Below are 57,671 nucleotides of genomic sequence, written 5' to 3' on the forward strand. Positions count from 1 at the left end.
GTGTTTTGATACCTACCAATACGATATCTTGGATACTATGGTTTCTCTCGATAATCTCATAAGTAATTCGAGTCAATGCTCGCTTCATCGTTACCTGATCTACTACTTCTTTTGCTTGCATTTTCATTCCCCCTACTTTTTTGCATAAAAAAACTCCTGCCCTAAGAGGACAGGAGGAATGTTTAGACTGAGCGTATACTGATACACTGATAGCTATACTATGTCAATGAGCAATTTACTTTATGGCGCACCATACGTATCCTTGCTCCCACCCTTCTTAGCCTCACGGGACTAAACTTAAAGGAATTCTATTAAGTTTTATGCTTTCGTTGTTAATTACTATACCGTTATCTAAATTAAAATGCAATGTTTTTTCTTAATTTTTCTAAAGTTTTTTCAAAAACTTCTGGAAGAGGTGCTTCAAAGATCATCTTTTCGTTTGTAGTCGGGTGCGTAAAACCTAACATTTGCGCATGGAGAAACTGACCATTGCCTTTCAAAGTTTTCTTCGGTCCGTATACTGGATCTCCAGCTAACGGATAACCGATATACTTCATATGCACGCGGATCTGATGTGTTCTTCCAGTTTCCAGTTTTAATTCAACTAGAGTAAATCCTTCAAAACGTTCCAATACAGTAAAATGCGTGACAGCTGGCTTTCCATCTTCTCTTATCGCCTGCATTTTTCGGTTTTCTTTCGAACGGCCGATTGGCGCATTGATCGTGCCTTTTTCGTGAGGAATCTCTCCATGGACTAAAGCAACATATTTACGTAAAGAAGTCTTATCTTTTAATTGCTTAGCTAATGATTCGTGTGCCTGGTCATTTTTGGCAACCATCAGCAAACCTGAAGTATCTTTGTCGATTCGGTGGACGATACCCGGTCGGATAACTCCGTTGATCGTAGAAAGATCCTTGACATGATACATCAGCGCATTGACCATTGTACCATGCGTATGACCTGCTGAAGGATGAACGACCATTCCTTGGGGTTTATTGATTACCGCGACATCTTCATCTTCGTAAACAATGGTCAACGGGATGTTCTCTGGGACAACATCTAATGTTTCTGGTTCAGGGATCAAGACAGTGATCTCGTCTCCTTGTTTTACTTTGTAATTTGCTTTGACTGGTTCTCCATTGACAGAAACCGCACGTTCTTTCAGCCACAATTGAATTTGCGAACGGCTGTAATTACTGAATAGATTAGTCAATACTTTATCGATCCTACCAGATTCATGATAAATCGTTGTTTTAAGTTCTGTCATTTTTTTCTTTGATCCTTTTCATCTAAAATAATATAAATTAATATACAGATCACTCCGCATACAAGTGTCACATCTGCTACATTGAAAATTGGAAAGTTCATAAAGTCTGTTTGAAACATATCTACTACATAGCCAAGTCGGAGACGATCAATAAAGTTACCTATCGCACCAGCTAGAATCAGGCTCAATCCAATCATGAACCAGCGATTACCTTTTTCACGATTTTTAATCATCAATGTGAGAATCACAACGACTGCAATGAGTGTCACTATAGTAAAGAACCACATCTTCCCTTCTAGCATACTCCATGCGGCTCCAGTGTTTCGAATATGATTCAGTGACAATATACCTGGTATAAGACTTTTCGTCTCTCCAAGCGCTAAATTATCAGTGATCCACCATTTGACCAGCTGATCCACTCCCACTAGCAGAGCGCTGAATATCCAATAAATAATTAACAAAAAATCAATCCTTTTCTATTTGTTTATAAATATCGCGAGGTCGTATGATCCCAAGCAGATTACCATCGGGATTACCATCTTTAGTGATAAGTACGGCTTCCAAAGTTCCTTGCTCACGAAACATCGCTTCAACCTCGTAAATATGTGTTTTAGCTGGAACAAAATGATAATTTGTGTACTTCCCATTTTGGATAATCAAATCCAATGCTCGTTTATTTGTTAAATCAACAGGACCTTTTTGGCTTTCTTTTGCTAGCCAAAATCCGATATTCCGTAAAGTAATCAATGCTACAAATTTTCCTTTATTATATAACGGAAACTGTGAATACCTTTTTTCTGCTACTATCTTTAACAGTTCAAGTAGCGGAAGATCTTGCTCAAAACCGGTTACACGTTTTGCAAATCGAGGTAGTACGGTTTCTGGGCGTATCAGTTCTTGTTCGATCAGCTGGATTCGCTTGACTGTCCAATCATTTGGTTCTGCAATGACAAAATCGACGGCGATTCGGTCATGGACGATTGCATTCCTTAACTGAGCAAGCTGTAAAAGATCATCTTCATATTTTCTGATCATCAATTGTTTTCTTTGAGCTAGGCGTCTGACAAGTTCGGTAAATCCCATGTTTCGTGCATTTCCCATCTCGTCTCTCATCCATTTTTCGATTCGATTGAAACTGATTAAAAAAAGATCAGAGTTTGCCATAATTTTCCTCCTTGATCAAATATGCCCGGTTTTTTATATAGAAAAAGAACGCAAACATCACGACAACTGCAAAAAAACTGAAAAATAGATTTTGTAGGAAAACGGCCCCCAACCCAGTTGCCAGAAATAAGAACGGGTAGATTTGAAGAATCAAACTATTCATTGTGATCACATAAACAGGCTTTGCTTCTTTCACTGTATAAACGGGGCTTTTTAGCCAATAAAAGGTGACCTGCATCGTAAAGGGAACTTCCAGATCAAGCGTTATCTTTTGTTCATGATTGAGAAAACTGCGTTTTTCATTATTGATTCTTAATTGAATCGAGCTGCCCATACCGTAAAAACCGGTTTTTCTTATAAATGTCGTTTTCATCGTACCCTCCTATTATGCTTTAGTATAGCTCAAAATACAATAAAGAAAAAGAATGATCCTAGTGCAAACACAATTAATCTCTTGACACCTTCAAAAAAAGAAGCTGTAGTCAAAATACAGCTCCTCTTATGTTTAATGAAAGTCATTTAGTATACGGTAGATTATAATCAAGCTTAAAACAAACCAAATACTTCTCCGTCGTTTGTCACGTCCATATTTAATGCAGCAGGTTTTTTAGGCAAACCAGGCATCGTCATAACATCCCCAGTTAAGGCTACTAAAAATCCTGCCCCTACTTTTGGGATGATTTCTCGGATGGTGATGGTGAAATCTTCAGGTGCGCCTAGCAATGAAGGATCATCAGAGAATGAATATTGGGTTTTCGCCATACAAATCGGCAAATTATCCCATCCATTTTTCGTAAATTCTTCTATTTGTTTTTGCGCCTTTTTACTAAAAACAACACCATTTCCTCCGTAGATTTTCTTGACGATTGTTTCAGTCTTTTCTTGTATCGTTTCTTCTAGGAGATACAATGGCTTGTAATCAGCTTCTTTTCTATCAATCAATCGTACCACAGCTTCTGCTAAATCAACGCCACCTTCTGCTCCATTTGCCCATACACTTGCTCTTTTAGCAAGGATTCCCTGATCTTCGCACAAGTGCTCCAGCAGTGTAAGTTCACTATCTGTATCTGTTACGAATTCATTGATTGCAACGATCACAGGGAGTTGGTATTGTTCCATGTTACGTATATGACGTTTTAAATTTGCAAAACCTATTTTCAAAGCGTCAAGATTCTCATTTTTAAGTTCATCTTTTTTCATTCCGCCATGCATTTTCAATGCGCGGATTGTTGCGACGATCACCACTGCATCCGGCGCTTTTTTCAAGTTAGGTACTTTGATATCTAAAAATTTCTCTCCGCCAAGATCTGCACCAAATCCTGCCTCTGTGACAACGTAATCTGCTAATCTCAATGCTGTCTTGGTAGCTAAAATACTATTGCAGCCATGGGCGATATTGGCAAACGGTCCCCCGTGGACAAAAGCTGGTGTTCCGTAAATTGTTTGTACAAGATTCGGTTTGATGGCATCTTTCAGCAGTAATGCCAGAGCGCCTTCTGCTTTCAAGTCTCCAGCAGTCACAGGCTGACGGTCAAATGTATAGCCGACAACGATTCTTGCAAGACGAGCCTTTAAATCTTCGAGGTCTGCCGCAAGACACAAGATAGCCATGATTTCGCTAGCAACTGTGATATCAAACCCATCTTCTCTTGGGACACCTTGGATTGGCCCACCCAAGCCAACGATTACTTTACGCAGTTCACGATCATTGAGATCAACTACCCGTTTCCAAATCACTCGGCGAGCATCGATGTTCAATTCATTTCCTTGATGAATATGATTATCTAAAAGAGCAGATAATGCATTATTAGCTGTTGTGATAGCATGCATGTCACCAGTAAAATGCAAGTTGATATCTTCCATAGGCAATACCTGTGCATATCCTCCGCCTGCAGCACCACCTTTGATTCCCATCACAGGACCAAGTGAGGGTTCTCGCAATGCAATAACAGATTTTTTATTGATTTTATTGAGCGCGTCTCCTAACCCTACAGTGATTGTTGACTTTCCTTCGCCAGCTGGTGTTGGATTGATGGAAGTAACTAAGATCAAATGCCCTTCAGCGTTATCCTTTGATCGATTGATTCCAGAAAAATTGATTTTCGCCTTATATTTCCCATACAGTTCCAAATCGTCTTCCTTAAGATCTAATTTACTAGCTACTTCAATAATCGGTTCTAGATCTGTTTCTTGTGAAATTTGCAGATCACTCTTCATTTGATTACCCCTTTTCACGAACTTTATTAAAAAAAATACCTTCTTTGTTAAGATATGCCAATTATACCTTGTTTTATTCAGAAAAAAAACATTAAATTACGGGTTTTTAATTTATTTGACGTACTTATAAATACTCTTTATAATGAAGGCTATGATCAGACTTTAGAAAGGTCGTGAGTGCTTTGACCACAGGAATTGTAAAATGGTTTGACAACAAAAAAGGATACGGCTTTATCAGTTATGATGACACAGAAGAAATTTTTGTACATTTTACTGCGATTGAAGAAGAGGGATTCAAAACTTTGGAAGAAAATCAAGTGGTCGAATTTGAGATCATCGAGGGGAATCGAGGAACACAAGCTGCCCATGTCAAGAAAGGCAGTGTTCACACTTCCGAATCCAGTATACATTGATTTAGATAATCAAATAGAGTGAGACGCTTAACGGGTTGATCCGTACGTCTCACTCTTTTCTTTTCCTACAAAGATTCATTTCTTCAGGGCCTATTTTTTAAAATTAACTTTTTCTATTTTTCGTATATGGGGTATTATTTCTTTGCTGTTGAGAAGATGGTCCTACTTTAGGCCCACTTTTTTCAAGATGATCAAAAAGAACCACTTGATCTTTTTTTCGCATCATAAAAACAGATGGGGCTTTCTCATTTTGCAATGTCATTTGTACTCCTGTATTAGTCGGTGTCAAAGATCGAATCTGTCCGACAGTTATTTCCCGGTCTTTCCAAAAAGCAGCATAGCGTATGATGACCGAGTTGGATTTTAAAATAAAAGAACGCCGCCATCCTAGAAATAGAAAAACAAGAAAAACACCTAAAACAATATTGCTTTTCCAATACGGACCTGTGTTTTCTAAAGAAAGAATCAGACTAAAAAACAGAATGATCAAGGTCAATGACCAATAGATGATCGTATGTGCCAATTCAGGCTGCCATCGAATATTTTTTTTCATTCTCTAACCTCTCACCGATTCAGTAATGATATAATCTTACCATAACATTAATTTGAACAAAAAGGAGAATCTCTTTTTATGTTAAAAGTATACATTGATGCCTCTACAAAAGGCAACCCTGGACCTAGCGGAGGAGGGATCTTGATTGTCTATCAAGGTAAACAAGAACAGCTATCTATTCCCCTTTCTGTAGGGACAAACCATCAAGCAGAGTTCGAAGTCTTTTTAAAAACTTTAGAATTTCTAAAGAATAAGGGTTTACAGAATGAAACGATTTTCTGTTTTTCAGACAGCAAAACACTGGTTTCTACAGTCGATAAAAACACAACGAAAAACGAGCTTTTCCTTCCCTATCTCCAAAAAATCAAAGAACTTCTGCCCGACTTTTCCTTGTTAATCCTACAATGGTTGCCCGAAAACAAAAACAAAGGGGCAGATAACCTCGCACGACAAGCCCTACAAAAACAATTAAAAGAAAAATAGACTCTTCGAAGAAAAAACTTTAAAGAGTCTTTTTAGTATCTTGTCTTTAATACAAAAGATAATTGTGATCAAAAGTGATTTCCAAATGATAATCTCCGATTTTTTCTTCTATTTGAATACGTAAAATTCTTTCGAGTTCTGTATCATCAAATTGGAATTTTTCAGGAACAACTACGTCAAACTGCAATGTTTTCCCTTGATGGATGACTCTAAAATCATGTATATCGAGCCCTCTACCTGTTTCAAAAAGAATTTGCTTTAATTGATGCAAGATATTATAGTATTTTTCGTTATCAACAGGCATTGGGTCCAAGTGACAGACAAGTTCTACGTCTAAAGACTTTTTGAAGTCTTTTTCTATCAGGTCAATAATCTTATGTGCTTCATTCAAATTCATTGATTCATCTACTTCGATGTGGACTGATGCAAAGCGTTTATTGGGTCCATAGTTATGCACCAGCAAATCATGATAGCCAAGTATATCGTCGCAGGCATTCAAGTGTTCTTCCATTTCTTCAATCTCTGCTGACGTTGGGCGACTACCTAATAGCTCATATACAAAATTCCGAAGCATAGTTAAACCACTATAAAGGATATATAATGCTAAAGCAAAACCGATATATCCATCGATACGCCATCCAGTTACCCATTCGATTGCTGCTGAAAGCAATACAGCCAGTGTAGTAAAGACATCATTATAACTATCTGTTGCTGTAGCTCTCAATGTTTCAGAATCAATGGATCGTGCAATAACCTGGTACATTTTTCCTTGTGCAAATTTCAAAAAGATGGAAATGATCAGGACAAAAAAGACGATGGGTGCTAAAGAGACATTTTCTGGATGGATGATTTTTTCAACGGATGACTCTAAAAATTGAAATCCTACATAAGTAATGATGATCGAAACAAATAACCCACTGATATATTCGAAACGTTCATGTCCATAAGGATGTTCCTGATCCGCTGGCTTTGCAGCAATTTTAAATCCAATCAAAGTCAATATAGATGAAGCAGTGTCTGATAGACTATTCACTGCATCAGCCATAATGGAGACACTCCCTGAAAAAAGCCCGATCATTAGCTTAGAGACAAACAAGATTAGATTCGTAACCAATCCTAATATGCCAGCTAGTACTCCTTTTTTTGTCCGCTGTTGCGGTATTTGTTTCTTTTTTTCTTCTTGTTTCTTAACCAAGTTTTTTATCCCTTCTAGTTTGCTTGTTGCTCAGGTAAAAAGATGGAGAGGACAATTCTTTTCCTCTCCTCTCTTCCTTTTTCCATCTATCATGCGTCCTACTATTCATTCAAAGATGGCCGTTATTCTGGTTTTAATGGCGTTGCTGCAAATAACGCTTTTGCTAGTAATGGTGTTATGATTCCCGCTCCTATTGCTTCAGGTATCCCATTGATTGCTGCAACTCCTGCTAAGGTTTTAAATAAAAGAGCAGAATCTACACCATAGGCATCTGCCGTTGCACCTGTATAAAATAATCCCATGAATCCTAACACTAAGACTGTATTGACCAATGAACCTAATACCCCTGCAAAGACCGAGCTGATCGTTATTGATTTATTTTTTTGATAAATCCAGTGGAAAACCAAACCAGCTACTAAGCCAACAAGCACTCTGGGAACTACCGAAATAATCGGGTTCGTGAATACCAATGTATCAAATGGCGTTGTCGGCATGGCGTAGGCACGGACAATTGTAGCAATTCCCCAAAACAGGCCAATTACCATCCCATCTTTTGGACCCAATACTACTGCGGCAATAATTACTGTAATATGAATAATCGTTAAACTAATGAACCCTAATGGAATAAAGCCAAGCCAAGGTACCATAGCTTGTACGATGATGATTGCTAATAAGATAGCACGTAAGACTAGTCGAAAGGTTTTATTTCTGCTATTCATTTTTTTCACCCCTTTTATTTATACTAATCGTAAAAATTTCTGTCACTTTCGTCAACTAAAGACCATCCGAAATCGACCATTTGATTAGATGCGCTCTTCTATTCCATCGAAAAAAGTATGAGGGCAAGACTATTTGTCTTCGCCCCCATGATCGTGTTTCGTTCAATGATTGAACAGTTGTTTTTTTCTATCAAACATAAACGGTCTATTGTTGCGCAAGCCATTCTTTCGCAGCTTTAAGTGCATCTGGAATACCAGCAGGATTTTTCCCACCAGCTTGTGCCATATCTGGACGTCCACCACCGCCACCGCCTACTTTCGGTGCGATTGCTTTAATCAAGTCGCCAGCTTTTAGTCCAGCTTCATTTGATTCTTTCGTCATTGCCGCTAGCAGACTGACTTTTCCTTCTTGTTCGTTTGCTAAAACAAGAATGTCTGAAATATTTTTTTGTTTCCATTGGTCAGCTAATTGACGCAGCTGATTCATGTCTTTCACTTTTACTTGTGCTGCAATGATTGTTTTTCCATTGATCCTTTCTGGATTCTTGAATACATCACCGGCTTGTTGATTCGCTAACTTGCTAGCTAATTGTTCATTTTCCTTTTGTAGCTCTCTTACTTGCTGTTGCAATTGTTCCGCTTTTGAAACAACTTCCTTCAATTGAGGTGATTTAACAATTGTTGCTACTTGTTTTAGTTGTTTTTCTTCTTCTTCAAGTAGTTCATACGCTTCTTTGCTTGTTACAGCCTCGATTCGTCGCACGCCTGCACCAATTCCTGATTCAGAAACGATTTTGAAGATTCCGATGTTTTCTGTGTTTGCTACATGTGTGCCTCCGCACAGTTCGATTGACCAACCGCCAATATTGACTACGCGAACGTCATGTCCGTATTTTTCACCAAACAAAGCCATTGCACCCATATTTTTGGCTGTATCGATATCTGTTTCAATTGTTTCAACTGGGATAGCTTCCCAGATTTTTTCGTTGACGATTCTTTCCATTTCAGCTAATTCATCTGAAGTGATTTGACCAAAATGGGTAAAGTCGAATCGTAAATGTCCAGGAGCGACTAAAGAACCAGCTTGATTTGCATGCTCGCCAAGTACTTCTTTCAATGCTTTGTGCAGTAAATGGGTTGCTGTATGGTTTTTGATGATACGGTTGCGCATCGATTGATCGATCAATAGATGATAAGTTTGTCCTTCGCTCATTGGTGCTTTTACTTCTACTGTGTGCATAAATTGACCATTAGGCGCTTTTTGAACATCTGTAACAACTGCAACGATTTCTCCTGCTTCATCCATGATCCAACCTTGGTCTGCTACTTGGCCACCCATTTCTGCATAAAAAGGTGTTTGGTCAAAGATCATTTGAGCTTCACCTTCTGCGATTTCATTCAGAAGAGATTCGCCTTTTACGATGACCAATAATTGACTATCTGATTCTTGCTCCGTGTATCCGATGAATTTACTTTCTACTTTGATATCTGTCAATAAAGCAGATTGTACACCCATTGATTTTTCTGTACTACGGGCAGAGCGAGCACGTTCACGTTGTGCGTCCATTTCTTTTTCAAAACCAGCATGATCAACTTTCAGTCCTTCATCTTCTGCCACTTCTTCCGTTAATTCTACTGGGAAGCCATATGTGTCGTATAATTTGAAGATGTCTTTTCCTGATAGAGTCGTACCGTTTTCGTTTTTCACTTCTTGGATCACTTGATTCAAGATTTCCAATCCTTCATTGATTGTTTCATTGAAACGTTCTTCTTCTGTACGGATAACTTTTTCAATAAATTCTTTTTGTTGAAGTACTTCAGGATAATAACTTACCATGATTTCCCCAACGACAGGGACTAAACGATATAAGAATGCTTGTTCAATACCTAATTTTTTCCCATGCATGACCGCGCGACGAAGCAAACGGCGTAAGACATACCCTCTTCCTTCATTCGATGGTAATGCACCATCGCCAATAGCAAATGAAAGGGCCCGAATATGATCTGCGATTACTTTGTAAGAGATATCTGTTACTGGGTTTTCACCATATTTTACTTGTTTGCTTAGCTTTTCTACGGCGTGGATAATAGGCATAAACAAATCTGTCTCAAAGTTCGTGGGCGCATCTTGAACGATTGAGACCATACGTTCCAATCCCATGCCCGTATCAATGTTTTTATGAGGAAGTGGTTCAAATGTATTATCAGGTTTATGGTTGAATTCTGAAAATACCAAGTTCCAGATTTCTAAATAACGTTCATTTTCTCCTCCTGGATAGTTTTCAGGATCATCTTCTGCTAAATCGTTATAAGCTTCTCCTCGGTCATAGAAAATTTCTGTATCTGGTCCACATGGGCCTGCACCGATATCCCAGAAGTTGTCTTCTACATCAATAATGTGATCTAACGGTAGACCGACTTCTTCATGCCAGATGCGTTTTGCTTCTGTATCTTTTGGATAAACTGTTACATAAAGTTTTTCTGGATCGAATGCCATCCATTTTGGATCAGTCAAAAATTCCCATGCCCAGTGGATGGCTTCATTTTTGAAATAGTCACCAATAGAAAAATTGCCCAGCATCTCAAACATCGTATGGTGACGTGCTGTTTTACCGACATTTTCGATATCATTTGTTCGAATAGACTTTTGGGCATTTGTGATTCTTGGATTTTCTGGTACAACTGAACCATCAAAATATTTTTTCAATGTTGCAACACCAGAGTTGATCCATAATAAGGTTGGATCGTTCACGGGGATCAAAGACGCACTAGGTTCAATTGTATGTCCTTTAGATTGGAAGAAATCAAGAAACATTTGTCGAACTTGTGCACTACTTAATTGTTTCATATCATTACCTGCTTTCTATAAATTAAATACAAAAAAACACCATTACAGCCAAGGACGAAAACTCGCGGTACCACCTTGATTGCAATGATGTGTAATCATTACCTCTTAAACTCGATAACGCTGAGCTGCGTCGGTATTTCTACCAAAATAGAAAAAGGGAGCAATTTGATTAGTGACTATTCTTTTTTCAGCCAAGAAAGAATTTTCTGTGAGTCTTAAAAAAACAAATCATGTCCTTTTCGTACTTTAATAAGTATACGCATTCTGTCAATCACTGTCAATATCTCAATTACCTATTTTTATTTCCTTTTGGTCATATTCCATATTTTTTGGTACGATAAGGATAAAGAAATCAATACATCTCTGTTATTCATGATAAGGAGGAATATGATGAAAAAAATAGTTGGCGCAGATGAATGGATCCGCGCAGCTAGCTGCTTTTTGAGATATCAAGTTTTTGTATTAGAACAAGGAATTCCTGCAGAACTAGAATTCGACGGAAAAGATATCCCGCAACAAAACTATTATCTATTTCTTGATAAAAAAAGACCAGTAGCCACATTGCGTTATGAAAAGAAAACACCTACTTGCTTCAAGCCAGAACGCTTTTGCGTAGCAAAAGAATACCGAGGAAAAGGGTTAGGCGGTCAGTTGCTTGAAGCTGCAGAAAAACGGGCGATGTCAGAAGGTTGTCAGACTAGTTATGTAGTAGCTGAAATGACGGCTGTAGATTTTTATGAAAAACAAGGGTATCATACTTGCACGAAACCTTTTATTGAAGATGAAGTACTTTGTATCGGAATGGAAAAAAGTCTCGCTTAAAAACAAGAGACTGTGACAAAAGGCGTGTCACAATCTCTTGTTTTTTATTTATGCGAATTTTTCTTATTTTTACGAGCAATACGACTTTGCTGTCTGCGTTCGATTTTGCGTTCTTTTTTATTTTTTTCTGCAATTGCCCAATCGATTTTTTTCTTATAACCAGGCTTGATCTTTTTCTTTTTCTTCTTCACAAGTCCAATCAGAGTTGGGTCTAATACATCCTTTGATTTTTCTCGTTTGGTACGTCTATTACGATCATATGTTTTAACGATTTCACCATTTTTGATTTCTTTCGGTTCAAATGAGACGCCTAATTTCTCGATCGCATCAATGGCTTGTTCATCGTTTGGTGAATACAACGTAATGGCCGTTCCTTTTAAACCATTACGTCCAGTACGTCCGACACGATGGATAAAGAAGTCCAGATCTTCCGGGATTTCTGCATTGATAACATGAGAAACACCTTCGATATCGATTCCTCTAGCAGCTAAATCAGTCGCTACAACATATTGATACTCCAGATTCTGTACTTGTCGCATCACTCGTTTTCTCTCTCTTGGTGTGATGTCCCCGTGAATCTTTGCTACTTTCAATCCTTGGTTTTTCAAATAATCAGCAATTTCATCCACATGCTGTTTTGTATTGGCAAATACGATTGCTAAATAAGGATGACCAATCGTCAGCAGTTGATAAATCATTTGATTCTCATCTTTACCTTTTGTTGAGATCAGCCAATTTTCGATATCTTCAGAAATAACTGCTTTCGGCTTGATTTCTTCAATGATTGGATTCTCCATATATTTTCGCAAGAATGGACGCAGTTTTTCTGGAATAGTGGCAGAAAAGACTAAGAACTGCAATTTTTCTGGTAACCGACTTGCAATTTGGTCTACTTCATTTAAAAAACCCATATCCAATGTCATATCCGCTTCATCAACAACAAATGCAAATGCTGTGTGAATCTTCAACGCTTGTTCATTCATCATGTCTAATATTCTACCTGGCGTGCCTACTACGACCTGTGGCTGCTGATGGTGCAGACGGTTTAACTGACGCTGTTTGTCTGTCCCCCCGACAAAATTCGAAACACGGATCTCCGGTGTAGAAAATTTAGCGATTTGTGTAGCTGCTTCATAAATTTGTGCAGCCAGTTCTCTACTTGGAGCTGTAATAACAACTTGTACTTCCTCTTTATCTGCATTGATTTTTTCAAACAACGGCAACAAAAACGTATGTGTTTTTCCTGTACCAGTTTGAGATTGCCCAATGATATTTTTTCCTTTTGCAATTAAAGGAATCAAACGTTCCTGGACCTCTGTGGGCTGTTTGAAGCCCTTTGCGGCTAACGCTTCATTGATAAATGGTTTGAAGCGAAATATATCAAAATTATTCATTCGTGCACCTCTTCTCTTTAAATTATCACGACTTTGGCATTATAACATAGACAAAGTATTTTTGCTCAGCTAATTTCGAGAATCATCATCCTTTGTTTGAGCAATCGTGCTAACGGTATATGTGTGACTAGCTTTTTCATAAAACAGAATCCGTTTTTTTCTCAAAAATGATAGCAAGATATTTAAAATAAAAATACCTTGCAGTAGCAAGACACCGAGAGAAATGAATACTGCACTCATCTGCAACACCGTATTCGTTGTCGAATTCATGATTTGCTGAAGCAACTGCCCCAACCAGCTTAAACCATAAAAAAGAAAATATAGATACCCATAGCGGATGATCAATGCTTTCAAAGAAATTCGCTCGCGGTCTTGCTCCACCAAGCGGATGCGTACAACTTTTTTCCCAAGTGTCCATCCATTGGTTATAAACGGTACAATCATAAAGTATAGCCCTACTTCCAATAAAAGCCACCAGATATGAGAAGTAACTGTCCCTGAATCGAACGCAAGTTTAAAGAAAATCGCTGCGATAAAATTGACAATAGATAAAAATGTCCAGTCGATCAAATAAGCGACCAAACGTCGTGTCAACGAGACAGTTTTTCCTTTTTCATAAGAAAGTTCATCCATCCGTCTTCTCGTAGGAAGCATAAATGTAAATAACGGCGTAACAACAAAACCAATGATTCCACCCAATGTATTTGTCACTAAATCATTCACATCAAATAAGCGGTATGGTCTTGGGTAGATAAAATAAAGGCCACTTAGCTGCGTCAGCTCAAAAAATAGTGATAGACAGAAACTAGCAATCATCGTTTTCATAAAAGAAAGCCGGAAATAATATCTTAAATAAATGCCAAATGGTATGAGTAATAAAACATTAAAAGCTGGTTCCAAAAACACACTCTGCTTCATCGCCGGCAGACAGGTACTAGGTTCAGATAATACCAATACCGTGTTGTCTCTGAAATGTTGCCATGAAGCAAATAAATGCAGCTCCATCTTTGGTCCTGTCATTTGGGCAACCGTCTCCTTTGCCGGAAGTGGTAAGATTACCAGAAAGTATGCACACAATAAATAGAAAACAAAGGAATACAAAATAACTGCCCTTGTTACTAGAAATGTTCCATACTTTCGATATTCATAAATAAAAAAAACAGATGAAATCGCTAAGGCTAAAAATGGAAAAACAACCAGCGCAAAACGAATCGGTTCGATATAACTTGCCATGTGACTCCTCCTTGATTCTTTGTATCTCCCTTATCTTAGCAGTCCTTTGCTGTTTCAAGCAAGTAACGAGGCTATTATTTCTCATTTCTTTCAAAGTAAAGTAAGATAAACTCAAAGGGGGTGTCGAGATGCTGAATATGTACTTTGTTTTTGGCGTACCTATTTTTTTACTGTTCCTTTATGCAACAATTGCTTATGTAAGAAAAAGAACTACGATTCATTATTTAGGATTTATTCTCCTGATTATTTCAGGTTTCATGCTTGTCTTCAACCTTCAGACTTGGCAGCAAGCGCTTTTTGAAATGGATAAAATGACTCCACATGCTTTGTCTAAAATGATTGGCTACCCTGTCTATCTGATTTGGCTTCCCATTTTCATTTCTGGTTGCTTGGTTTTATTAAATATTTATCGCGGTGTACGCCGAATATTTCTCTTACGCAAAGCAAAATAACAGGCAGAAATCGGTTGAACCCGGTTTCTGCCTGTTTTCTCAATTCAAATGCATACCGATCCCTGGTCCTAGCGGTAGCTGGAATACATAATAGAGAATAAATAAAATGATCCATGTGATAGTTAGACTTACAGCATGTGGTAGCATTATGGAAATAATCGTTCCGACACCGGTTTTCTTTTGATATTTCGTGGCAAATGTAACGATCAAAGCAAAATACGGCATCAGTGGCGTGATAATATTGACAGGAGAATCAGCTACTCGATAAGCAGCCAAAACAGCTTCTGGAGCTACTCCCAACTGATAGAGTAATGGAACAAATATTGGGGTTAAAATAGCAAATTTTGGTATCGCTCCCACTAAAATAAAATCAAGAATAAGTGCTAGTGCTAAGAAACTAAGTAACAAGGCTAAGCTGCTCAAATTCATATCTTCAATAATCGTGGCTGAATTGACTGCCCAAACAGTACCTAAATTAGTAAAATTGAAATATGAAATGAATTGGCTAATGATTAACAATAAGAAAATCATCCCGCCTAAGTTGCTGAATACTTTAATAATCGGATTTACTACATCCAAACTGGATTTGACTTTTCCAACTGCCTTTCCAAAACATATCCCTGGAATCAAAAATGAAATCAAGATCAAAGCGATTAAACTATCCATAAAAGGTGTAGAACCAATCAATTCATCAGTTTCAGGATGGCGAAGTGGGGCACCACTTGGTATCGTAATCAACAGGATAAATGCCAGCACCACTGTAAATCCCCAAAAAGCCCAATGTAAGCCTTTCGATTCATCGGTAATCTCATCGTTAGCAATCATTCCTTTTTCTTGGAAAGTTCCTAAGCGAGGTTCAATGAGTTTTTCGTTAATGATAGTGGAAACAATCACTACTAAGATGGTTGATGCAATCGAAAAATAAAAATTTGCCATTAAATCAACAGAATAGGATGGATTAATGATATGTACTGCATCATTTAATATTTCGGTAAGCATTCCATCCACTGGCGTAATAACTAAGTTGACACCAAATCCTCCTGAAACACCTGCAAAGGCCGCAGATAAACCTGCTAAAGGATGTCGCCCGACTTTATAAAATACTGCTGCACCTAATGGAATCAATACTAGATACCCAGCATCAGAGGCAATACTCGACATTACGCCAAGAAGTACTAGTACCGCTGTCAGACTAGATTTTGGTACTACCTTTACCAGCTTTCGAATCATCGCACCGATTAAGCCAACCTCTTCTGCAAATCCTACGCCTGCCATCGCCACTAAAGTGACTCCAAGAGCCTGAAAGCTCATCAGATTTGAGACGATCGAAGTCAACATAAAACGGATCCCTTCACCACTCAACAAACTTTTTACATGTGTAGTAGTAAGCTCTAGTGCTCCTGTTTCAGCATTAATAGCATCAAACGTAACGTGTTGACCCATTAGATAAAAAATATGAGACAGTACTCCTACAATAACGATCAAAATTAAGAATATAATAGCTGGATGGGGCACCTTGTTCCCTAGTTTTTCTACTGTATCTAACACTTTATCTAATCTAGAATGTTTTTCTTTTGGCGTCTATTCTCCTCCTTTTTCAAACCAGATGAAAGAAAAACAAGCTTTTTCTATCATCTGGTTCATTTTTATTTTTAGAAGCTTCTTTACTTCAAGAAAATTGCCGTCTTATTCTCTGCAATCTTTCAAACTTTCATGAATATTCTTTTTTACTGAAGGATACAAACGTTACGAGTGTGAAAATAGTTACGACTGATTGGTAACGTTTTTTCTATGAATACGTTTATTTAACCAAACGGTAGATTGCTTCAGCGTAAATAGCTGTTGCTTTCAAGATATCTTCTACGTACATATATTCATTTGGCTGATGCATTACATTTTCTCTACCAGGAAATAAACTACCGTACGCACATCCTTTTTCCAAGATTCGTCCATACGTACCTCCACCAATTGTTTGTTCATAACCTTTTTCCCCAGTATGTTTTTCGTAAACAGACAATAATGTTTGGATGAATGGATCATCTCCTGAAACATAATGCGGAGTCTTGATATCTCCAATTATCGAAATTGATACTGATTCATTTTGAAGGACAGTCAGCAAGGATTCTTGAATTTTTTCTTTTGTAATCCCTTTTGGATGACGAATATTAAGAATGATCTTTTTCTCTCCTTCTTGCTGATAAATGAATACATTAGCACTTGAAGTCACTTTTCCCATCACGTCATCTTCATAATCGACCATTAACCGATGCCCATTATAGTCTTCATGCAGATAATTGGCAATGACAGAAAGATAAGCAGATCCTGAGCTGTCTAATGGATATTGATGCAAAAAGTCGGCGAGATAAGTTCCCGCATTGATACCAAATTTTGGTTCTTGGGCATGTGCAGCTTTTCCATACAGAACGAAGGATGCTTCTCCTTCCTTATATTCAAAAGTCCCTTTCAATTTTTTGTCATCTAGATATTTTGTATATCCAGCTTCTAAAGAAGATAACTTTTCCAAATCAGGAATTTCCAAGACGGCTATTGCCTCGCTTGGTACCATATTTGCACGCAAACCAGAAGAGAATCTTTTCAGTTGCATTTTGTCTGCCTTTTCTTCCTTCAAAGAAAAACTCAGCTCGAAAGATAAAATCCCTTTTTCACCATTAATGATTGGGAAATTGGCATCTGGCGAAAATCCAAATGCTGGCATTTCTTCTTTTTCCATATAATGATGGATACCTATCCACTCACTCTCTTCATCTGTTCCGAAAATGAATCGAATTTTTTTCGATGTTGATAATTGCAGTTCTTTGATAATTTTCATCCCATAATAGGCAGCAATACAAGGACCTTTGTCATCACTTGAACCTCTTGCGAACAATTTCCCTTCTTTGACGATTGGTTCGAACGGATCAGTTGCCCACCCTTCTCCTGGCGGTACGACATCTACATGTCCTAAGATACCAAGTGCTTCTGCTGTTTCTTCCCCATATTCTATATGTCCGGCTAGATTATCAATGTTTTTAACTCTGAAGCCATCTCTTTCCCCAAATGACAGTACTTTTTTCAATGCTAAAGCAGGACCAGCACCTAGTGGATATTCATCTGTCTGATGTTCGATATCCCTTACACTATTGATGCGTAGCAATTCACTTAAATCCTCTAGCAACATCTCTTTTCTCTTTTGTGCTTCTTGCAACCAGTTTATTTCCATAAGATCCTCCTTGGTAGAAATGACTTAATTTCTTAACGGGTATTTATGGTCAAAAGTTTGTTTCCAATGAATTTCAAATCATTTTTTGCTATCTACGTTTCAAATAAAGGTAAAACGGGACACCAGCAAGTGTCAATGCAATCCCCATCGAAGCTAAAAAAGTTTGAGTGATAAGTGTGCTTGATACAATAAAGGTTCCTCCAATGATTGCTACTAATGGGATAAACGGATACATTGGAACTTTATATGGTCGAATCAGATCAGGTTCTTTTTTACGAAGAAGGATGACACCAACAAAGACCATCGTATAAAAAATCCAAATGACAAAGATCAGCATATCTGTTAGTGTATCAAAACCACCGACCATCATCATGCCAATAGCGATGACTAGCTCTAAGATACCCGCGGCTACAGGAACTTTAGTTTTATCATGAAGTTTAGCAAAAAGCTTGCTAAAAGGCAGGTTGTTTTCTTTTGCCATAACGTAAGGAAGACGCATTCCAGTAAGAGTATAGCCATTGATAGTTCCATAAACAGAAATCAAGATACCAACTGTGACTAGTCTTCCACCAAAGCCGCCAAAAATCATTTTTGCAACATCACTTGCCGCATTGCTGTTTCCTACGACTCCGTCGATAGACGCAGTTTTTAAGAAAACCGCATTTACTAATAAATAAACGATCATGATTCCGATGATTCCTAAAGAAATGGCTTTTGGCAAATCTTTCGCCGGCTTTTTCAATTCTCCCGAAATATTTCCTACGTGTATCCAACCGTCGTATGCGAACATCGTTGCTAGTAAGCCAGCTCCCAAAGCAGAGAAAAATGAAAGGTTTTCTCCTGCTTGGATCGGAAACAGTTGGAAGTCTACTCCTTCTTGTCTGAATAAACCAAAAATAACGATCACAAACAAAGGAATGAGTTTGCAGACAAGCGTAATCGACTGAAAAGCTCCTCCAGCTTTAGAACCTAAAAAATTGATCAGCATGATCGATACAGCAGCTGTAACAGCTACAGGAACAATCATCGACTGGGAAAGATCAAATAAATTGACGAACTGTGTACCGAAAATGATCGACAAGGCTGCTACATTTGCTGGAAAATAAATCACGACTTGAGCCCAGCCAAGTAAAAATGCTGCTGTATTTCCATAAATCCGTTCGATATATTTGATCATCCCGCCTGTTTCAGGAATAGCCGCTGCCAATTCAGCTCCTGTCAGTCCTGCACAAACAGAAATCACACCACCTAGAAACCAGGAAAACATATGCAAACTGACGGTACCTGTTACTTCTGCTACGCTTGCGGCTTTGAAAAACACCCCTGCACCGATCACTGTGCCCATAACAGTCGATAAAGCAGTGAAAAAACCCATCGTACGCTTCAATTCATTTTCCGTTTTTACTTCCTTTATTGGCGTGGCTTGATATTCTTCCATTACTTACCTCCTTACATACCATAGCCAAAAAGTATAGAAACCTTTTTGGCTATAGTTCTTGTTTTATACCGTCTCTGCTAATTTTTCTCTCAGTTTTTCCAACATATCCTTTGTCATTGCATCTAAATCGTATTTTGGTGAAAAGTCCCATTCCTCTTGCGCACAAGAAACATCTAGTGAGTTTGGCCAAGATTCTGCTATCGATTGACGCACAGGATCGACATCGTAATCCATTTCAAAATCTGGTATGATTTTTTGAATAGATGCTTTGATTTCTTCAGGCTCAAAAGACATTGCCGATATATTAAAGGCGTTTCGGTGAACTAATCGATTAGGGTCTGCGTTCCTGAGCTTTATAATGGCATCGATCGCATCTGGCATATACATCATATCCATTGATGTACCTTGATCAATAAAACTAGTGTACTTTCCTTCTTTGATTGCTGAATAATAAATATCGACTGCGTAGTCTGTCGTACCGCCTCCTGGCAAGGTCGCATAAGAAATCAATCCAGGGAAACGGACACCACGAGTATCTACGCCATATTTCACATAATAATAATCACATAGTAGTTCTCCAGCTACCTTCGTTACCCCGTACATGGTTGTAGGGCGCTGAAGAGTGTCTTGTGGGGTATGATCTTTTGGAGTATTTGGACCAAACGCGCCGATTGAACTTGGCGTAAAAAATTTCAGCTGGAATTCTCTAGCGACTTCCAATGCATTGACCAGCCCAGTCATGTTCAAATCCCATGCTAACTGTGGTTTTGCTTCTGCAACAGCTGACAAAAGAGCAGCCAAATGGATCAATGTGTCCACTTGATATTGTTCTGCTATGCTGCGCATTTTTTCGTAATCCATTACATCTAGGATCTCAAAGATATCGTTTTTCCCAATGACTTCAGGCATGCGTATATCTGTCGCAATGACATTTTCACTGCCTAGTTCTTGACGTAGCCGCGTGATCAACTCTGAACCAATTTGTCCTAAACATCCTGTCACCAATACTTTTTTCATGATGATCCTCCCTGATCTTTTTTTACTACTATCTTCAGATGATTAACAATATATGCGTGAACATGTTCTCTAATTTTAAATATGCGAAAAAAATAAATTAGTTAAATAATTTCCATTTCTTTTCCTATTTTTTGATAAATCGCTACTGCTTCATCAAGCATTTCCTTTGTATGTTCCGCAGTCGGCATATTTCTGATTCTACCTGTCCCCAGAGGAACAGTTGGATAAACGATTGGTTTAGCATAAATCCCATGTTCGATCAGTTTCTTAGAGAAAGTCTGAGTCACTTTTTCATCTCCTAAAATAACTGGAGTGATAGGTGTTTCAGACACACCGATGTTATAGCCGACTTTTTTCAATTCTTCTTTAAAATAATTAGCATTTTCCCAAACTTTTTCGACAAGTTCCGGATGTTCTTGCATCAAAGAGATCGAAGCCAACGCAGATGCAGCTGCTCCAGGAGTTAGCGAGGTAGAAAATAGAAATGGCCGGCTTCTGGCTTTCAACCAGTCAATCAGTGTTTTTGAACCAGCTACATAACCCCCAACAACACCTACAGCTTTCGATAACGTACCCATTTGCATATCAATTTTGTCGCTTAATCCAAAATGTTTGACGGTTCCTGCACCTTTTCCAGTTACACCTGAGCCGTGCGCATCATCTACATAGGTGATGAGTCCATATTTTTCGGCGATTGGGATGATTTCCGGCAATCGTGCAATGTCTCCATCCATGGAGAAAACCCCATCTGTGATATACATGATTTTTTTATATTTCTTACTTTCTACGGCTTCCTTTGCTTTATTCTCAAGGTCTTCCATATCTTGATGTTTGACTCGGATGATTGTTGCTCCGGATAAACGACATCCATCAATGATAGATGCATGGTTTAATTCATCCGATAAGATAGCATCTTCTTTTGTCATTACTGCAGAGATAGCGCCCATATTACAGTTGAATCCAGATTGAAAGGCGATTGCAGCTTCTGTCCCTTTGAATTCTGCGATTTTTTCTTCTAATTGTTGATGGATCTTCAGCGAGCCATTGATTGTTCGGACTGCACCTGCTCCTACGCCATAAGTTTCAGTTGCTTCAATACATGCTTTCTTCAATTCTTTGTGATTGGCAAACCCGAGATAATTGTTGGATGCCAGATTGATCATCTTTTTTCCGTCTACGATGATACAAGCACCATTTTCGCTTTCTAGTATATCGATCGTGTTGTACAATCCCTTTTCTTTCAGTTGCTCCAATTCTCTCTCCAAATACGTCATTAACTCTTTGGAAGACATGGTCTCCACCTCCATATTCATCTGTCTTGCAGAACATCCCAAACATATATCTTGTCATTCATCTACGAAGCAAGTATGCCACACGATTGGTAACGCTTACATTAATTATGAGAGTTATTTAACCATATTTTTTATTTACTGCATCTTTTTACTTTCCAAGAACTTGGATAGTATGAAAAGTTAACTTTTAAATAATGGTGGTATATTGATTTACCTAGAAAGAAAACACAACAAAACCATTGTTGGAAGCTAGCTAGATAAAATCTAGTATATTCTGAATTTTTAAACTATTTATCGCATAGACCAATAAAAAATAAAAAAATAAGCAAAAAGCTTTCATCTTTATTTATCAGCAATTTTTAATCTTATTATCTGATCATTTTTTCACAAAATATTTATATTGAATTTGAAAAAAGACTGTGATAAATGTCTTATCACAGTCCCTTCTTCCGAATAAACGGTGTTCTCCTGCCAACTCCTCGGTCACAATCTCCATCATTTTTTGTTATTTTTGATCCAATTTTCTGGTGTGAAAGATGGATCGTCAATAGACCACTCTAGAAAAAATTCTTCTAAAAATTCACGCATAAAGCCTTCTCTACGTTTGGCTTCTTTGTATCCGTAATCAGTGTTCATTTTATCAGGTAACAAGAACAGTTTTTCATAAAAATGATTGATCACTGTCGTGCCTTTTCGGTAATTTTTTTTATCCTTGAATGTTTGTGGATACAGTTCAGAATCAAAAATCGGGTGTCCATGTCCTCCACCGAAATAAGCAGTTCGCAAAATGCCGATTGCTCCTAACGCTTCGATACGATCAGCATCTTGAACGATCTTCCCTTCCAAAGATAGTTCGACTGCTTCAGAGAGATTTTTAGAAAAGGACATATTTTCGATAATGGCAAAAATCATTGAAATCTGTTCCTCTGTGATTGGCAAAGTGCGAAGAAATACACGAAGCTGTTGCTTTGCTTCGTTCTCATCTTTAACGACTTTATCATCAATCGTATCATGCAAGTAAGCTGCTGCAAGCGTCACAAAACGGTCTGCCTGCGGTTCCGTATCCAAAATTCTCTCTGCTAGCTTGACGACTCTTTTGGTATGATCGCTTCCATGTCCCGTTTGATCATGTGCTAATTTTTCCATGCTATAATCAGCGATTACTTGTAATTTATCCATCCAGTCCACTTCTTTCTTAAGTAAATAGCTGAAAACATCTAATCGATTAGATGAATTCCAGCTATCTTTATAAATAGGTTTTATTTTACTTGATATACATTGAAATATAGCTCTCTCATGTAATCGATCAGATATTGCGGATTAAGTGGTTCATGCGTTGCATCCATAATCAATTGATTTGGCTTTCTAGATGCACCATATTGATGGATATGCTCTGACATCCAATTTTTGATTGGAGAGTAATCATCTGACGCTAGAACATTTTCCACATCTATTTCTTGCTGCAAAGAATGAAGTAATTGTGCCGCATACATGTACCCCAATGCATAAGATGGAAAATAACCAAAGCTTGCACCTGACCAATGAACGTCTTGTAGGATACCTTCCACATCATTTGTTGGTCGTATTCCCAGATACTCTTCATATTTTTGATTCCATATTTCAGGTAATTCAGCAACACCTACGCCTTCATTGAAAATCATTTTTTCGATTTCATAACGAATGATGATATGGAGAGGGTAAGTCAAACTGTCTGCCTCGATACGAACCAAACTTGATTGTGTATGTTTCAATGAACGATAAAACTTGTCAAAAGGAATATCATCGAATGTTCCTTCTGCACATTCCTGGAAGAAAGGATATTGCTTTTTCCAGAAGCTGCGACTACTTCCCACAATGATCTCATTAAACAACGATTGTGATTCATGAATACCCATTGATGTGCCTTGATAAACCGGTGTATAAGCATATTTATCATCGATGTCTTGTTCATACATTCCATGACCAGCCTCGTGGATCACTCCAAAAACAGCCATTTTGAAATCTGTTTCGTTCCAGCGTGTCGTGATCCGTGCATCATTTGGATTGATTCCAGTCATAAATGGGTGGACAGTGTCATCTAGACGACCACGACTAAAATCATAACCAAGTTGTTCGATCACTTTTACTACAAATCTCTTCTGTTGTTCCTTTGTCATTCTCCGATTTAAGAAGTCTGTTTCAGGTTCCGTCCCTTTTTCTTGGAGCGCACGGCGGATCGTAAGAATTCCTTCTTTGAGTTGATCAAATACCTTATCGAGGATTTCAACAGTCATCCCAGGTTCATATTGGTTAAGTAGAACATCATAATCTGTCTTTTCTTCTTTTTTCCAATAAGGTATCAATTGTTTTGTCAATTCGATATTTTGGTTCAATGATTCTTGAAAATCAGAAAACTGTTGTGTTTCTCTAGCTTTTTGCCATTGACCATGAGCGGAAGAAACAGCAGCTGTATATTTTCTCATAAGATCTTCCGGTACGCGATGTTCTAAATCATACTCTTCTTTTACTTTGTCAAAAACGGACGTTCCGACTTCCGATAATTCTTCCGGATGTTCAGAAAAATAGCGAATGGCTTCTTTAATTTTTGGACCGATCTTTTTTGAAAAATAAATACTGTAAAGATAGCTATCTACTTCACTCCGGTATTCACTAGCTTTTTCTGGCATACCTGTTTGTGTATCCCAATCGAGGATTCCTAAAGCTTGTTGTAGAAGATTGATTTCTTTTACTTCTTGTAAAAACTCTTTTTCTTTCATTCCCTATTCCTCCAAACATCCAATTGAATGAATCAATTAGTCAGATTATTCGTCTTTCTCTTTTTTTCTAGGCGGACGAGTTCCCCAATACTGGAACAGATCCGTACGCAAAGCACCATTATACAATTTTCTTTTTTTGGTTGCTTTTTGTCCGTAAAATTCCTCAAACGCTAAGTCGCTAGTCAAGATATATTTACTCCATGTTTTTAATGGACGGAATACATCGCCCATTTCTTTATATAATTTTCGAACGGTTTCTTCTTCTCCTAGTCGTTCTCCGTATGGCGGATTAGCAACGATGACCCCATATTCTTTATCTGTCTTGAAGTCTTTCACTGCTTGTTGTTTAAAGACAATCGAAGAGCCTAGTCCGATTTCTTCAGCATTGGCTTTGGCAATTTCAATCATTCGTCCATTGATATCTGAACCAGTAATATCTAATACAATATCATAATCTGCTTTTTCTTCTGCAGCTGATCGAACATTTTCCATGATTTCCTGACTGAACCAGTCCCAAGATTCGCAAGCAAACTCACGATTGAATCCTGGTGCGATATTATGGCCTATTAAGGCTGCTTCAATACAAAGCGTACCTGAACCACATACAGGATCATAAAATGGACGATCTTTCCGCCAATTTGTCAGCATCACAAGCGCGGCCGCCATGTTTTCTTTCAATGGTGCACCACCTTTTTCTAAGCGATAACCACGTTTGAATAAACTTGGTCCTGTCGTATCCAAAGTTAGCATCACATGGTCTTTCAGCAAAGCTACTTCCAATTGGAAATGTGCGCCTGTTTCCGTCAGCGGAACAGAAGCTGGACGATGATAATACGTGCGAAGACGTTCAACGATTGCTTTTTTTGTGATTGCCTGGCAATCAGGCGTACTATAAAGTTTCGACTTGATTGATTTTCCAGCTACAGGGAAAGCTGCATCTAGTGGAAGAAAATCTTCCCAAGGCAATGCTTTTACGTTTTCAAACAATTCATCAAACGTATACGCATCGAATTCCCCAACCACGATTTTTACTCGATCTGCTGTACGTAACCATAAATTAGCTGTAGCGATTGTTTCCATTGTTCCTTCAAATCGTGCACGTCCGTTCTCAACTTGGCATTCAATTCCAAGATCTCTTAATTCTTTACCAACCAGTGCTTCGAGACCGCTTGCCGCAGTTGCGACGAGGTTGAATTTCCTGTTTTTTTCCATACATAATCTCCTTATTTATAAAAAAAGGGGGGTGGGACATCAGTCAGTCCTACCCCACGCTTTTACTCAAACTCCGAATAACCGGTGACACAAAAGTCTGTTTTGTAATAAGAACAAAATACTTTTGTCACGACCTTATTCCCTGATGTTTGCGGTTTTCTATAAGCCATGTTCTGTACTTTGCTTTTCCAGGGAGAAAAAGCAAAGTGGTAACCATCTATCTGCAGTTGTACTGCCTTTTTGTCTTGTTCTTCTTCCAAACAAAAAGCGCCCCTACCATTGTTTGGGTTGCTCGCTCGAGGGGTTTACCGCGTTCCACCGGATGGGTTTCCCCAGCCGCTTCGTCACTGTGGCACTTTCAAGGATACTTAAGCATAGCCGAAGCCTTAGCTTGTTTTCCTGCCGTTACTCCAAAGAGTACCTTAGCTTATGTTTTCGCTAAGCACGAACACTACAGGCATCACAGCCTGTGCGAGCATGGACTTTCCTCAGCCTGATCAAGTCAGACCGCGATTACCCGAAAACCGCAAATTCATTAGTCAAAAATTAAAATTGACGTGTTTTTTCATTATCATCTAAGCTTGTATCTGCATTTGTGTAGTTATTTGGATTAGGTTGTGCTGGTTTAACTGCACTTGCTTGTTGATCAAGCTTTTTACCAAATACTTCACGTTCAAGGTTTGACAAGCGTTTTAAGATATCGAAATTGGTTACTGCTGCGCTCTTCGGTACTTCTGTTTGCTGCACACGTGTTTGAGCTGCTCCTTGAGTTTTAGATAATTGAGCTACTTTTGCACTCAATCGATCGTTTTCTTCTTGTAAAGCAAGGAGTTCTTTGCTGTAAGTTTCATAATCTTTGATGATATTGTCTAAGAATTCATCAACTTCAAGGGGATCATAGCCGCGCATTTTTGTTTTGAATTCTTGTTGTAAAATGTCTTTAGGACTATAAACCAAATTCGCCATATTTACACCTCTAGTTTTCATTTACGTAATAACATTTCTACCTTTTTCATTGTATAGGAAAAAAGTTGATAAATCAAACACAATATCGATTATTCACTAAAATTTTGAAGATCGTCCATGCTGATCAGCCGAATTTCGTAGGGATGATCCGCTTGGTAATTCTGTGCATCTTCAAAAAAATACTTCGTTTTCCCAGGGAATTCTTCATCATAGATCAGCAGACAGCCTACTGTATGTTCAAGTATAAAACGAGTATGATTCTTTAGCTGACTAGGTGATTGGTAGGGTTGATGGCTAACAGCTTCGACATAATCTGCTAATTGCTCTGCTAATTGTTTTTTCTCTTGGTTCCCTTCATTCCAGTTATTACCAAAATCAGCAAAAGGATACAAAATACCAATGGAAAGTTCCGGATATTCTTCTTTCAATTCCGCTACTGTTTGCACGGTCCATAGTTCAACGCCCAAATTCCCACTGACAAGTACCCATTCCACCCCTTCTTCTGCTAACTGGCGGAGTTCCCTTTTTAAAACATTTTTAACAACTTGGATTTTAGGGTCATTTTCTTTAAAAACACCGAGTTCGAAACTTCGATACCCAGACACATAGATTACTTTTGACTTATCCATCTCAGATTCCTTTTCTTTCTATCTGCTTTTTTGCTATAATGTGGCCTAGGAGTGTGATTAAAGATGGTATTGCGCTATCCAAACGGCCAACCTTATTATAAGAATGCCTCTCCCGTCGAAAAAATTCAAGAAAAAAGAAAACAAATCACCGAATTCGGCAATCGGGGGATGCGCTTTGAAGAAGCAATCAATGAAAGTAATGAGTATTATCTTTCCCGCGGGTTGGCAGTTATCCATAAAAAGCCTACCCCTATCCAAATCGTGAAAGTAGACTATCCTAAGAGAAGCGCTGCTGTAATCAAAGAAGCCTACTTTACCCAAGCCTCAACCACAGACTATAATGGCGTCTATCGAGGCTTTTACTTGGACTTTGAAGCAAAAGAAACCAAGAACAAAACATCGTTTCCCTTTAAAAACTTCCATACCCATCAAATCGAACACATGAAAGCATGCCTCGAACAAAAAGGAGTCTGCTTTGTCTTATTATGGTTTTCGACATTGAAACGCTGTTTTTATTTGAATAGTGTTCATTTGATTGCTTACTGGGATGCTCAAAAGGAAAAAGGACGCAAATCACTGCCTTTATCATTGATCGAAGAACTAGGAATAGAGATCAAAACTGGTATTTCTCCGCGGATTCCTTATTTGGACGCGGTTGACTTCTATTTATCAACATTATCTATTGAAGGAGAAAGCAAGAATGGCAAATGAACAAACTAGAAGCTCTAGACGACAGAAACAGCCTACTCCTAAAAAGAGTGTGAAGAAGAATTCTGGCAAAGGTTCTGGGAAGACTTCTGGACCACATAAAAAAGGATTATTTATTAAAATCCTTTTAGGCATCCTCTCGTTTTTCTGTATCCTCTTTTTAGCAGGTGTAGGACTGTTCTGGTATTACGCAAAAGATGCACCCGAATTGACAGATAAAAAATTGGACGCTACCGTATCTTCCAAATTATATACACAAGATGGCGAATTATTCGAAGATCTAGGTGCGGAAAAGCGAGAAAAGATTTCTGCAAATGAATTACCGAAAACATTGGAAGATGCGATCGTGTCAGTAGAGGATCGGCGTTTTTATAAACATATCGGGGTTGACCCTATTCGGATCATCGGTTCTGCCCTTTCTAATTTCACCTCTGGCGGTCTACAAGGCGGAAGTACTTTGACACAACAATTGATCAAACTGTCCTTCTTCTCCACCAGCGCCGAGGATCAGACCCTGAAACGTAAGGCTCAAGAAGCGTGGATGGCTGTAAGATTGGAACAGAAAAAATCGAAACAAGAAATTTTGACCTACTACGTAAATAAAGTGTACATGTCAAATGGTTTGTACGGGATGGAGACAGCTTCTGAGATGTACTTTGGTAAGAAACTATCAGAACTTTCTTTACCACAAACAGCATTGCTTGCTGGAATGCCGCAAGCCCCTTCTGCCTATGATCCTTATGTTTATCCCGATCAGGCGAAGAAAAGACGAGATACTGTTTTGTATACGATGCTTCAAAACGAAAAAATCTCTCAAACAGAATATGATCAAGCTGTCAATGTACCGGTAACGGATGGTTTGCAAGAGCTAACTCAATCTGATGACAACACTAAGATCGTCGATAATTATGTCAAAGAAGTCATCAATGAAGTACAAGAAAAAACAGATAAGAATGTCTACACAGACGGTTTAGAGATTTATACGAATTTGGATCTGGATGCTCAAAAGAAACTATATGATATCGTCAATACGGATCAGTATGTCTCTTATCCAGACGACGAGATGCAAGTTGCCTCCACGCTTATCGACACAAATACTGGGAAAGTCAAAGCCCAGATTGGCGGGCGTCACATCGCAGAAGACGTGACTTTAGGCAACAACTTAGCAGTGAATACTTCCCGTGATTTTGGTTCTACGATGAAACCTGTCACAGATTACGGACCAGCTTTTGAATATTTGAAATATTCTACTGGAAAAACTATCACTGATGCGCCGTATAACTATGAAGGCACTTCTACTCCTGTAGGAAACTGGGATAATCAATATATGGGCACCATTACTTTACGCCAAGCACTTTACTTATCCCGTAATGTTCCAGCAGTCAAATTATTCAATGAAGTCGGTTCAGATAAAGTGGCTTCTTTCTTAAAAAATCTTGGGATCGAATACAGCACGATCCATCAATCGAATGCGATCTCTAGTAATACGGAAGAACAAGATGGGACAAAATACGGAGCTTCTTCCTTAAAAATGGCAGCAGCCTATGCGGCTTTCGCCAATGGAGGAACCTATTACAAACCTCAATATGTTAATAAAATCGTCTTCCAAGACGGTACAGAAGAAACTTATGAACCTGATGGAAAAACAGCCATGTCTCCAGAAACAGCTTATATGATCACAGACATTTTAAAAGATACAATCACTGAAGGTACTGGTACGAATGCGCAAATCGCTGGGTTATATCAAGCCGGTAAGACCGGAACATCAAATTATACAGATGACGAATATGCGAAACTTGGTATTTCTTCTGGTGTATATCCAGATATCCTATTTGCGGGCTATACACCAAATTATTCGATTTCCGTGTGGACAGGTTACAACAAGAAAATGACACCTGTCACTTCAGAATCGTCACACGTGGCCTCTGATGTTTATCGCGAGCTTATGCAATATGTTTCAGCTAACGTGACAAATACAGACTGGGAGATGCCAAGCGGTTTGATTCGTGTGGGCGGTGAACTGTACTATAAGGATCAATATACAGTGAAATCAAATACAGTTGCGCCATCAACAACTATTCCTTCTTCCAGCTATGTCCAGGCTCCTGAAAGCTCAACAACAGAGACGACGACTCAAACTAGCTCTACTAGTCAAAGTGAATCAACCGCTGAGTCCTCAACAGAAAGCACGACAGCAGAGACAAGTGAGCCAGCGTCATCAACGACGGTTCCTTCTTCTTCATCTGAAGAAAGCTCGACGCCGTCTTCATCTACTCTTCCTTCTTCCAGTGAACCAGCAACTAGCGAAGCGGATGCTGCAAATGACCATACACCATCCAGTAGCACCTCAGCTTCTGGAAACAGATAGAAAAAAGAAACCACGTCTACAGGCGTGGTTTCTTTTTTAGCGTCTTTTCTTTTAGGCGCATCCGATTTTTCCCATCTTGACATATTGATAGCAAAGGACACACCTCACACTTAGGATTTCTTGCTGTACAATGATATCTACCGAAAAAAATCAGTGTATGATGTGTCTTTACCCATAATTCTTGCGGCACTTTCCGCATCAGTGTTTCTTCTACTTCCATGACCGAGGCATCTAGTTTGCAGATCCTCAGTCGTTTTGAAACACGCTCAACATGGGTATCTACTGCGATTGCTGGTATCCCGAATGCATCTCCTAATACGACATTTGCCGTTTTTCTGCCCACGCCAGGAAGAGACATCAATTCTTCTCTTGTCGTTGGTACTTGTCCGTCGAAACGTTCAATCAGCTGCTGCGCACACGCTTTGATATTTTTTGCTTTGTTACGATACAAACCAATCGTTTTTATTTTGAGGATGATTTCATCGATTGAAGCATCTGCTAATGCATCAGGTGTCGGGAAGGAGGCAAACAAATCTGGCGTTGCTTTATTTACTGATACATCTGTCGCTTGGGCACTTAAGATCACTGCAATCAATAACTCAAATGGATTATTGTGTTTCAGTTCTCCGTGTGCTTCTGGGAACATTTCATACATCGTTTCTAGAGCTTCCATCGTCTTTTGTTTGCTTAACATATTCTGCTACTCCTCCAACCAATTTTTCAGCGAAACTTTTGGCAATTCTTCTTGTTGAGTCGGCTGTTCTACTTCTCTTTGAAGAAGTTGCTGTTTCCTTCGTTTTTGGTCTTCTTCTACTTGCTGTTTTGTACGTAGATTTTTTCTTTCCCACGATAGCAAAATGCGGTCAATGTAATTAAAACTATAAGCCTGATTCAATACGGCTTCCCGTAGTGCTAGCTTCAAAATTTCCGGCTGATATTGGTCTTCTTCTAGCCATTGACCAATCCGCTGGAACTCGATCGAAGAAAGCGGGCGTCCAAATTCTTGTTCAAATAATTGATACACTGACTGGATTTCTTTTTCTTGTATTTTTTCTTCGTATTTTTTTTCTTGTGTTTTTAAATACTCACCTAATTGATCATAAATAGGGTAAAGATTATATCGATCTGCTTTTTTACCATTGACAATCGTCGTTTCTATCTTGATAAATCCATTTGTTACGAGACGATCCAGTATTTGAAAAATCTGGTCTTGTTTGATTCCCATATCTATAGCAATCATCTGCAAATCAGGGAAAGTATCTCCTTCAAGCTGTGCCATGTGCAACTGTAGAACAAATAAAAATTCTTCAGATTGCAGACCGATCCTATGATAATTTTTAAGTAAAAGATTAGATATGACTGTTTGTCCAGCGCTTAAGTATTTTTCTAAATTCAACATGATTTCTCCTCCGCTCAATCACAGTATACGTAAAAAAAACATGGGAAGCAAGAACAGGTTTCTTTTCTATTGCTTCACTGATCGGTCAGATTTATAGTGTCGTCTACTTGATTTTTGTTTGTTTATGTTTTTGATGTGCATTCTCACTTTTCGGAATAAATAAGTCAAGTAGATTTCGCTGCTCCTCATAATGTTGACAAGGAAACAAAATTACTGTACACTTTTTTTGTTTCCGAGTTAACATTATTGTATAAAGGAGTTTTTTAAATGTTCAGTTTCACAAATAAACATTCTAAAGTTTTTGGATATATTTCTGTCTTATTCACTGGATTAGGATTTACTATCGTCAGTCCTGTACTTCCTTTTTTAGTGCTTCCTTATTCCCACTCCGCACATCAGCAAGCTTTCTATATCACTTTGCTCATGTCTGTTTATGCTCTAGCTGCCTTCTTATCTGCCCCCATTCTCGGTAGCTTAAGTGATCATTTCGGGCGTCGTCCGATCCTTATTATCAGTTTATTAGGATCAAGTATTGGATATTTGATTTTTGGTTTAGGAAATTCGATATGGATGTTGTTCCTTGGTCGTATCATTGAAGGATTGACAGCAGGAGAAATCTCCACCTTATATGCTTACTTTGCCGACATCACGGAACCTAATGAAAGAACCAAAGTTTTTGGATGGATGGGTGCTTTAGTCGGTATAGGAACAACGCTTGGTCCTATTATAAGTGGTCTATTAGCTGAATTGGGAAATTCTGTTCCTATATTTATTGGAGCACTCTTTACTTTCTTAAATGCCGTTTATGGCTACACATTTATGCAAGAAAGCCTTCCAATAAAAAAACGTTCAGTAGATTTAAGTTTCTCCCATGTAAGACCTTTTCACCAATTACAACAATTATTCAAGATTTCATCCGTTATTCCTTTATTGACAGTCGGTTTTGCTGTTTGGTTAGCGGCTGGCTCTCTGCAATCTATCTTTTCTCAATTTTCGATTGACACCTTTCAGTGGAAAGCGGGGTTGGTTGGTTTAAGCTTCTCTTTGATTGGAATCTTGGATATTGTCTCACAATTATTCATTATGCCTCGATTGCTCAAAAAATTTTCAGAACAGCAGATCACAAGAATAGGAATGTGCAGTGAAATCCTCGCCTATCTATTCATCACATTATCTGGAATTCTTCTACTGCCGGTTTTGTTTTTATTTGGGATTATCTGTTATGGTTTCGGCGATTCTATTTTTACTCCTGTATTCAATGGCCAACTATCCAATTCTGTTTCAGAAAACCAGCAAGGTCTTGTAATGGGCGGTACCCAAAGTATACAATCTCTATCGCGCGTCATCGGCCCGCTAATCGCAGGACAGCTTTATGCCGCAGCACCAGTTCTTCCGACGATATTCGGGTTTTTGCTTATAATCTTTGCCTATTATTATTACAATATAAAACATTAGTTTCATTTGCTACTCCGTATAAATTCTCTGTATCGACCGATAAAACGAAATACTGTGTCAAATTCTTCTTTTGACATATTTTCAAATACAGCAGCATCTCGCTGGACCCATTTTTGATGTAGTTGCTCGTGTCTATTCTTTATTTTTTGTCCGATTGGCGTCAATTGAAAATAGATTTCTTTTTTATTCTCTTCGCTTTGATAAGTGTTTATGATCCCTCTGGCTATCAGTTTTTTTGTTAGCTTACTGATGGCTCCTCTAGTCATATAACTAGCATTCGCTAATTTTGTCACGTTAGGATCAGGGATTTTCCCGATATGTTCAATCACTTCTAGTTCATTTAGCGTAAATCCTGCAAATTCTTTTTCCATTTCTGGTTTATTACGATGAATAATCTCATTAGCTAAATCCAGATATTCTTCTATTAGCAGCTGTCTTTTATCCATTTCTACACCTTCTTTTTCTTTCATTATATTATTTTTTTGTTTCCTAAACAACAAAGTTAAAAGGATTTTTGTAGTAAAAAAGAGAATGAAATCAAGAAAAAAGGGGTTTGACAAAAATGTCATAACCCCTTTTTCCGAATAAACGGTGTTTAAACATCATCTTCTGTTTCTAGTTCATACGGCTGTCCTTCATATGTGTACTCCGTATTCAACGTGCCGTCATTTTCATCTGAGTAGATACGCCGACTGAAAGGAAAACGATGAGAAGCATTATCTTTCGCATCTTCTGCTGGCATCGTATAATATTCCTCTTGTGTTTCATTCAATTGAGAGAGCACTTGCTCCGCCAACTCATCTATATTGATCGTCGACTCCTTCGCAACATTTTTATAATCTTCTAAAAATGCATCTTGTTGGACAAAATATTCTTTATTCATTTTCTTTCTCACCTTTCTTTTCAAGTTCAAGTAAAACTGCTTGTTCTTTTACGTAATAGCTTTATCTTTGTTGCTTATTGTGACAAAAAATGCGAAGAAAGACAACTAATTGTACTTTTCACAAAAAGACAGAGGGTCGTGACAAAAAATACGTCACAACCCTTTTTCCAAAATAAACGGTATTTAGTCAAAACTAAACAGCTTTTTCCTAACCGCTCTCGTCTGTCTTTCTTTATTGTGCTGTTTCGATTTCGCCTAGCGCTGCTTGTGCAAGTAGGTTCAAGTAATTCCAAGGACGGTCAAAATGTGGTTGGAAGAAGAAGTCTGAAAGAGCAAGATCTTCTACAGTCATTTTATTTTGAACAGCTAAAGACATAGTATTTGCTGATTGCGTAATGTCGTATTTAGACATGAACTGAGCACCAACGATACGATTTGTGCCTTTTTCATAAACTAACTCCATCATTACTTTTTCGGTAGTCGGCATGAACTCTGGACGATAATTGTCTTCAAATACCGTTGCTTGGACTTCTAGATCGTTCAATGTTGCGCTTTCTTTGGTCACTCCTGTCGAGCCAATCGTCCAGCCAAAGAGATAAAGTCCTGAAGTTCCTTGAGTCCCACGATACGCCATTTTATGCTCTGTCAAGTTATTTCCTACAAGCAATCCTTGGCGCACGGCATTTGTTGCCAGAGGAATATAGTTTTGTGTGCCACTTGGATTGTAGTTGACTACTGCTGAATCTCCAGCGGCAAAAATATCTGGATCACTTGTTTGCATGTATTCATTTACTTTGATTGCCCCGTTTGGCAGTGTCTCTACTTTTCCTTCGATCAGTTTTGTATTTGGACGGAAGCCCACACATAAAATGACCATATCTGTATCAAATGTATCTGTTGGTGTAGCTACTTGTTTCACTTTTCCTTCTTCATCTGTGATGAATTCAGTAACATTTTCACCTAATGCAAGAGTGACACCACGGTCTGTCAATTCTTTTTCTAGGATATCTGTGAATGGTTTATCTAGATATTTGTTCAAGATGCGATCTAACCCATCAATCAATGTTACTTGTTTTCCAGATTCGACAAAAGCTTCGACTAATTCAATACCGATATACCCACCACCAACGATTACTACACGTTTTGCTTCTTTCGCTTGTGCAATGATTTCATTTGCTTGGTTGTAGTTTTTGCATAGGAGTACATTTTTTGCATCAATTCCACTAATCGGTGGGATGATAGGCCATGAACCAGTTGTCATTACTAATTTATCATAAGAAACCGTTTCTGTTACTCCTGTTTTCAGATCTTTTGCCGTCACTGTTTTGTTTTCTGTATCGACGTCTGTTACATCGTGTTCCATTTTAACTGTTGCTCCTAATGAAGATAATTCTTCAGGGTTTGAGTAGAACAAGCCTGCTGGGTCTTTTACTACTCCGCCGACATAAAGTGCGATACCGCAAGATAAGAAAGAAATATTGTCATTTCTTTCATACACTGTCACTTCTGCTTCTGGATGATTTTTTAAAATACTTTTTACAGCTGCAGTACCTGCATGAGTACAGCCAATTACTACTACTTTCATTTATGGTCCCTCCGATTAACATTTTGTCCTTCGACAAAATTACTATAACAGAAATAAAACGGATACAACAGTTTAATGCTTGTGAATTCACAAAGGTTTATTTGTAGTTTTACTCATTTACAATCATAGAAATCCATTGTTAGCAAGATCCTCATTGTGATAACATTCACTTTAACGTTTGTCCTTGTGAATAAAAGACAAAAAAATAAAAAAAGCTAGCGTTTTTTTACGTAGCCAGCTTTTTTAAGTGTAACACTTGTAGAAACTGTTTTACATTTGTGCCTTTTTTGCTGATTCTTTACAGTCTGGACAAAGTCCATACAATTCCAACCGATGTTCGTTAATCTCAAAATCAGTCAGCCTACTCGCAGCCATTTCTATATCTTCTAACCCTGGGTAATGAAAATCAACGATCTTACCGCAGTTTTCGCAAATCACATGATAGTGACGCTTTGAGCTGAAATCAAAGCGACTAGAAGCATCGCCGTACTTCATTTCTTGAACAAATCCAATCGAAGTAAACAGACGAAGATTGTTGTAAACGGTCGCAACACTCATGTTTGGGAAACGATGTTCAAGTGCTTTATAAATCTCATCAGCTGTTGGATGGGAATGATGTTCAATCAAATATTCTAAAACCGCATACCGTTGAGGTGTGATTCGAATGTTCTCTTTTTTTAACTTTTCGATAACCTCTTCGACTAACTTATTTTCCATGTAAACACCCCACGTTGTTATTCTCGTCTTATCATACTATTTTTACATTTTAAAATCCACTTAACATGAAAAGAAAATTCAATTTTATTGTATTTTAATGAAAAAAAGACGTAAAACAGTCATGTTCACCATTCTACGTCTCTATTCAACTAACTCTTTTCTTATCATAGATTTTTGTGTTTTCTCTTTTCATCTGTAAAAGCCTTCCACATAAACCTATTTATAGAGAAACAAGTTTACTTACATTTCTTGGTAAAGGGCTGTAGATAAATAACGTTCACCATTGTCGGGAACGACTGCTAATACCTTTTTGCCTTTCCCTAGTTCTTTTGCGACTTTTAATGCGGCAGCAATTGCAGCACCAGATGAGATACCAACTAAAATCCCTTCTTTTCGTCCGACTTCTCTAGCTGTTTCCATCGCTTCGTCACCAGTCACGGAAAGGACTTTATCATATACAGAGGTATCCAGTGTTTTAGGGACAAATCCTGTACCGATTCCTTGGATCTTGTGAGGACCCGCTTCTTTTCCTTCTAAAATGGCAGATTCTGCCGGTTCTACCCCTACTAATTCGATTTTTGGATACACACGTTTTAATTCTCGGCCAGCACCAGTGATTGTCCCGCCTGTCCCGATACCTGCGACAAAAGCGTCCAATCCATTTACTCCAAAGGCTTGATGAATCTCTGGACCAGTCGTTTTTTCATGTACAAGAGGATTTGCTTCATTTTCAAATTGTAATGGTAAAAAGTAGCCATTTTCTTTTGCCAAACGTTCTGCTTCTCTAATGGATCCAGAAATACCATCCACACCAGGCGTCAGAATCAACTCTGCGCCGTATCCTTTCATCAATAAACGTCTTTCGATACTCATCGTCTCAGGCATCACGATAATGACTTTATATCCTTTCGCGACTCCTACCATCGACAATCCGATTCCTGTATTTCCGGAGGTAGGTTCAATGATAGTATCTCCTGGTTTCAGTAATCCATCATGTTCCGCTTTTTCTATCATACTTAGAGCAATCCGGTCCTTTACACTTCCTCCTGGATTAAAAAACTCAAGTTTCACAAATACATCTGCTGAATCTTCTGGTACGAGTTTATTTAATTTGACGATTGGCGTTTTACCAATCAATTCGGTGACTGAGTTATAGATAGCTGTCATCTTCAATTCCTCCTTGTCTTTGCTCTTCCCTACTTATCATAATACAATCTGTTCATTTCTGGCGAGTGATTCGTCTTTGACTAGTAAAAAAAAAGACAAAGATATACCAGATATGGTCGTTTCTTTGCCTTTTTATCTAAATCACACGTTTAATTCTTGTCCGACTAATAAAGAATAACTGGACATGGACATGCCGTTTTTCGCCATTAGATCATCAACAGACATGCCAAATTTTTGTGCAATATCCCATAGCGTATCTCCTGATACAACTGTATATGTTTGACTACTATTTGTATCCGTACCTGTTGTCGACGATGATGATGACGTTGAAGTCGTCGTAGTAGTTGTTGTTGTTGTACTTGTAGTTGTTGTTGTCGCCGAACCAGTTGATGGTGTATCAAAACGGGTTAAATTATAAGTATTAATCAATGAGTTCAATTTGGTTCCATAATCTGGATCAGTAGCGTAACGACCTGTCAAGTACGCTGTTGCATCATAAAAACTTGTTGTATTGCTTTTCCATACACCAGCATAATGATAATCGCCTGTTGAAAAACTGGTTGAACGAAGAACATTTGCGTGGTCTTGGAAGGATTCCCAATAAGAAGAATATTTTCGGAATGGTTCATTCATCGTTACCCATTGTCCGTTTACATATTCTTTGGTTGCCATATAAACGACCTGTCCGTTATAGCTTCCTTTTACACCGAACAAATTATAATTGGGCGCACTAGCTAATCCGGAAGTACCATATGTACTTTCCAACAACGCTTGAGCGATCATGACTGAAGCATACAAGTCATTACTTGCAGCAACTTCTGATGCAGACCAGCCGATTTGATCGATAAACGCTTGAGGATCAGCAACTGTTTGAGATCCTTGTTCATCTGCATGAACACTTTGCGGTACCGCTGTAACCATCATCGGCCCAACTAAAAGACTCGTTCCAATTAAAGGAGCAATCGCTTTTTTATTGATCACCATGTTTCTTTTAGGTCTATGGTGTCGGGCACTGCGGGTCTTCAGCTCTTGCATTCAAATTCCTCCTCAAAATAAAAAAACTTACTAAAAAGTTCTCTTCTTAAAACAAACTTAATTAATTAAATTATACTTTTAATTCTCAAGAAACACAAACTAATCCGAAGAATTCTTTGTTTTGTCATTTAAATGTAATATAAAAGAAAACGAAAAGTAACATTGATTTATTCTTACCACCACATAAAAAACAGCTGCCTCCAACTTGCAGACAGCTGTCTTTATCATTCAAACAATGATTGGTGTCTATGATAATTGATTGTACGTATTCACAACATTTTCTACTGTAAATCCAAACTCTTCTAAAATTTTAGCACCAGGAGCAGATGCACCGAAATGATCGATGGTAATCGTTGTTCCTTCTGTACCCACATAGCGTTCCCATCCGAATGATGCAGCAGCTTCGATCGCCACGCGTTTCTTCACTGCTTTAGGAAGTACGCTTTCTTTGTATTCAGAAGATTGTTTTTCAAACAGGTCGAAGCTTGGCATAGAGACAACAGAAACATCTTTCCCGTTTTCTGCCAATTCTTTTTGAGCTTTCACGGCTAAATCAACTTCAGAGCCAGTTGCAATCAAAATACCTTCTGGTGTTTCTCCTTTAGCTGGAGAAAGAACGTATGCGCCTTTTTTGACCATTTCATCTGCTACTTCTTTTGTAGAAGGCAATACAGGAAGGTTTTGGCGGCTCAATACAAGGATAGTAGGCGCATCAGTAGTCTCCATCGCCACTTTCCAAGCAGCACGTGTTTCATTTCCGTCTGCTGGACGAATCACTTGGACACCAGGCATGCAACGAACAGAAGCTAATTGTTCAATCGGTTCGTGTGTTGGTCCGTCTTCTCCGACAGCAACGGAGTCATGTGTCAAAACGTAAACAACAGGCGTATGTTGAATCGCTGCTAAACGAACAGCTGGTCTTAGGTAATCGACAAAGACAAAGAATGTTCCGCCATAGATACGAGTTCCGCCATGAAGTTGGATACCATTCATAGCCGAAGCCATCGCAAATTCGCGAACGCCAAACCAGATGTTACGTCCTTCATAATGTTCAGGAGTAAAATCTTTATCAGCAGCTACCATTGTATTATTGGAACCTGATAAATCTGCTGAACCACCCCAGAAACTTGGTATAGCTTTCGATAATTCTTGGATGACTTCTTTACTTGAAACACGGCTTGCTTGACTGCTTCCCACTTCATAAGTTGGCAATTCTGCATCCCAGTTTTCTGGCAGTTTTCCATCAAAGGCATCTTCAAATTGTTGTGCTAATTCAGGATAAGCTTTTTTATAATTGGCAAACATTTCATTCCACGCATCTTCAGCTTTTTGTCCTTCTTCTATCATTGTTTGATGGAAGCGGGCAGCTACTTCTTCGGGAACAGTGAAGTCTGGATAATCCCATCCGTAAACTTCTTTAGCCATCTTGATACCATCTTCACCAAGAGGAGCACCATGAACAGCAGATGTTCCTTCTTTAGGAGCACCGTAGCCGATGACTGTTTTTACTTCGATCAACGTTGGTTTATCTGTTTCAGCTTTTGCTTCTTCAATCGCTTTAGAGATTGCTTCTAGGTCATTTCCGTCTTTCACTAAGATATGTTGCCAGCCATATGCTTCATAACGAGCACCAACATTTTCTGTGAACGCTTTTGAAGTTGGACCATCTAATGAAATATCGTTTGAATCATATAAAACGATTAATTTACCTAACTTCATATGACCTGCCATCGAACTTGCTTCTTGAGAGACTCCTTCCATCAAGTCTCCATCCCCACAAATTGCATACGTATAGTGATCCATTACGTTGAAGTTTTCTTTGTTATAAGTGGCTGCAAGATGTGCTTCTGCCATCGCCATACCAACAGCCATTGCAATTCCTTGGCCTAATGGGCCTGTAGTAGCTTCTACACCATCTGTATGATGGACTTCAGGATGTCCCGGTGTCTTAGAATCCCATTGACGGAATTGTTTCAAATCATCAATTGTCACTTGATAGCCAGCTAAATGAAGTAAACTATATAACATTGCTGACCCATGTCCTGCTGAAAGAATGAAACGGTCGCGATCAGCCCAATTTTTCGATGTCGTTGGATTTACTTTCAGGTGTTTTGTCCATAACGCATATGCCATAGGTGCTGCGCCCATCGGCAATCCAGGATGTCCTGAGTTTGCTTTTTGGACTGCTTCAATACTTAATGTACGAATTGTGTTAACGCCAAGTTGGTCAATTTTGTCAAACAAAATAACCCCTCCTATTAATTTAGGTTTTTTTTACCTTTATTTCTTACACTCTCATTCTATAAGATGTCAAACGAAAAAGCAATCATTTTCAGTATTTTTTACTAAAAGTTGTCATTTCGGTTGTGTAAGCCTTTTTTCTTTTGGATTTCTTTTAATTTTTCCGGGGTCACGTCATTGCCCTCAGGATCGACGATTTTCATTCCTTCGATATGATGACGCATACCGGAACGAAAAGCTTCCAAATACTCTTTACGCAAGTTGATTTGTTCTTGTTCTTCGGCTTTCGAGAGACCATTTTCCTTCTTTTTACGTGCAAGTTCATTGATCCGCTCTATTTTTTCAGGTGACAGCATGCTCAGCCCTCCTTTTACTCTCCTTCATATTATATAAAAACTGAAAAAAAAACAACTAGATAAACTAAATAAAATACGAACATTCGTTTGATTTAGCGCTTTTTATATGGTACTATTTATTTATCAAGTGAAAGAAGGTGTACCTTGTGGCCCGACAAACTGAATCAAGACAAATTGAAGTCTTACGTTATATCCATGAACAAGTAACCCAAAAAGGATACCCGCCAACTGTCCGTGAAATCGGGGAAGCTGTTCAGCTTTCTTCTACTTCTACTGTTCACGGTCATCTTGCACGGCTTGAAAAAAAAGGGTTTATCCAAAGAGATCCGACGAAACCTCGTGCAATCGAGTTGACAAAACAAGGTTTAGAAAAGATTGGGATTCGTCCAACAACTATTCCAGTACTTGGCGTAGTAACAGCTGGAGAACCAATTTTAGCAGTAGAGGATGCTTCGGACTTCTTTCCGATCCCTCCTAATCTTTCTTCTGAAGAAGGCAGTCTCTTTATGCTGACGATTCGTGGAGATAGTATGATCAATGCTGGAATTTTGGATGGCGACAACGTGATCGTTCGGAAGCAGGAAACTGCACAAAACGGTGATATCGTCATTGCAATGACTGCAGAGGATGAAGCGACTTGCAAACGATTCTATAAAGAAAAAAACTACTTCCGTCTTCAACCTGAAAACGACTTACTCGAACCAATCATTTTAGATCAAGTATCTATATTAGGACGAGTAGTAGGGCTTTATCGTAGTCATATCTATTAATTAGTACTAAAAAAGAAATTTTTTAAAACCGAGTTTGAGACCATTGTCTCAAACTCTTTTTTCGCCCAAGTTCTTCTTCTTTCAAATTTTTATCGCTTCCCTCTTTACAAACCGAACAAATATTCGTATACTAAATACACGAACAATTGTTCGCATAAATTAACGAGGTGAGAATTCATGAAATCAATGAGACGTCTTGGCTTAGTATTAACTGTTTTGTTTTTAGGTATTATTATTGGTAATTTCGGCATACGTCCAGCTTTACTTGTGTTTGTTCCGTTATTTACTTTGTGGTTCATGTTGTGGGATGAAAAGAAGTACCGTCAATCTGAGCGGCGCAGAATTCATGAAGATCATTTCTATCATGAACCCTACTACAGATCCAGGCAATCATAATGAGGATTGACTGCTAATTGTTCAAAAGACAAAAAGTTAAACTTTTACGAGGGTGTGACAAAAAATGGTCACATCCTTTTTTTCGAACTTTTACTGGACTTTGACTGGCTCCATTTATAAAAAAATAGCGACCCTCAAGCGTCAGAGTGCCTATCTGACTTTTGAGGGTCGCTTCAAAATCGCTTCTTTATAAATTATAAATCATAAATCGCTTTTTCTGCTTAATATTCCATTAATGTAATAATGTCGTATCCTTTGATTTTGTCGCGTCCATGGAGATCCATCAATTCGATTAAAAATGCGCAGCCTACGACTACACCACCTAATTGTTCGATCAGTTCGATTGTCGCTTTGATCGTTCCACCTGTAGCCAGCAAATCGTCACAAATCAGCACACGCTGACCTGGTTTAATGGCATCCTTATGCAATGTCAATGTATCTGTTCCATATTCTAATCCATAAGTCACTTCGATGGTTTCTCGAGGTAATTTTCCTTTTTTGCGGACTGGTGCAAAACCGACTCCTAACTCATAAGCAACAGGACATCCTACGATGAACCCACGTGCTTCTGGTCCAACTACCATATCAATTCGTTTTTCTTTTGCATAATTTACGATTTGCTTCGTAGCTTCCCGATAAGCATCACCATCTGCCATCAGCGGGGAAATATCTCTGAACACAATTCCTTTTGACGGATAGTCGGGAATACTGGCAATATAATCTTTTAAATCCACTCTTTGTTTCCTCCTAGGTTGTTAACCATTTCTTTATGGTAGGAATATCGCTCAAAAGCAAAAATTCCTCAACTTTGATTTTATTTAGCCGCCGCTGGTATAATTTGCTCTCAGTCAAAGGATGACTTTCTGGGCTGGCGACTTTTTGTAAAACACCGTTCTCTATTGTAACAAATTTCAATTCAAAAAACACCTGTATCATAAAAATTAATAATTTTTCAGGGATACGCAAATATTGAGCTACTGCTTTTATTTTATGACGTATATCTATTCGTTCTTGAGAATGGATCAATTTAAACAATTTTGCGTACTGTTCTCTTGTGCCTACCCCATTCAAATAAGCCTCATCAGGTGAAATCCCCATCAGATAAACACGATTGAATGAATAAGACCCAAAGACTTCTTTCAGCTTTGCTAAATCATCTGGACAATCCATAATAACCAGAGATTTCGGTTTTCTTTTTTCAATTACTGCGTGTATAAAGTCCATTCCTTCGAAAACAATCGCCGTTTCTTGGATGCGCTCCGGCACGAATTTCAATGTCGAAGAATCAAAAGCTAAATAAAGACTGTCTTCAGATGTTCGGCTCTGTTCACGGAAACGTTTTGCCCGCCAATCAAATACCTGCAGACCACCTACTGCAAAATCAGATACCATCAGTTGTGGTTTCTTACGTCCATTCCATTCATTGATCGAAAGCTTTCCTACTACATCTACTAGATTATTCAGCAGTTCTTCTTCTTGAGTTCCAAAACCAAAAGCGACCGCATCAAGCTGACTAGATTCATCGGAAAGGACAAATTTCAGATGCTGTTGGTTTGCTCCGATTTTTTTGACATTCGCTGCTTGGACTTGCCGAAATAAAAATTGAGGTAAAGGATTATCTGTACCAAATGGCGCTAATAATTTTAGTTCATCAATACGCTCTACTGTTACTTCATTCGGAAGTAGCACTTCATCAATTCTTAATTCAGGTCCTCTTGTCAAATCGATTTGACAATCGACTATATATTGGTTCATCTTTTCCTGTAGTATTGTGACATTTTCACTTGGCATCGTTAACCCGACTGCTGCATGATGTCCTCCAAAATAAGTAAATAGATCCCGCATCTGGTCAAGCATTTCAAAAAGGTTCAAGGCTTCAACACTACGTCCAGAACCTTTAGCTGATCCGTCTTCTTTTAAAGTAAGAACAAGCGTTGGTTTACCAGTTTCGTTCATTATTTTTCCAGCAACAATACCTAAAACACCTTCATGCCATCCTCGGTTTACCAATAGATGGATATGATTCTCCTTATTGACCATTGCTAATGCTTCTTCTGTTATCTGCTCTACGATTGCTTTTCTTTCTTCATTGATTTCATTCAATTTTTTTGCTTGAATGGATGCCTCTTCTTCGTCAAACGTTGCAAGCAATGAAACGGCAGGTCGCGGGTCACCCATTCGACCAATGGCATTTAGTCTGGGCGCAATCGAAAAGCCGATCGTTGTTTCGTCTGCATCCCTCATTTTTATGCCGCTTTCTTCAAACAGTGCCTGAAGTCCTATCCGTTCTGAATGATGGATGGCATCGATTCCTAATGAAACAAGGATTCGATTCTCATCAGTCAATGAAACTAAATCGGCGATTGTTCCTATCGCTACTAAATCCAAAAATTCTGCAGGTGGTTCTTCCAACAATGCAGAAGCTACTTTGAATGCTACTCCGACTCCTGCCAGATCTGGAAATGGATATTGCCCCGCTGGATGACGAGGATGAACAATCGCATAGGCGTCTGGTAATTTCTCAGGTAGTTCGTGATGGTCTGTAATGATCACGTCTACACCAGCTTGCTGAGCATATGCTACTGCATCATTTCCTGCTACCCCGTTATCAACAGTGATAATCAACTGGATGCCTTTTTCGATCTTTTCTTGGTATACCGATCGATTTGGTCCATACCCGTGCTCAAATCGATTTGGCAAAAATACTTCTACTTCTGCGCCAAGTAATTCCAGTGTTTCTTTCATTACCGTTGCACTGGTGATTCCGTCTGCATCATAATCACCGTAAACGAGGATTTTTTCTCCACTGATTACAGCTTCTTGTATTCGACTGATTGCTTTATCCATATCGTGCATCAGATACGGATCATGTAGTTCTTGTTCCTTTGGATGTAAAAATCGGTTGATATCCTCTTCCTCATGGTAACCTCTTTGCCACAGTAACTTACCGACAAATGGAGATAATTTCAGTTCACGGATCATTTGGAGAAAGGATTCAGAAGGCTCTGTCTCGCTTAACTTCCAATCAAAATTTGCTTGTCTCACTTTCTCACTCCTAACTTAGTTATTATAGCAAAGGAAATCAGCAAAAAAAAGCAGAAAGAAAGAATAAAAATAGATCAGATCCGCTAGACTGATGTTCAGCAAGACCCGATCTTTTATACGACCATTTATGAAATATCCCTATTAGTCAAAATAATTGAAGCTTTGTTTTGGTACTTGCGTTTTTTGTTCTTCCGGCGCTTTCAATTGACTGATTTGTGTTGTTTTCGCTTGTAATTCCGCCTGGTAAGCAGCTTCCAACTCCGCGCGTTCGTTTCTAAACTCGCGTTGCTGTTCTTCTTTTGCTTCTTCAATTTTCTTTTGCAGATCTGTTTGGTATTCTGATATTTCCTGAGTCAGCTGCTTGATTTGCTTTTTTTGCTGCCATAGTGTTGCCGAAGCAGTCAAGAATACGATCAGTGCACCAATCAGCGCAGAACCGATGATCACTAAGATCAACGGTGCAGAAAAGGAAGTGAAGCCAAAACTTACAGGGACATTTTTATTGTTCAATACAGCAAAAAGAACAATAATCAAAACTAAGATAAATCCAAGAATCACATTGCTTTGCTTTTTCAATTCCTCCACCTACTTTTTGTTAAAAATTCCGCTGGCTAAATAATCACCAATCGTTGGAAACAGCGTATAAAATTTTGATGCAACTTCTAAAATAAACGGTTGATTGATTTCCCGTTTTGGATGTCTCATATTGCGGACAATCATTTTTGCCAACTTAGTAGGTTCTAAAACGATTTGCCCGACTTTTTCCAAATAGCTTCCGCTTGGATCAGCCTTGTCAAAGAAATCTGTCTCGATTGGACCTGGATTTACTGTCGTAACAGCTACACCAAGTGGTTTCAATTCTAATCGCAAGGCGTTGGAAAAGCCAAGGACTGCAAATTTCGTGGCAGAATAAACCGTTGATTTTGCAGTTGCCATTTTCCCAGCCATTGAGGCGATATTAATAATATGTCCTTGTCTTCTTTCTGCCATATTGATCGCAAATTTTTGTGTCAAAACCATCATTCCTAAGATATTGACTTCAAACATATCGTACGCTTTTCCGAGATCGAATGTAAGGAAGTCCTCGAAAATACCAAAACCAGCATTGTTTACCAGAATATCGACACGTCCAACTTCTTCCATTACTTTTTCATATAGTTCATCCACACTATAAGGATCGCTGACGTCTACTTTGAAAGCATAAGCCTCTTTGCCACTCAAGCGTCTGCACTCGTCTCTGACACCTTCTACAAATGCCATTCTTCGTGCGCAACTTATAACGATTGCTCCTTGCTTTGCTGCTTCATAACAGATTTGCGCGCCTAGACCACCTGAACTACCTGTTACTAAAACAACTTTATCTTCTAAATTCATGCCTCATCCTCCTCACGAAATGGTATCTCAATGCTATCAAAATCTTTCATGATCGTTGTGTTTTCAAACACTTCTTTTGCTTCTTTTTCAAGCTCTAGAGCTGCTTTTCCTAAATATCTTGCACTGATATGAGTAAGCAACAACCGTTTTGCCTGCGCTTCTTTTGCTACTTCAGCAGCTTGATGAGTCGTGGAATGGAAATAGTTATGCGCCATTCTTGCTTCATCTTTATTAAATGTGCTTTCATGTACCAGAATATCACTGTTTTCCGCAAGCACAACAGAATTATGTGTTTTTCTCGTGTCCCCCAAAATAGTCACGATCCGCCCTTTTTTATTTGGGCCTACGAAATCTTTTCCATTGATCGTCCGACCATCTTCTAGTTGGACCGTTTCCCCTTGCTTTAGCTTGCCGTACAGTGGTCCAGCGGGAATGCCTAATTCTTTCAGACGATCCACCTGCAATTCTCCTTTATGATCATGTTCAACCACACGATAACCGAAACTGTCGATTCCATGATTTAGTTTTTTTGCATAAACAGAAAATTGCTGATCAGTAAAAATCGGGTCTGTTTCATTTAACTCGATGAATTTCAGCGGATAACTTAACCGTGTTTGCGAAATGCCTAAAGAGACTTTTATGTATTCCTCTATCCCTTTTGGCCCGTAAATCTCTAATGGCGTATCCCCACCTTGAAATGAACGGCTGCTGATGAGTCCAGGAAGCCCAAAAATATGATCGCCGTGTAAATGTGTAATGAAAATTTTTCCGATTTTTCTCGGACGGATAGTCGTTCGCAAAATCTGCATTTGCGTGCCTTCACCACAGTCGAATAACCAAACTTCATTACGTTCGTCTAAAAGTTTCAATGCTATGCTTGTCACATTTCTATGTTTTGCAGGAACACCTGCGCCTGTTCCTAAAAATTGTAATTCCATAATCTACCTGACTTTCTTTAAGTTCCTCTTTAATTTTAGGGGAAAAAGATAGGATAATCAACCGTAAGTCGAGAAAGGCTTCAAATAAAAATAATGTTCTTCTGTGATAACGTTTTCTTTAAACTCCATTGTAAAAACAGCAGCGAATCCTTTTGAGATTCTCTGCTGTTTTTATTAATTTGAAGATTCGGAACTCTCATTGTCATCGGAAGATTGCGGATGTTTGTCCTCCCAAGTCTTTTGGGCAGCTTCTTTCGCCTGCTTTTCGGCTTCCTTCGCATCATGCACATCTTTTTCGACATCTTCATAATCCAAACGGGTGATTTCTCCGCCTAATTCCATCATCACTAATTGATTCAATGGACGATTGTCTTCTTCATCCGCAATCAAAATCAGTCCTGTAGCTCCTTCACCGATTTTATTTCCTACAAAGTCGAACACAGTCTGAGCATCTTTTATTTCTTTTGCATCTTGTGTCGCACCGATCATCCCTCCAGCAAACCATCCTAATAGAATCCCTAGCGGCCCACCTAATACGCCAACCAACATACCAATCAACCCACCAGTAGAAGATTTGTTATTACCAGTAAAGTCGATAAAATCTTCTATTTTGAATTGATGGGTTCCATTGGGATCATGGCTGACAACGGCCATCTGTTCTCCTTTGATCGAACGAACAGCATGGAGTTTTTTGATTTCTGAAAATGCCTGATATGCTTGGCTTTCTACTTGAAAATTTAAAATGATTACTCGCTTGCTCATTGAAAACGCCCCTTTCATACCTTCTTGTTATTTATTTTACCTTTAATTGTAAAATAAGAAAAGAAAAGCACTCTTTTCTACCTAATAAAAAAGGAGAATGGCCTCAGCCATACTCCCCTTAGATTTGAAACTATATTTTTTGGTATTTGTTTTTATTTGTTTGCCTATTCGACAAATTCAAATTCAAATTCACCGATACGGACAAGGTCGCCATCTTTCGCCCCACGTGCTCGAAGTGCCTCATCCACACCCATACCACGTAATTGACGAGCAAAACGCATTACCGTTTCATCATGATCGAAATTCGTCATTTGGAATAATTTTTCGATCTTCTCACCGGATAAGATCCACGTTGCATCTGAATCACGATCGATTTGGAACTCAGGACCTTCTGGATTGAATCCATAGTGTACAGTTTCTTCTTCCAGTTCTTCCTCGTACAATGGGAATTCTGGCGTTACTTCTAACAAGTCTGCTGTAGCATTCAATAACGCATCCAATCCTTGTCGAGTCACTCCAGAGATTGGAAATACTGGGATATCATCAGCGAATTCGTCTTCTTTTTCCTTGTTCAGCTGTTCTTTGAATTTCAATAGGTTTTCCTGTGCATCCGGCATATCCATTTTGTTAGCCACGATGATTTGCGGACGCTCTAACAAGCGTAAGTTGTAAGTAGATAATTCTTTGTTGATGGCAAGATAGTCTTCGTAAGGATCTCGTCCTTCCATCCCACTCATATCGATCACATGTAAAATAACTCGCGTTCTTTCGATATGACGAAGGAATTGTGTACCTAGCCCAACACCTTGCGAAGCTCCTTCAATCAACCCTGGCAAGTCTGCTGCGGCAAAACTTCTGCCATCACTTGTAGTAACCATTCCCAAGTTAGGGACTAGTGTCGTGAAATGATAAGCGCCGATCTTTGGACGAGCAGATGAAATCACCGATAGCAAAGTCGATTTTCCAACAGATGGAAAGCCTACAAGCCCAACGTCTGCCAATACTTTCAATTCCAGTTCGATTTTTCGTTCTTGTCCTGGTTCCCCGTTTTCAGCAATTTCCGGTGCAGGGTTCCGAGGAGAGGCAAACCGAATATTTCCTCGTCCGCCACGTCCCCCTTTCGCCACAACTAGTGTTTGACCATTTTCAATTAAGTCTCCTAAAAGAGCACCAGTCTCTGCATCTCGGACAGTGGTTCCTTGCGGTACTTTCACATAGGTATCTTCTGAACCACGGCCGTGCATCCCTTTACTCATTCCATTTTCACCTGGCTGCGCTTTGAAATGGCGATTAAAACGAAAGTCCATCAATGTACGCAAACCTTCATCGACGACCAAGATGACATCACCGCCACGACCACCGTCTCCACCAGCCGGTCCGCCGTCAGGAACGTATTTTTCGCGACGAAATGCAACCATTCCGTCTCCGCCCTTGCCAGCTTTCACATCGATCGTTACTTGATCTAAAAACATGGACATAATTAAGTCCTCCTATTATTCAATTTATTTATTTGACTGCCTGAATTTCCACAATAAACAAAAGTCTTCCTTATTTTATCGGTGAAATCTGTTTTTGTCTATCATTTCAGCAAAAAGATTGATTGCCTTCTTCTTTTTTTATTATTTGGTAAGGTTTCCAACCATTTTTCTGCTATCGAGTATAATTTTTTGACAAAATATGCTTTGCGTAGCAGAATAACAGTGTATTAATTGTATTAATTGAGGATGCCGTTTCATAGCACCCCTAATAAAGGAGGAACTTTTGATATGACAGTAAAAGTAGGTATTAACGGATTTGGGCGTATCGGCCGTCTGGCTTTCCGCCGCATCAAAGAAGTATCAGATGATATTGAAGTAGTAGCAATCAACGACTTAACAAGTCCAACTATGTTGGCACAATTATTGCAATTTGACTCTACTCACGGTACTTATCCTGGCACAGTTACTGCAACAGAAGACTCAATCGTAGTGGATGGCGAAGCAACGCGTGTTTATGCAGAACCCGACGCAAGCAAAATCCCTTGGGTAAAAGAAAACGGTGTAGATATCGTACTAGAATGTACTGGTTTTTATACATCTGAAGAAAAAGCAAAAGCACATTTAGATGCTGGTGTCAAACGAGTAGTTATTTCTGCCCCAGCTGGTGCAATGAAAACCATCGTCTATAACGTCAATGATGATACATTAGATGAAAACGACCGAATCATCTCAGCAGGTTCATGTACAACAAACTGTTTAGCACCTATGGCTTATTTCTTGAATAATGAATTTGGGATCGAAGTTGGTACAATGACAACAGTCCATGCCTACACTTCAACCCAAATGCTGTTAGATGGACCAGTAAGAGGCGGTAATTTACGTGCTGCTCGTTCAGCTGCTGACAACACTATTCCACATTCTACTGGTGCTGCAAAAGCAATCGGCTTAGTTATCCCTGAGTTACAAGGAAAATTACAAGGACATGCGCAACGTGTTCCAGTCGTTGATGGTTCATTAACTGAATTAGTTTCAGTATTGAAAACCAAAGTAACTGCTGATCAAGTAAATGAAGCAATCAAAAAACACACAGTTGACAATCCTTCATTTGGGTATGATGACCGTCAAATCGTTTCTAGCGATGTCATTGGCACAACTCAAGGATCGATCTTTGACCCAACCCAAACAGAAGTAACAACTGCTGGTGATTTCCAACTTGTCAAAACTGTTGCATGGTATGACAATGAGTACGGATTCACTTGCCAAATGATTCGCTTACTAGAAAAATTCGCTAACTTGTAATTTAATAAATCAAACAATAAAACAAGCCATTGACTGGGTCCAGTCAATGGCTTGTTTCTTTTTATCCTCTTGCATTTAAACTAGTTCAATGAACATATTGGCTTAAAAACTGTTGGACTACTTGCTGATACTTTTCAGGATCTGTCTTGTATGCTTCCGCATGCTCGGCTCCTTTTACAACATACTTTTCTTTTGGTCCCTTCGTTGCACGATAGACCTTATCCAACATTTCAAATGGTACAAATGTGTCTGCGTCTCCATGTATAAATAGCATTGGACGCTGGTTTTTCTTCAATTGATCCACTGCACTTGCCTCACCGAAAAAGTAGCCGGCACGGACTTTTGTTACTAGACTCGTTACTTGCATAAGCGGAAATGCTGGAAGACTAAACATATCGTCTAGCTGATACGCAAGCTCATCATGGACAGAAGAATAACCGCAATCTTCAATAATTGCTTTTACGTTATTTGGTAATTTTTCTCCGCTAGTCATCATGACAGTTGCTGCCCCCATGCTGACACCATACAGAACGATTTCTTGCGAGTTTCCATTTTCTTCTAACACTTTGTTGATCCACTGCACATAGTCTTTACGCTCTGGCCATCCAAATCCAATATAATCCCCTTCGCTTTTTCCATGCCCTCTTGCATCAGGAACAAGGACATTGTAGCCCATATCATGGAACATCTTTGCATAATTGGTCATCGTTTCAGCATCTCCCATGTAGCCATGAGCAACTAGAGCTGTTTTTTCACTTTTCGTTTCAGCAGGAAGATAAATCGCTGATAATTTCAGACCGTCTTTCGAAGTGATTGTCCAATTGCTTCGGTTCTCTTTTGAACTAAACCACTTATGTGCATCCGTTTCTTTGGATGTCTGTGTTGTACCTGGTGTATCTTCATCTAAAAAGTCTTTCTCAGACGGCACGACAGCATAATTATAAAAATAATTCCCTGCAAACAATAGCGCAATGATTAGAACTAGGGCAACGCCTAGAAGGATTTTCATCCAAAGTTTCATAAATTATCCATCTCATTTCTCTTTTTTCATCTAACCTTGAATTAGTATAATCAAAGAATCTCTACTATGCAATGTTCATTTTTATAACCTATAAAAAAACAAAATAAAAAAGCAGAAATAACTGGCTATTTCTAGCGGATTATTTCTGCAGCAACTCATTATCTATTTTTTATTTTCAATTAATTTAAAGCTTGACCAAGGTTTCAAAAAGTCAAGGAGGAACAGTTCGTCATCAGAAATTCTTCCTACAACATTGACCCGACCGTCATTTTTCATGTCCTTCAAGGCGATTTGTGTTTCTCCCTTATATTGACCATACCCATCATTATCAATCAGCACATCACCATGATGCATATCTCGCGTATTATGAGGTGGAAAATCTTTTTCTTTATAATATACACGAGTCATCGTCGAACGAAGGATATACTCTGAGCGATCTCCTCGATAACTGTGGAGGTTGTCAAATAAGCAGATTCGTTCGTTTTCTGTAATCCCTTCTTCCGTATCTACTTTCAATGTTGGATAATCTGCATTAAAAGCTTCTGCCATTTCTTTCAATTCTTCTTCGCTTGCATACGCATTTCCAATAGAAATATCATCAATCAGCCCTGTAAGGATCAAATGCTTCACTTGTGTAGCAATCTCAAGGTCTCGGTGGTCTTCTAGTGTGCACAAGCCATCTTGTGTAGGCCAAGGGCCAAACTCAGCGGATTGCGAATTGACGAACGCCATCGTATTCAAATTATATTTTCTAAATTTTTCTGAACAAAAAACAAAATGGTCGTAGCCTAAACCAGAATATCGATGAGGATAAAAATTATGAGAACCTAATAAATTATCCGTGTTTGGCGAATAACTCATGATGTTGTCAACATAATTCGTGCCCGAACTCATATTGATCTCGATTTTGATACCGAAAGGATTACGCGTCATTTTTGCTTCTTCTGCTCCGGTGAACCCGATATCTAAGCGAACTCCATAGGCACCCATCTTATGGAAAAAAGATAAGTCATCGTAAGAAATCTCCAACTGTTCAAATAACGCTGGATTGATATCCACCATTACTTCCATGCCTAGGCTATTCGCATAATCAACTACTTCTTTAAATTCTGAAAGAACTTTTTCTTTGTCGTCGTTGATTTGCAGTAAACTGGTAAAAACCCGTTTATACCCATACTTATGAGCTAAATCCAAGTACGCTTTGTCCTTTTCAAATGTTGATCGTTCTGGATAAATCGAGATTCCTAATTTTCCCATATTACCATTTCCTCCTGCATCTTTTCGTTTTTGTATCCACTTACATTATAGCAAAGACAAGACAAATGGTCTACACCTTTTCTTTTTCTTTTAAAATAAATGATAAATTCCAATAATTTAAGTAGGTATTTCTCCTCTATTTTGTTATCATTAAAGATAACAAAATAGTAAATTGGAAAGGAATAGTTATGAAGAAAAATAAAGTTATTTTAAGTATTAGTTTAGCTGCAGCATTATTGTTTGCTGGTTGTTCCGCAAACAGTACGACTTCTCCTAGTTCATCCGCTGAAAGTTCAAAGAGTACATCCACTGCGGAAAGTACAACTGCCAGTAGTGTCGATTTGAATGCATTGGAATTGCCACAATTGACGAAAGATGTAGCTGAAAATGAAGATTTGGTCGAAATGGTGACAAATAAAGGCACAATCAAAATCAAATTATTCCCTGAATATGCACCTAAAGCAGTTGAAAACTTTATGACACACGCAAAAGATGGTTACTATAATGGCTTGACTTTTCACCGCGTCATCAAAGATTTCATGATCCAAGGCGGCGATCCTAAAGGCGATGGCACTGGAGGCGAAAGCATTTGGGGAGAAGGATTTGAGACAGAGATTAACAACCACCTTTACAATATAAGAGGTGCGTTATCTATGGCTCGCTCACAAGATCCTAATAGTAACGGCAGCCAGTTCTTTATCGTTCAAAATTCAGATGACATGCATGATGGTCTTTTAAAAGATGATTACCCTCAAGCGATTATCGATGCTTATAAAAACGGCGGTTATCCTTCCCTTGATGGTCAGTACACTGTCTTCGGTCAAGTGATTGAAGGAATGGATGTCGTGGATGCTATTGCAAATGTCGAAACAGATAGTTCAGACAAACCAAAAGAAGAAGTAAAAATTGATAAAATCAATATACTGCAAGAAGCAAAATAAACAGAACATAAAAATAACGTCTGAATCTAGCAAATATGACAAAATGTGCTAGATTCAGACGTCTTCTTTTTACATAAAAAAGCAGGTAAGCATCCTTCTATTTTTCTATAGCAACTTTTTTATGATCAAGCATTTTGGTTGACGATGAACGTGAATTCACACTCACAGACTTTTTTATCATCTACATATGCTGCAGATAACGCTGTACCGACTGACCCCTTCATTTTGGTGATTTCAAAATGACATTTCAGTACATCTCCTGGAACAACTTTTTGACGGAATTTGGCCTTATTGATTCCACCTATATAAGCTCGTTTTCCTAGGAACTCTTCTGATTTTAGGATAAGAATCGAACCTGCTTGTGCCAGTGTTTCTAGGATCAACGCACCCGGCATCACTGGATTGTCAGGAAAGTGACCTTGGAAAAAATCTTCATTGATCGTTACATTTTTTGTCGCCACGATCTTTTTTCCTGGTTCTAATGTATCTACATAATCAATATAACAAATAGGATAACGATTAGGGATCAAGTCCATTACTTCAGTAGCAGATAATACGTAAGACATAACTAAACTCCTTCTTTCAGGCAATTGCCATTTTCATTACTTTGACTATCAAAGTATCATATTCCTAAATATTTAGCAATCTTTTTTTAATTTAAGAAAAAATAGTTTGACAATCAAAACATTTTGACTAATAATTAAGAAATCAAGAAGTTATTTTAGCTATTATTTTCTATTTTTTACGACTATCAAATTTTTATCAGAAACAAAGGAGAGTCATTATGTCATTTCTAGAAGGAAAAAAAATCGTCATCATGGGCGTCGCTAACAAAAAAAGCATTGCTTGGGGGTGCGCTGAAGCAATGTTGAAACAAGGGGCAGAGATTATCTATACTTACCAAAATGAACGAATGAAAAAATCATTAGTCAAATTGGTCGGCGAAGAAGCATTCACTGTAGAATGTGATGTTTCTAGCGACGAAAGCATCGAAAAAGCAATGAATGCCATCGGTGAATATGCTGGAGAGATCCACGGCCTTGTCCATGCAGTTGCTTACGCCAACAAAGAAGAATTGTCTGGAAATGTGTCTGATATTTCCAGAGACGGCTATCAATTAGCTCAAGATATCAGTAGCTACTCTTTGATTGCTGTATCAAAATACGCACAACCGTTTCTTGCACCAAATAGCGGAATCGTTAGCATGACTTATCTAGGTTCAGAGCGCGCAATCCCGAATTATAACATGATGGGTATCGCGAAAGCTTCTCTTGAAGCAGCTATCCGTTATTTGGCAGCTGAGTTTTCACCTAAAGGCATCCGAGTCAATGGTATTTCAGCTGGAGCAATCAAAACATTAGCTGTTACAGGGGTTAAAGACTATCAAAAACTTATCCAGTTATCTGAATCTCGTACGCCTGATCAGCAAGGTGTAACGATCGAAGAAGTCGGTAATGTTTGTGCTTTCTTGATTAGTCCTCTTTCCAGCGGAATCATCGGTGATATTATCTACGTTGACAAAGGTGTCCATCTTTCATAATCCTTTTGTTGCATTCTTTAAAGCAAAACATATAAAAATCAGGAAAAAACTTTTTAAAGTCTCTTCCTGATTTTTTCTTTTTTACGTTTTTTCAACTTATTACTTTGAAATTATTCCACGACTTCAATCCAGCCTTCTGGTGCTTCTATGTCCCCGAATTGAATACCTGTCAATTCATCATACAACCGCTTTGTTACTGGTCCTACTTCCGTTTCGCTATAAAATACATGCAGGTTGTTATTGTGATAAATCCCGCCGATTGGAGAAATAACAGCCGCTGTACCACATGCACCAGCTTCTGCAAATTGATCTAGATCATCAATGAAAATATCTCCTTCTATTGCTTGAAGTCCTAGTCGTTCTTCAGCTAATTGCAGCAAAGAATATTTCGTGATACTTGGTAAGATAGATGGCGATTGCGGGGTGATGAATTTTCCGTCTTTCGTAATCCCAAAGAAATTTGCTGCCCCTACTTCTTCGATTTTCGTGTGTGTGGCTGGATCAAGATAAACACAATCTGAGTAATCCAGTTCTTTTGCTTCTGTTCCTGGAAGTAAACTTGCTGCGTAATTTCCGCCGACTTTTGCTGCGCCAGTTCCCTTAGGAGCAGCACGATCGTAATCAGATACAATAAAGTTCGTTGGTTTTAGCCCACCTTTGAAATACGCTCCTACTGGCGTACAGAAGACGATAAATAAGTATTCTGGAGCAGGATGGACACCGATGTTTTCACCGACCCCAATCAGTAAAGGACGCAAGTATAATGTAGCGCCTGTTCCATACGGAGGCACGAAAGCTTCATTTGCTTTTACCACTTGCTTAACAGCATCAACGAACATTTTTTCAGGGACCATCGGCATCAGCAAGCGTCTAGCACTTTGATTCATCCGACGACTATTTTGTTCAGGTCGAAAGAGATTGACCTTCCCGTCTTTTCGACGATAAGCTTTTAGACCTTCAAAACATTGCTGACCATAATGAAGCGCTGGAGAGCCTTCATGAATCGTCAGGTAATTATCTTCTGTCAATTCCCCTTCTTCCCATTGTCCGTCTTTCCATTTGGCAATGAAACGCCAAGGAGTTTTGATATAAGAAAATCCTAAATTATTCCAATCGATTTGCATATATTTACCACCTTCGTTATTTTCTCCACATTTTATCATTATCCATATTGTTTGTCATTTTATTTTCAGCTTTTTTCCTTCATTATAGTTATTTTTGCTATTTCCTTTTTTGAAAACTTCTTGGTACAATACAGAAAGAATCAAATTTTAGAAAAGAGGATTTTATGTTTTCATTATTAGCAACTGCCGGTACGACAGACTCTTCTGGCGAGACATTGACAGATCAAGCTGTCAGCAAAGTAAATGCGTTTCAGCGGTTTTGGGACGGGATTGATTGGGACGCTATTTTGGCTGCCTTTATCCAAAAAAGTTTATATCTGGTTTTTTTGATCATCCTTTTTTGGATTCTTCACCGTGTGGGAAAATATCTGATTGATAAGTCTTTTAATCAGTATTCTAAAAAAGCCATTCTAAACGAGAGCCGCTTAAAGACTTTACATAGTCTTTTAAATACTATTTTTCATTATACCCTTGGTTTCTTCTTTATCTATGCAATTTTATCTGCTATCGGTGTACCGATC

General features: G+C 38.6%; 56 protein-coding genes and 1 other RNA gene (2 of these 57 only partly in view). 13 read left to right on the top strand and 44 right to left on the bottom strand.

Going from position 1 to position 57,671, the window contains the following annotated elements; genetic code table 11:
* The 6 genes from pyrR to OZZ83_RS01685 all read right to left on the bottom strand — a co-directional run.
* A protein-coding gene (pyrR, locus tag OZZ83_RS01660; RefSeq protein ID WP_002295862.1) for a bifunctional pyr operon transcriptional regulator/uracil phosphoribosyltransferase PyrR crosses the window boundary here: on the bottom strand, positions 1–121 show its beginning. The gene continues 419 nt to the left of window position 1, outside the view; 121 of the gene's 540 nt are visible here — the first part of the coding sequence; its start codon is at positions 119–121; the stop codon falls past the left edge of the window.
* A 235-nt stretch (positions 122–356) separates the two neighbouring features.
* Complete coding sequence (locus OZZ83_RS01665) at positions 357–1,268, bottom strand: RluA family pseudouridine synthase (RefSeq protein ID WP_002309325.1); 912 nt, start codon at positions 1,266–1,268, stop codon at positions 357–359.
* Positions 1,265–1,729, bottom strand: coding sequence for a signal peptidase II (lspA, locus tag OZZ83_RS01670; protein ID WP_002309326.1), 465 nt, complete (start codon positions 1,727–1,729; stop codon positions 1,265–1,267). Before lspA ends, OZZ83_RS01665 begins: the two co-directional genes overlap by 4 nt.
* A 4-nt stretch (positions 1,730–1,733) precedes the next feature.
* Positions 1,734–2,432, bottom strand: coding sequence for a CBS domain-containing protein (locus tag OZZ83_RS01675; RefSeq protein ID WP_002309327.1), 699 nt, complete (start codon positions 2,430–2,432; stop codon positions 1,734–1,736).
* On the bottom strand, positions 2,419–2,805 hold the full coding sequence (locus OZZ83_RS01680) for a hypothetical protein (protein ID WP_002309328.1): 387 nt from the start codon (positions 2,803–2,805) through the stop codon (positions 2,419–2,421). The genes OZZ83_RS01675 and OZZ83_RS01680 overlap by 14 nt, the downstream gene beginning before the upstream one ends.
* A gap of 173 nt (positions 2,806–2,978) precedes the next feature.
* A complete protein-coding gene (locus OZZ83_RS01685; protein ID WP_002329182.1) occupies positions 2,979–4,649 on the bottom strand; it encodes a formate--tetrahydrofolate ligase in 1,671 nt (556 codons plus the stop codon).
* Positions 4,650–4,831: 182 nt separating this feature from the next.
* Here OZZ83_RS01685 and OZZ83_RS01690 point away from each other — a divergent pair, with 182 nt between their 5' ends.
* Positions 4,832–5,062 carry a cold-shock protein gene (locus OZZ83_RS01690; RefSeq protein WP_002309330.1) on the top strand — a complete coding sequence of 77 codons (231 nt, stop codon included), beginning with the start codon at positions 4,832–4,834 and terminating at the stop codon, positions 5,060–5,062.
* A gap of 103 nt (positions 5,063–5,165) precedes the next feature.
* On the opposite strand, the gene OZZ83_RS01695 is transcribed toward OZZ83_RS01690, so the two are convergent.
* The gene (locus OZZ83_RS01695) at positions 5,166–5,615 is read right to left on the bottom strand and encodes an EbsA family protein (protein WP_002309331.1); all 450 of its coding nucleotides are present in this window, start codon (positions 5,613–5,615) and stop codon (positions 5,166–5,168) included.
* A gap of 78 nt (positions 5,616–5,693) precedes the next feature.
* Between OZZ83_RS01695 and OZZ83_RS01700 the strand changes: the two genes are divergently transcribed.
* A complete protein-coding gene (locus tag OZZ83_RS01700; RefSeq protein WP_002309332.1) occupies positions 5,694–6,098 on the top strand; it encodes a ribonuclease HI family protein in 405 nt (134 codons plus the stop codon).
* Between the two features lie 46 nt (positions 6,099–6,144).
* On the opposite strand, the gene OZZ83_RS01705 is transcribed toward OZZ83_RS01700, so the two are convergent.
* From OZZ83_RS01705 to alaS, 3 genes are all read right to left on the bottom strand, one after another.
* A complete protein-coding gene (locus OZZ83_RS01705) occupies positions 6,145–7,293 on the bottom strand; it encodes a cation diffusion facilitator family transporter (protein WP_002309334.1) in 1,149 nt (382 codons plus the stop codon).
* 122 nt (positions 7,294–7,415) lie between these two features.
* Entirely contained in the window at positions 7,416–8,012 is a 597-nt protein-coding gene (locus OZZ83_RS01710) for an ECF transporter S component (protein WP_002309336.1), read from the bottom strand.
* A gap of 205 nt (positions 8,013–8,217) precedes the next feature.
* Complete coding sequence (alaS, locus tag OZZ83_RS01715; RefSeq protein WP_002313789.1) at positions 8,218–10,860, bottom strand: alanine--tRNA ligase; 2,643 nt, start codon at positions 10,858–10,860, stop codon at positions 8,218–8,220.
* 390 nt (positions 10,861–11,250) lie between these two features.
* On the opposite strand from alaS, the gene OZZ83_RS01720 reads away from it, so the two are divergent.
* A complete protein-coding gene (locus tag OZZ83_RS01720; RefSeq protein WP_002309339.1) occupies positions 11,251–11,682 on the top strand; it encodes a GNAT family N-acetyltransferase in 432 nt (143 codons plus the stop codon).
* A 44-nt stretch (positions 11,683–11,726) separates the two neighbouring features.
* Here the strand turns inward: OZZ83_RS01720 and OZZ83_RS01725 are convergent, their stop codons facing one another.
* Both OZZ83_RS01725 and OZZ83_RS01730 read right to left on the bottom strand, forming a co-directional pair.
* Positions 11,727–13,076, bottom strand: a complete 1,350-nt coding sequence (locus OZZ83_RS01725) for a DEAD/DEAH box helicase (protein ID WP_002309341.1) — start codon at positions 13,074–13,076, stop codon at positions 11,727–11,729.
* Positions 13,077–13,145: 69 nt separating this feature from the next.
* Positions 13,146–14,309, bottom strand: a complete 1,164-nt coding sequence (locus tag OZZ83_RS01730) for a VanZ family protein (RefSeq protein WP_278023282.1) — start codon at positions 14,307–14,309, stop codon at positions 13,146–13,148.
* Positions 14,310–14,437: 128 nt separating this feature from the next.
* Between OZZ83_RS01730 and OZZ83_RS01735 the strand changes: the two genes are divergently transcribed.
* On the top strand, positions 14,438–14,761 hold the full coding sequence (locus tag OZZ83_RS01735; protein WP_002309344.1) for a hypothetical protein: 324 nt from the start codon (positions 14,438–14,440) through the stop codon (positions 14,759–14,761).
* 39 nt (positions 14,762–14,800) lie between these two features.
* Here OZZ83_RS01735 and OZZ83_RS01740 read toward each other — a convergent pair whose 3' ends face one another.
* The 11 genes from OZZ83_RS01740 to OZZ83_RS01790 form a co-directional block, all read right to left on the bottom strand.
* Entirely contained in the window at positions 14,801–16,309 is a 1,509-nt protein-coding gene (locus tag OZZ83_RS01740) for an AbgT family transporter (RefSeq protein ID WP_325066004.1), read from the bottom strand.
* 253 nt (positions 16,310–16,562) lie between these two features.
* On the bottom strand, positions 16,563–17,981 hold the full coding sequence (pepV, locus tag OZZ83_RS01745) for a dipeptidase PepV (RefSeq protein ID WP_325066005.1): 1,419 nt from the start codon (positions 17,979–17,981) through the stop codon (positions 16,563–16,565).
* 88 nt (positions 17,982–18,069) lie between these two features.
* Complete coding sequence (locus OZZ83_RS01750; RefSeq protein ID WP_002309348.1) at positions 18,070–19,419, bottom strand: APC family permease; 1,350 nt, start codon at positions 19,417–19,419, stop codon at positions 18,070–18,072.
* 63 nt (positions 19,420–19,482) lie between these two features.
* Positions 19,483–20,436 carry an L-threonine 3-dehydrogenase gene (locus tag OZZ83_RS01755; RefSeq protein ID WP_278023281.1) on the bottom strand — a complete coding sequence of 318 codons (954 nt, stop codon included), beginning with the start codon at positions 20,434–20,436 and terminating at the stop codon, positions 19,483–19,485.
* 101 nt (positions 20,437–20,537) lie between these two features.
* The gene (locus OZZ83_RS01760; protein ID WP_002309350.1) at positions 20,538–21,728 is read right to left on the bottom strand and encodes a glycine C-acetyltransferase; all 1,191 of its coding nucleotides are present in this window, start codon (positions 21,726–21,728) and stop codon (positions 20,538–20,540) included.
* A 495-nt stretch (positions 21,729–22,223) separates the two neighbouring features.
* On the bottom strand, positions 22,224–22,907 hold the full coding sequence (locus OZZ83_RS01765) for an HD domain-containing protein (protein ID WP_278023280.1): 684 nt from the start codon (positions 22,905–22,907) through the stop codon (positions 22,224–22,226).
* Between the two features lie 80 nt (positions 22,908–22,987).
* Positions 22,988–24,484 carry a carboxypeptidase M32 gene (locus tag OZZ83_RS01770; protein WP_002309354.1) on the bottom strand — a complete coding sequence of 499 codons (1,497 nt, stop codon included), beginning with the start codon at positions 24,482–24,484 and terminating at the stop codon, positions 22,988–22,990.
* Between the two features lie 45 nt (positions 24,485–24,529).
* Positions 24,530–25,696: a THUMP domain-containing class I SAM-dependent RNA methyltransferase gene (locus OZZ83_RS01775; protein WP_002309357.1), complete on the bottom strand. Its 1,167-nt coding sequence runs from the start codon at positions 25,694–25,696 to the stop codon at positions 24,530–24,532.
* A 157-nt stretch (positions 25,697–25,853) separates the two neighbouring features.
* Positions 25,854–26,221, bottom strand: an RNA gene (rnpB, locus tag OZZ83_RS01780) — RNase P RNA component class B.
* Positions 26,222–26,242: 21 nt separating this feature from the next.
* Positions 26,243–26,662, bottom strand: a complete 420-nt coding sequence (gpsB, locus tag OZZ83_RS01785; RefSeq protein ID WP_002313798.1) for a cell division regulator GpsB — start codon at positions 26,660–26,662, stop codon at positions 26,243–26,245.
* Positions 26,663–26,751: 89 nt separating this feature from the next.
* Positions 26,752–27,291, bottom strand: coding sequence for a DUF1273 domain-containing protein (locus tag OZZ83_RS01790; RefSeq protein ID WP_002309361.1), 540 nt, complete (start codon positions 27,289–27,291; stop codon positions 26,752–26,754).
* A 63-nt stretch (positions 27,292–27,354) separates the two neighbouring features.
* Here OZZ83_RS01790 and recU point away from each other — a divergent pair, with 63 nt between their 5' ends.
* Positions 27,355–28,002 (top strand): Holliday junction resolvase RecU, encoded by a 648-nt coding sequence (gene recU / locus OZZ83_RS01795; RefSeq protein WP_002348024.1) that lies wholly within the window; start codon positions 27,355–27,357, stop codon positions 28,000–28,002.
* Positions 27,992–30,367, top strand: coding sequence for a PBP1A family penicillin-binding protein (locus tag OZZ83_RS01800; RefSeq protein ID WP_002309364.1), 2,376 nt, complete (start codon positions 27,992–27,994; stop codon positions 30,365–30,367). The genes recU and OZZ83_RS01800 overlap by 11 nt, the downstream gene beginning before the upstream one ends.
* 16 nt (positions 30,368–30,383) lie before the next feature.
* On the opposite strand, the gene nth is transcribed toward OZZ83_RS01800, so the two are convergent.
* Together nth and OZZ83_RS01810 are read right to left on the bottom strand one after the other, a co-directional pair.
* Positions 30,384–31,061 (bottom strand): endonuclease III, encoded by a 678-nt coding sequence (gene nth / locus OZZ83_RS01805; RefSeq protein ID WP_002309365.1) that lies wholly within the window; start codon positions 31,059–31,061, stop codon positions 30,384–30,386.
* 6 nt (positions 31,062–31,067) lie between these two features.
* Positions 31,068–31,766 (bottom strand): DnaD domain-containing protein, encoded by a 699-nt coding sequence (locus tag OZZ83_RS01810; protein WP_002348025.1) that lies wholly within the window; start codon positions 31,764–31,766, stop codon positions 31,068–31,070.
* Between the two features lie 267 nt (positions 31,767–32,033).
* Here OZZ83_RS01810 and OZZ83_RS01815 point away from each other — a divergent pair, with 267 nt between their 5' ends.
* On the top strand, positions 32,034–33,221 hold the full coding sequence (locus OZZ83_RS01815; protein WP_104760133.1) for an MFS transporter: 1,188 nt from the start codon (positions 32,034–32,036) through the stop codon (positions 33,219–33,221).
* A 2-nt stretch (positions 33,222–33,223) separates the two neighbouring features.
* Here the strand turns inward: OZZ83_RS01815 and OZZ83_RS01820 are convergent, their stop codons facing one another.
* The 8 genes from OZZ83_RS01820 to OZZ83_RS01855 form a co-directional block, all read right to left on the bottom strand.
* Positions 33,224–33,667 (bottom strand): MarR family winged helix-turn-helix transcriptional regulator, encoded by a 444-nt coding sequence (locus OZZ83_RS01820; protein ID WP_029743112.1) that lies wholly within the window; start codon positions 33,665–33,667, stop codon positions 33,224–33,226.
* Between the two features lie 149 nt (positions 33,668–33,816).
* Complete coding sequence (locus OZZ83_RS01825; RefSeq protein WP_002309371.1) at positions 33,817–34,104, bottom strand: DUF5960 family protein; 288 nt, start codon at positions 34,102–34,104, stop codon at positions 33,817–33,819.
* Positions 34,105–34,336: 232 nt separating this feature from the next.
* Positions 34,337–35,689, bottom strand: coding sequence for an NADH oxidase (locus OZZ83_RS01830; RefSeq protein WP_002348029.1), 1,353 nt, complete (start codon positions 35,687–35,689; stop codon positions 34,337–34,339).
* A 270-nt stretch (positions 35,690–35,959) separates the two neighbouring features.
* The gene (locus OZZ83_RS01835) at positions 35,960–36,406 is read right to left on the bottom strand and encodes a Fur family transcriptional regulator (RefSeq protein WP_002289542.1); all 447 of its coding nucleotides are present in this window, start codon (positions 36,404–36,406) and stop codon (positions 35,960–35,962) included.
* A gap of 240 nt (positions 36,407–36,646) precedes the next feature.
* On the bottom strand, positions 36,647–37,573 hold the full coding sequence (cysK, locus tag OZZ83_RS01840) for a cysteine synthase A (RefSeq protein ID WP_002309374.1): 927 nt from the start codon (positions 37,571–37,573) through the stop codon (positions 36,647–36,649).
* Between the two features lie 141 nt (positions 37,574–37,714).
* The gene (locus tag OZZ83_RS01845; protein ID WP_123830436.1) at positions 37,715–38,608 is read right to left on the bottom strand and encodes a glucosaminidase domain-containing protein; all 894 of its coding nucleotides are present in this window, start codon (positions 38,606–38,608) and stop codon (positions 37,715–37,717) included.
* 246 nt (positions 38,609–38,854) lie between these two features.
* Complete coding sequence (tkt, locus tag OZZ83_RS01850; protein WP_002309376.1) at positions 38,855–40,852, bottom strand: transketolase; 1,998 nt, start codon at positions 40,850–40,852, stop codon at positions 38,855–38,857.
* A 101-nt stretch (positions 40,853–40,953) separates the two neighbouring features.
* Positions 40,954–41,205, bottom strand: coding sequence for a DUF896 family protein (locus OZZ83_RS01855; RefSeq protein WP_002309377.1), 252 nt, complete (start codon positions 41,203–41,205; stop codon positions 40,954–40,956).
* Between the two features lie 146 nt (positions 41,206–41,351).
* Between OZZ83_RS01855 and lexA the strand changes: the two genes are divergently transcribed.
* Positions 41,352–41,975 (top strand): transcriptional repressor LexA, encoded by a 624-nt coding sequence (gene lexA, locus OZZ83_RS01860; protein ID WP_002309378.1) that lies wholly within the window; start codon positions 41,352–41,354, stop codon positions 41,973–41,975.
* Between the two features lie 177 nt (positions 41,976–42,152).
* Entirely contained in the window at positions 42,153–42,371 is a 219-nt protein-coding gene (locus tag OZZ83_RS01865) for a hypothetical protein (RefSeq protein WP_002297436.1), read from the top strand.
* Between the two features lie 221 nt (positions 42,372–42,592).
* On the opposite strand, the gene OZZ83_RS01870 is transcribed toward OZZ83_RS01865, so the two are convergent.
* The 7 genes from OZZ83_RS01870 to obgE form a co-directional block, all read right to left on the bottom strand.
* A complete protein-coding gene (locus OZZ83_RS01870) occupies positions 42,593–43,105 on the bottom strand; it encodes an adenine phosphoribosyltransferase (RefSeq protein ID WP_002295813.1) in 513 nt (170 codons plus the stop codon).
* Positions 43,106–43,118: 13 nt separating this feature from the next.
* Positions 43,119–45,416, bottom strand: coding sequence for a single-stranded-DNA-specific exonuclease RecJ (gene recJ / locus OZZ83_RS01875; RefSeq protein ID WP_167779330.1), 2,298 nt, complete (start codon positions 45,414–45,416; stop codon positions 43,119–43,121).
* Positions 45,417–45,557: 141 nt separating this feature from the next.
* Positions 45,558–46,001: a lipopolysaccharide assembly protein LapA domain-containing protein gene (locus OZZ83_RS01880; protein ID WP_002309380.1), complete on the bottom strand. Its 444-nt coding sequence runs from the start codon at positions 45,999–46,001 to the stop codon at positions 45,558–45,560.
* Entirely contained in the window at positions 46,002–46,790 is a 789-nt protein-coding gene (locus OZZ83_RS01885) for an SDR family NAD(P)-dependent oxidoreductase (protein WP_002309381.1), read from the bottom strand.
* Positions 46,787–47,728 (bottom strand): ribonuclease Z, encoded by a 942-nt coding sequence (gene rnz, locus OZZ83_RS01890; protein ID WP_002344194.1) that lies wholly within the window; start codon positions 47,726–47,728, stop codon positions 46,787–46,789. The genes OZZ83_RS01885 and rnz overlap by 4 nt, the downstream gene beginning before the upstream one ends.
* A gap of 174 nt (positions 47,729–47,902) precedes the next feature.
* On the bottom strand, positions 47,903–48,490 hold the full coding sequence (locus OZZ83_RS01895) for a hypothetical protein (protein ID WP_002309384.1): 588 nt from the start codon (positions 48,488–48,490) through the stop codon (positions 47,903–47,905).
* 164 nt (positions 48,491–48,654) lie between these two features.
* Entirely contained in the window at positions 48,655–49,968 is a 1,314-nt protein-coding gene (gene obgE / locus OZZ83_RS01900; RefSeq protein ID WP_278023279.1) for a GTPase ObgE, read from the bottom strand.
* A gap of 288 nt (positions 49,969–50,256) precedes the next feature.
* Here obgE and gap point away from each other — a divergent pair, with 288 nt between their 5' ends.
* The gene (gene gap, locus OZZ83_RS01905; protein ID WP_002309387.1) at positions 50,257–51,267 is read left to right on the top strand and encodes a type I glyceraldehyde-3-phosphate dehydrogenase; all 1,011 of its coding nucleotides are present in this window, start codon (positions 50,257–50,259) and stop codon (positions 51,265–51,267) included.
* A gap of 85 nt (positions 51,268–51,352) precedes the next feature.
* Here gap and OZZ83_RS01910 read toward each other — a convergent pair whose 3' ends face one another.
* On the bottom strand, positions 51,353–52,288 hold the full coding sequence (locus tag OZZ83_RS01910) for an alpha/beta hydrolase (RefSeq protein ID WP_002344193.1): 936 nt from the start codon (positions 52,286–52,288) through the stop codon (positions 51,353–51,355).
* Between the two features lie 162 nt (positions 52,289–52,450).
* Positions 52,451–53,545, bottom strand: a complete 1,095-nt coding sequence (locus tag OZZ83_RS01915; protein ID WP_002309391.1) for a DUF871 domain-containing protein — start codon at positions 53,543–53,545, stop codon at positions 52,451–52,453.
* Between the two features lie 188 nt (positions 53,546–53,733).
* On the opposite strand from OZZ83_RS01915, the gene OZZ83_RS01920 reads away from it, so the two are divergent.
* Entirely contained in the window at positions 53,734–54,486 is a 753-nt protein-coding gene (locus tag OZZ83_RS01920) for a peptidylprolyl isomerase (RefSeq protein ID WP_002313811.1), read from the top strand.
* Positions 54,487–54,611: 125 nt separating this feature from the next.
* Here OZZ83_RS01920 and fabZ read toward each other — a convergent pair whose 3' ends face one another.
* Positions 54,612–55,052, bottom strand: coding sequence for a 3-hydroxyacyl-ACP dehydratase FabZ (gene fabZ / locus OZZ83_RS01925; protein ID WP_002309395.1), 441 nt, complete (start codon positions 55,050–55,052; stop codon positions 54,612–54,614).
* Between the two features lie 218 nt (positions 55,053–55,270).
* On the opposite strand from fabZ, the gene fabI reads away from it, so the two are divergent.
* Entirely contained in the window at positions 55,271–56,026 is a 756-nt protein-coding gene (gene fabI / locus OZZ83_RS01930; protein ID WP_002309397.1) for an enoyl-ACP reductase FabI, read from the top strand.
* A 110-nt stretch (positions 56,027–56,136) separates the two neighbouring features.
* Here fabI and OZZ83_RS01935 read toward each other — a convergent pair whose 3' ends face one another.
* Entirely contained in the window at positions 56,137–57,189 is a 1,053-nt protein-coding gene (locus OZZ83_RS01935) for a branched-chain amino acid aminotransferase (protein ID WP_278023278.1), read from the bottom strand.
* A 125-nt stretch (positions 57,190–57,314) separates the two neighbouring features.
* On the opposite strand from OZZ83_RS01935, the gene OZZ83_RS01940 reads away from it, so the two are divergent.
* A protein-coding gene (locus OZZ83_RS01940) for a mechanosensitive ion channel family protein (protein ID WP_002313813.1) crosses the window boundary here: on the top strand, positions 57,315–57,671 show its beginning. 564 nt of this gene lie beyond the right edge of the window; 357 of the gene's 921 nt are visible here — the first part of the coding sequence; its start codon is at positions 57,315–57,317; its stop codon lies beyond the right edge, outside the window.

It is taken from the genome of Enterococcus sp. E5-162, from assembly GCF_035725965.1.
Taxonomy (GTDB): Bacteria; Bacillota; Bacilli; order Lactobacillales; family Enterococcaceae; genus Enterococcus_B; species Enterococcus_B lactis.

Coding starts and splice junctions, on each gene's coding strand:
- OZZ83_RS01665 (WP_002309325.1), bottom strand. CDS start 1,268: ATGACAGAACTTAAAACAACGATTTATCATGAATCTGGTAGGATCGAT.
- OZZ83_RS01675 (WP_002309327.1), bottom strand. CDS start 2,432: ATGGCAAACTCTGATCTTTTTTTAATCAGTTTCAATCGAATCGAAAAA.
- OZZ83_RS01680 (WP_002309328.1), bottom strand. CDS start 2,805: ATGAAAACGACATTTATAAGAAAAACCGGTTTTTACGGTATGGGCAGC.
- OZZ83_RS01685 (WP_002329182.1), bottom strand. CDS start 4,649: ATGAAGAGTGATCTGCAAATTTCACAAGAAACAGATCTAGAACCGATT.
- OZZ83_RS01695 (WP_002309331.1), bottom strand. CDS start 5,615: ATGAAAAAAAATATTCGATGGCAGCCTGAATTGGCACATACGATCATC.
- OZZ83_RS01700 (WP_002309332.1), top strand. CDS start 5,694: ATGTTAAAAGTATACATTGATGCCTCTACAAAAGGCAACCCTGGACCT.
- OZZ83_RS01710 (WP_002309336.1), bottom strand. CDS start 8,012: ATGAATAGCAGAAATAAAACCTTTCGACTAGTCTTACGTGCTATCTTA.
- alaS (WP_002313789.1), bottom strand. CDS start 10,860: ATGAAACAATTAAGTAGTGCACAAGTTCGACAAATGTTTCTTGATTTC.
- OZZ83_RS01720 (WP_002309339.1), top strand. CDS start 11,251: ATGAAAAAAATAGTTGGCGCAGATGAATGGATCCGCGCAGCTAGCTGC.
- OZZ83_RS01725 (WP_002309341.1), bottom strand. CDS start 13,076: ATGAATAATTTTGATATATTTCGCTTCAAACCATTTATCAATGAAGCG.
- OZZ83_RS01730 (WP_278023282.1), bottom strand. CDS start 14,309: ATGGCAAGTTATATCGAACCGATTCGTTTTGCGCTGGTTGTTTTTCCA.
- OZZ83_RS01735 (WP_002309344.1), top strand. CDS start 14,438: ATGCTGAATATGTACTTTGTTTTTGGCGTACCTATTTTTTTACTGTTC.
- pepV (WP_325066005.1), bottom strand. CDS start 17,981: ATGGAAATAAACTGGTTGCAAGAAGCACAAAAGAGAAAAGAGATGTTG.
- OZZ83_RS01750 (WP_002309348.1), bottom strand. CDS start 19,419: ATGGAAGAATATCAAGCCACGCCAATAAAGGAAGTAAAAACGGAAAAT.
- OZZ83_RS01755 (WP_278023281.1), bottom strand. CDS start 20,436: ATGAAAAAAGTATTGGTGACAGGATGTTTAGGACAAATTGGTTCAGAG.
- OZZ83_RS01760 (WP_002309350.1), bottom strand. CDS start 21,728: ATGTCTTCCAAAGAGTTAATGACGTATTTGGAGAGAGAATTGGAGCAA.
- OZZ83_RS01765 (WP_278023280.1), bottom strand. CDS start 22,907: ATGGATAAATTACAAGTAATCGCTGATTATAGCATGGAAAAATTAGCA.
- OZZ83_RS01770 (WP_002309354.1), bottom strand. CDS start 24,484: ATGAAAGAAAAAGAGTTTTTACAAGAAGTAAAAGAAATCAATCTTCTA.
- OZZ83_RS01775 (WP_002309357.1), bottom strand. CDS start 25,696: ATGGAAAAAAACAGGAAATTCAACCTCGTCGCAACTGCGGCAAGCGGT.
- gpsB (WP_002313798.1), bottom strand. CDS start 26,662: ATGGCGAATTTGGTTTATAGTCCTAAAGACATTTTACAACAAGAATTC.
- OZZ83_RS01790 (WP_002309361.1), bottom strand. CDS start 27,291: ATGGATAAGTCAAAAGTAATCTATGTGTCTGGGTATCGAAGTTTCGAA.
- recU (WP_002348024.1), top strand. CDS start 27,355: ATGGTATTGCGCTATCCAAACGGCCAACCTTATTATAAGAATGCCTCT.
- OZZ83_RS01800 (WP_002309364.1), top strand. CDS start 27,992: ATGGCAAATGAACAAACTAGAAGCTCTAGACGACAGAAACAGCCTACT.
- nth (WP_002309365.1), bottom strand. CDS start 31,061: ATGTTAAGCAAACAAAAGACGATGGAAGCTCTAGAAACGATGTATGAA.
- OZZ83_RS01810 (WP_002348025.1), bottom strand. CDS start 31,766: ATGTTGAATTTAGAAAAATACTTAAGCGCTGGACAAACAGTCATATCT.
- OZZ83_RS01815 (WP_104760133.1), top strand. CDS start 32,034: ATGTTCAGTTTCACAAATAAACATTCTAAAGTTTTTGGATATATTTCT.
- OZZ83_RS01820 (WP_029743112.1), bottom strand. CDS start 33,667: ATGGATAAAAGACAGCTGCTAATAGAAGAATATCTGGATTTAGCTAAT.
- OZZ83_RS01825 (WP_002309371.1), bottom strand. CDS start 34,104: ATGAATAAAGAATATTTTGTCCAACAAGATGCATTTTTAGAAGATTAT.
- OZZ83_RS01830 (WP_002348029.1), bottom strand. CDS start 35,689: ATGAAAGTAGTAGTAATTGGCTGTACTCATGCAGGTACTGCAGCTGTA.
- OZZ83_RS01835 (WP_002289542.1), bottom strand. CDS start 36,406: ATGGAAAATAAGTTAGTCGAAGAGGTTATCGAAAAGTTAAAAAAAGAG.
- cysK (WP_002309374.1), bottom strand. CDS start 37,573: ATGACAGCTATCTATAACTCAGTCACCGAATTGATTGGTAAAACGCCA.
- OZZ83_RS01845 (WP_123830436.1), bottom strand. CDS start 38,608: ATGCAAGAGCTGAAGACCCGCAGTGCCCGACACCATAGACCTAAAAGA.
- OZZ83_RS01855 (WP_002309377.1), bottom strand. CDS start 41,205: ATGCTGTCACCTGAAAAAATAGAGCGGATCAATGAACTTGCACGTAAA.
- OZZ83_RS01865 (WP_002297436.1), top strand. CDS start 42,153: ATGAAATCAATGAGACGTCTTGGCTTAGTATTAACTGTTTTGTTTTTA.
- OZZ83_RS01885 (WP_002309381.1), bottom strand. CDS start 46,790: ATGAATTTAGAAGATAAAGTTGTTTTAGTAACAGGTAGTTCAGGTGGT.
- rnz (WP_002344194.1), bottom strand. CDS start 47,728: ATGGAATTACAATTTTTAGGAACAGGCGCAGGTGTTCCTGCAAAACAT.
- OZZ83_RS01895 (WP_002309384.1), bottom strand. CDS start 48,490: ATGAGCAAGCGAGTAATCATTTTAAATTTTCAAGTAGAAAGCCAAGCA.
- obgE (WP_278023279.1), bottom strand. CDS start 49,968: ATGTCCATGTTTTTAGATCAAGTAACGATCGATGTGAAAGCTGGCAAG.
- gap (WP_002309387.1), top strand. CDS start 50,257: ATGACAGTAAAAGTAGGTATTAACGGATTTGGGCGTATCGGCCGTCTG.
- OZZ83_RS01910 (WP_002344193.1), bottom strand. CDS start 52,288: ATGAAACTTTGGATGAAAATCCTTCTAGGCGTTGCCCTAGTTCTAATC.
- OZZ83_RS01915 (WP_002309391.1), bottom strand. CDS start 53,545: ATGGGAAAATTAGGAATCTCGATTTATCCAGAACGATCAACATTTGAA.
- OZZ83_RS01920 (WP_002313811.1), top strand. CDS start 53,734: ATGAAGAAAAATAAAGTTATTTTAAGTATTAGTTTAGCTGCAGCATTA.
- fabZ (WP_002309395.1), bottom strand. CDS start 55,052: ATGTCTTACGTATTATCTGCTACTGAAGTAATGGACTTGATCCCTAAT.
- fabI (WP_002309397.1), top strand. CDS start 55,271: ATGTCATTTCTAGAAGGAAAAAAAATCGTCATCATGGGCGTCGCTAAC.
- OZZ83_RS01935 (WP_278023278.1), bottom strand. CDS start 57,189: ATGATAAAATGTGGAGAAAATAACGAAGGTGGTAAATATATGCAAATC.